Origin of the sequence: Methanoculleus sp. (assembly GCF_030019085.1) — an archaeon.
Taxonomy (GTDB): Archaea; Halobacteriota; Methanomicrobia; order Methanomicrobiales; family Methanoculleaceae; genus Methanoculleus.
The window spans coordinates 1-46,954 of sequence record NZ_JASEFJ010000015.1 but is presented as its reverse complement, the minus strand read 5'-3'; the positions used below and the strand labels follow the sequence as shown (position 1 = coordinate 46,954).

Genomic DNA, 46,954 nt, shown 5'->3' with positions numbered 1-46,954 from the left:
ATCATTTACCTCTCCGGTTGCGAATCAACATACTCTTTCAGCGCATCAAGGCTTACCTGCCCCGATGTTGCAAGGAAAATACGACGGAGACCAGAAGGAATTTTCACACAACAAATCTTTTGTTGCAGGGAACTCCTGCCGAAGTCTTCTGGATGATACACCCTTGATCACGTTGACTGCGTTGACAGGGTTGGTTTTCGGAGTTGCTTTGAAGAGGAGATGGTAGTGGTCTTCTGCGGGTTCGTGAGCGACGACCTCTATGCCCAACTCGGTTGATAAGTCCCATACGATGTCTTTCAGGCGCTCCCGAATATCGTCAGGATATAATGCTTTCCGGCGATACTTCACCACAATCATAAGGTGGTAATAGAGAGCAAAGACCGAATGTGCCGACTTATCAAGTTTATACTTCATGTTGGGTGAATTATAAAAGCGGATATCGTTATCGTAATGATGAAGGGGCTTCGCTTTCATCCCGGGCCTGTTGACCGGGGACTTCCAGCTTCGCCCCTTCAACCCCAACGGTTAAATTTGCCGTGTTCATTACCATCCACCGGGTTTTTGGGAGATCGTGATGGTGCTGAACGCGGGAAAGCCTGACTCTCCCTGGATTAGATGAGTGTTCCGATTGACATAAGCATAAGGGGGTGTGGTTCAGGATCGTCACGGGTGCAGTTGGCACACGGGGCGGTTCTCGTGCACCCTCCCTCCCGGAAGGGAGAATATTTGATAAACCAGCAGTTGTATAAACTGGTGATAGAGAGGAGCAGACTCTCTGGAAAAGCGTTGGGGGTGGTGAACTGACAGATCCTGCGAAGCGTAAACCCGTGTCCGGCGGAGAAGGGGATGCCGGGGAGGAGATCATACGTGTGCGCCTGCCGAACAAGAGGAACCGTGAGGTCTTTGGCAGCGCTGAACTGATGCTTGGTGCAAACCACATAAAGGTCCGCTGTTTCGATGGTGTGACGCGCATCGGGCGGATCAAGGGCAAGATCAAGAAGAAGGTCTGGATCCGGGAAGGCGATGTCCTTATCGTTGTTCCCTGGGCTTTCCAGGACGAGAAGTGCGATATTGTCTACCGTTACACAAAGCCCCAGGTAGAGTGGCTCCGAAAGAACGGGTATCTCTGATATATTTCTGAAGGGGGTATCCCCCACCGGGGATCGCTAACCAGGGCGTAATAATTTGGTTATATGCCGTGGATCCTGATCCTGTAATCTTTTATGACGAGTCTGGTTACCCCACCAAGGGTATATCTATCACCCGAGCGTTCCATATCCAGGTTCCCGGTCAGGTAGTTCCCCCAAGCCACGCTGTTGTCGTTGCCGGGATCGCTCTCGTATTCCACGGTGATCTCTTCGCCGGGTGATGCGGAGACATTTACATGTGTAACTACCTTTTCCAGGCTCATTCTGACCGTAGCCACCCCGGATCTTGCCATCGCCTCGTCGGTGGTGATGTTCATGATGTATATGGCAAACGTCCCCGTGGCCTCATCATAGAACCAGCGCGGCTCTGCAAGCATCGCCGAACCGGCTACGTCCTCCTGGCGCGTTATCACCGCGCCGTTCTCGAGGGTGATCACCTCGGTGCTGCGGTCGGAGCGGTAGACCAGGGCGCCGGGGGAGAAATCCCACAAGGTGTTACTGTTTGAGTTTGAGATGGTGAAGGTGACCCCATAATCGTCTCCACCTATCACCTCCAACGTCCCGCCGCTCACCTGGATCGTGGTCTCCTTGTAGGGAACGTTCTTGAAGCAGAGACTCTTCATGTCGTTCTGGATGACGATCATCGCACGCTCCATGTTCCTGACGTCGGTGTTGCTCTGTTCCTTTACAAGCACCGGGTAACCATAGAGGGTGACCAGACCGATGCCGCTCATGACGATCCCGAGGATTATGATGAACCCGATCGCTTCGGAGACCGCCCGCTCATTCATCTTCACGATTTCTTTTCCCCCCAGAAAACTCTGCGTTGCGCCATTCTCATTCAAACCCGCTTGAGTTGTACTGGATTCTGTTCCATCCAGCACCGGTGGTGTTACCGGTCACGGCCCTGGTCGCCCCGATACCGGCGATGGCAACCTGGCTCTGGACGTTGCCGCCATGCACCAGGATCATCTGGCTCGATCCCCTGCCACTGGCCTCCACAAAGTAATTCGTCCCCGCAACGTCGTCGGGGATGTCGAACTTTGTCTCGATCGTCCCGTTGACAGGCGAGATCACGTAGAGATCCACGATCCGGGTGCTGATACCGTTCCCGATATCCACGAAGGCGTGGTAGCGGAGCGTGTCCGCCGGCCCCTGCATGAAGACGGTGTTGACGGTAAACATCATGACTATCATAAGCACGAGCAGCACGCCGGTGACGATGATGTACTCTGTCACCCGGCTGACACCGTCCTCATTCACAGGTTCAGTAACGGTAAACGGTCTCATCGTACTCTGTCACTCCGTTGTTGTAGTGAATCTCCACAGGGTATGCCCATTGCCCGGAGATATAAATCCGGTCTTTAACCTTGAAATCGACCACGGCATTCTTCCGGTCGAGCGATATCGCGATGATGTCATCGCGAACCGCTTTAGCGCTGGGATTGCCTGCGGCGTCTACGTTGCCATATTTATCAACATAGTCGAATATCGCCTCCCGCAGGTCCCGGATATCGTTCTTCGGGAACTCGAGCACACCTTCCGCTGTCGTCTGCCCGACGAGAGCCGACTGGTTGATGATCAGCGCCAGGAAGAAGAGCCCCACGGCGACCAGGAGCCCCATCAGCACGATCCACTGCCCCTCCTCGTTCATGCACGCCATAACAACACCTCCACCAGGACTGCCTGCGCCCGCTGCCCGTAGGGTTGACGTGGGCTAAACTGTTGATCCAGTTGCACCCACCGGGTCACCCGCACGGCTGATTCCCTGCCTGTCCAGGTCTCATCGGGTCCAACGAGTTGATGTTCTTCGATCCGATCCTCTTTTCGGTATGTAACGCTCGCGCTCATATGGAGGGTATCGAGATCTCCGCTCGTTTTCGCGTTGCAGTATTCCAGGAATTTGTCCTTGAATCCACCCCCATTATTTTCGTTGATAAATTCGACAAGCTGGTTCTTACCCCCCTCTCGATCCGGCGTATCCATCATCGCCAGAACATCACTACCGAGCTGCTCAAGCTGCATATCGGGGATGTGCGTATCCCCCTGTGTGTAGATGCTTGTCGTGCTGAGGATGAGGTATGCTGTAAGGAGCATGACGAGCCCTGCCGCGATCCCTTCCATGGTGTAGAGCTGCCCCGAATCGTTCACCATATGGCGACCTCCAGGACGGCGGGTTTCAGGTCGGGCCGGGTGACGTTTGCTGGATTGTAGTCATAGTAGTGGATGCCGGTGATGTTGGTCGCTGGAGGTTCATCCTCAAATTTGAACTCTACATCCAGGATGCTGGTCGGTCCGAGATTGAATAGAGATGTTGCAGGTGGTTTCAGGACGAGAGAGATACTTGACGAGACCCCAACGCCTGGTTCTGGCGAATAAAGAACAGGGTTATTGTCGATCCGCAGCGTGTAATAGTCTGTATCACTCTCGTCGTAGGGGAAGGGGATGCTCGAAGAACCTCGCCGGAACGTCACGCTCTCGAGCGTCGCGTACGATGCTGTTCCGTTCAGGAACTCCCCAAAATCCGTGATTGTTATATTCACGGGCTCGGCCCGCGGGTCGATCCGGTAGGCCGGATCGATGGACTGGTTGATCAACCGGTTGAAGTCGAATCGAACGGTAAAATTCCTGCTGGTTGAAGTATCCTCTGTGTCAGTTGTATACTGATCCTTGAAACTACCATCGATCACCGCCACGCCTGGCTCCTTTATCTTCACCACCCGGCGGATGTAGCCGTAGCCAGGTGGGGTGTCATCGCCGGTCGCATAGTTGTAAGTCCCTTCAGCGTCCAGGCTCCGGAGCGTTATGTTATAGGAGTAGGGGATATCGCCAAAGATCGCCTTGCTGCGGTAGTCCTCAGGATCGAAGAACGAGGTGTTGAAGAACTTCTCAATCTTTGTTGAGAGGAGGATGTTTGGTGCATCCCTCGATACCGCAAGACCGATGCGCTCGATCTCGTCTTTGTGGTTCTCATCGTAGGTCTCCCACGGCGGATCGACCGGCCAGCCCGGATCCTCGACGAGTATAACGCCCGTCCGGTAGGCTACCGCATCGTAATCGATGCCACTGCTCTGAAGCCCTGCAAGGAGCCCGGGAACCATGCTTGCCACCGCGATCAGGGCGACCATAAAGATCGTAAACCCGACAAGGAAGTCGATCGAGAACAACCCCTCGTCGTTCTTCAGCCCTATACGTCCACCTCCCCGGTATCCGCCCGGAAGACGAGAGTCTCCATCCCGGCGTCAGAGCGGGCCGTAACGGTATAGGCCCCCCCGGCAAGCACGATATCCACCGTATTCGCGTTGAGGCGCTCCAGCGCTGCCTGGATCTCATCTTCATGCATAGCGAGGATCTCCTCCGGCGAGAGGACTTCGGTCATATTCAACTCCTCTGGAGGTATGGGAGCAGGAAGCGAGATCTCCTGCCACCCTGACACACCGATGGTCAGCCAGCGCCCCCCGTCAGCGTCCAGGAGACCCATTGTCCAGGAAGAGGCGCGCCCTTCGAGGTTTACACGGTTCCCGATCACCTGATGGAGCGATGTGCCGCTGACGTTCAGACCGCCTTCGGCCCCGAGCAGTTCTAGTTCGGCGAGCGCCTCTGCCAGGGTGAGGCCCTCTGGCTCTGGCAGGTCGACGGGGGTGATACCACCACCGCCCGATGGCATCGGGGAGGCACCGAGACAGCCAGACGCCGTGCAGAAGATACAGACTGCGGCAAACAGTGCCAGAACTCTCCCGGCAAATCTCATGTAAAACATTCTTTTTACACGAGGGGATATTAATAATAATCTATATTGCACATTCCAGTATCCGCCGCGAAAACCGGATAAGAGATAGATGCAGAGTGTTACCGCATGAATTATACCGGGGTCTTCGCAAGCTCGTACTTCGGGCATTATACCTCTCATGCACTGGCCAGGTATTGGGGCTCTTATCGTAACATATAATAGAGATATCGTAGCAAGATCTCATACACGATGGATATGTGCAGCAACTCAGGTCCGGGCACGCCCGGAGAAGCACGCGACCGATTTGCCGAAGCGGTCGCGTTTCACGGCCACGTCTGTCCCGGCCTCGCAATGGGTTATCGGGCGGCGGAGATCGCCCTCTCAAGACTTCGCTCTGGCCGGTCGGAGGACGAGGAACTGGTCACGATCACCGAGACCGATGCCTGCAGCGTCGATGCCATTCAGGTTCTGACGGGCTGCACCGCCGGGAAAGGGAACCTGCTCTTCAGAGATCACGGCAAACAGGCGTTCACTTTCATCAACCGTAAAACCGGCGCAGCACTCCGGCTCGTGGCGAATCCGTCGTTTGATATTGAGTCGCTCGACCCCGAGTTTGCGCCGCTCCGGAAGCGTGTGATGCAGAGGGAGGCAACCGATTCGGAGCGCGCAGCATTCCAGGATCACATGAACCGGGTCGTCGATGCCATCCTTAAGGCACCGGATGACTACCTCTTCATCATCCGCCAGGTCGATCCAGTGATCCCCGAACCCGCCCGGATCTTCCGGTCGGTGCCGTGCGCGAAATGCAGTGAGATGACCGCCGAGTCCCGCATCAGGGTTGAGGAGGGAGAGTTTCTCTGTTACGCCTGTTCGAAGGACTACTCCAGGTGTCTCTGAGGGATGCCTCCCCATCACCGCACGATCTTTGTTATCGGGATCTCCAGGATGTCCTCGGCACCCGCGGCCTTGAGAGCAGGGATCAGGCTGTTGACAAGCCCTTTCTGAACCGCCGTCTGGATGCTGAAGAAGTCGATCCCGTGGAGCTGGCTGATGGTGGGCTTCTTCATCGCCGGGAGCACCTCGATGACACGCTCAAGAGCTGCCGCCGGCACATTCATCGTCAGGAGAACCTGGTGGCGCGCCTCGATCACGCCCATCAGCAGGGTTGCGATCTCGTCGATCTCCCGGCGCTTCTCCGGGTCGCGGAGCGAGTCGCGGTTTGCCAGAAGCGCGGTGTGCGACTCCATGATCTCTCCCACGATCTTGAGGCCGTTCTTCCGGAGGGTGCTCCCTGTCTCGGTGAGGTCTACTACCACGTCCATCAGGTCTGGAACCTTCGCCTCTGAAGCCCCATAGGATGGGAAGAGCCTGACCGGGATCCCCAGGTTCTCAAAGAACCGTTCCGTGACCCGGGGATACTCAGTCGTAACCCGACTGCCAGGCCGGATGGCGGTGACGTCTTCGATCGGTTCGTCACGGTGAACCGCGACCACGATCTTCACATTCCCCTCGCCGGTCTTGCTGTAGGAAAGGTTTGCAATCTCGACAACGTCAGCACCGCTCTCCTCAACCCAGTCAACCCCAGATATGCCGAGATCGAAGTAGCCCATCTGGACGTAGAGCGGGATCTCCTGCGGTCGGAGGATCTTCACCTTACCGATCCTCGGGTCATCGATCCTGGGGTTGTAATCGCGGTCGGTCCTTCTGACCTCGAGATCCGCCTCCTTGAAGACCTGGAGCGTCTGCGCTTCAAGGCTCCCTTTTGGGAGCGCAATCGTGATCATATGGAGTTTATCCTGCAGGAAAAGAGTTAAAGTTGATGCCACCTGACTTCTCAGTCTATGGTGTGAACTACGAGCCCTGAGAGTAGTTTCGGCTCGAACCATGTGGATTTTGGTGGCATGATGCCGCCTGCATCGGCTATCGCGAGCACCGTCTCGATCGGCACCGGCTGCATCGCCACGGCGAGGGCGTACTCGCCGTCATCCACAAGTCGCTCAAGTTCACGGAGTGGTTTTGCCCCACCCATGTAGTGGAGTCTTGCATCACCCCGGGGGTCGGAGATCCCGAACATCCCCTCCAGTATATCTTTCTGGAGAACGGAGACGTCGAGTGACCCTATCAGGTCGGTGGGATCAGCGATCGGTCGTGAGATCTCGTACCATGCTCCACCCAGGTATATGTGCATCACATGCTTCCCTCCAGCCTCAGCATCAAGCGGCGGGATCTGGTAGCCTTCGGCGTCGAGGTTCCCGTAGGGACGGACAGTCCAACCAGATTTGCGGAGTGCTTCGAGAAACTCAGAGGGGGTGGCGTATCTTCCAGGGTCGGTGACGAGTCTGCTGTAGCCGTGGATACGTACGCGGTCGTGGGGGAAGAGAACCACCATAAACCTCCCCGCCTCCTCCGTAAACCTCCCCTCGCGCCTCCGCAGCGCGGCCACGTTCACCGCGGATTTGGCCCGGTGGTGTCCGTCGGCGATATATGTCTCCGGCACATTCGAAAAGAGTTTTTCTAGATAAGATAGGGCAGCATCATCTGTGATCCGGTAGATCTGGTGCAGCACGCCAGATGCGGTCGTCGTGCTTCCGTCGGGTTGGACGTCCATTATAAGTGAGTGAAGGTGCGAGTAGATACCCTGGCGGTCGCGGTAGAGCAGGAATACAAGGCCGGTGTTCGCACCGACCGCATCAATGTGCCGAGTCCTGTCCTCCTCCTTGTCATAACGGGTGAGTTCGTGCCGACGGATCTTCCCGATCTCGTAGTCTTCCGTCTGGACGCAGCAGACCAGGCCGACGAACTCCTCGCCGTTCTGTACTGCCCGGTAGATATACATCCCCGGCGTCGGGTCGCGCTCCATCAGCCTTTCCGCGAGCATACCCTCAAAGACCTCCCGCGCCCGCTGGTAGACCCGGTCATCGTTTGGCGGGATGTCGGGAAGTTCGGCGTCCGGTCGGCTAACCCGCAGGAAACTCAGTGGGTTCTTCTCGATACATTCCCGTGCTTCTTGTGCCGTCACCACATCGTATGGTACGGATGGGATCTTCTCGGAGTACCGCCGCGCTGGACGGATCGCCGCGAAACGATAGATCTGAACCATGGATACCGTCACTCGTCTGTGCCTACTCTTTTGTTCCCTGAAGACTAATATTAGATAGGGTACCCTGGTGGAGTGTGGCCGCGTATGATGCCGCTTCAGTTAACAATCCTTCGGGCGCAGACTGCAGATATTCCGCAGATCGTGGCCATTGAGAGAGTGTCCTTCGTCGATCCCTGGGATGAGAGAACGCTCTTGGAATCTCTCAACTATTTCCCGGAGACGTTCTTTGTGGCGAAAAACAATGGGGATCTGGTTGGTTTCATCGCCGGCGGTATCGAGGACACAGGGGAAGGGGTTTACGGGCACATAATGAACTTTGCCGTTGCCCCCCGCTGTCGGCGCCGCGGTGTCGGGCGACACCTCCTCCGCCGCCTGGAGCAGGAGTATGCCATCCTGGGAGCAAACGGTGTCCAGCTTGAGGTCAGAGCCAGCAACACCGGGGCGCAGGAGTTTTACCACCGCCTCGGCTATCGTGAGGTATTCCATGTGGCATCCTACTACTCAAGCGGAGAAGATGCCATGGTCATGATGAAGTGGTTCCGCTTTTAGGTCTCCTGTCCGCGATCCAGATTTTATCTTGCGGGGTGAAGGGGGCGGAGCGAGAAGACCTCTTCTCCAGGGGGGTAGTTCACCTCTGTTATCCCCGCCCCAGGTTCTGGTGTGCCCGGGCCAGGTGCTGGGCTGCCAGCGCGCCGAGGAGTGAGAGTTCGCCGGCGAGGACCGCAGCAGCAACGATCTCTCCGAAAGCCCTTGCATTGGTTCCCGGAGGGTCACCGCCACCAGCGACTCCAAGCATTGCCAGACACTCGTGCTGGGTATCAACACCTGTTCCGCCGCCGACAGTCCCGACGGGGAGCGAGGGGATGGTGACCGAGACGTAAACACCGCCCTCAACCCGGTCGACAGTGGTTATTGCGGTGCTCCCCTCGACGACGTGGGCCGCGTCCTGACCACAGGCGATGAAGATCCCGGCAACCACGTTTGCCGCCTGGGCGTTGAACCCGAAGGATGCTGCCCGCGCTGAACCCACCAGGTTCTTGCGGTAGTTGACCTCGAACAGTGTCTCCGCATCGGTCTTCAGGAGATCCGCGATCAACGCTTCGCTGAGTCGCACTCCAGCAACCACGGTCTTCCCCCTGCCCTGTACGAGGTTGATAGCCGCAGGTTTCTTGTCGGTGCACATATTGCCGGAGAGGGAGACGAGTCTTGCGCCAGTCTCGCGCTCGATGAGTTCGCCCACTTTCTGGCTGGCGATCGTAACCATATTCATGCCCATCGCGTCCTTCGTGTCGAACTCGAGTCTGACAAAGACGCTTGTGCCGGTGATGTAAGTCCTGGCTTTAAGGAACTCCCCGTGCTTTGTGGTGCTTTCTGCAGCCTCCCGGATCTCGGTGGTGTGCGTATCCACCCAGTTTGCCGTCTCTTTCGCGTGAATGACATCACGGGTGGCAAAGACCGGTGCCCGGGTCATCCCATCGCGCATGATCCGGACATCCGCCCCACCCGCCCGGGTTATCAGCGAGCAACCGCGGTTCACCGAGGCGACAAGCGCTCCTTCGGTCGTCGCGAGGGGAATGTAGTATGACCCGCTGGCGTACTCGCCATGTACCACGAGCGGTCCTGCAACACCGACCGGAACCTGGACAGCGCCAATCATGTTCTCGATGTTGCGTTTCACGACCCGATCGATCCCTATTGTGAACGATCCAATCGCGGGAAGAGGTGTCCCGGTCTCGCCCTCGATGAACGCCCTCCGTACCCTTACGGCCTCTTTCGGTGGAAGTTCCTTCTCGAGCGCATATAGTTTGAGGGACCCGTCTTTCAGCCTCTCGATATACTCATCCATGAATAAGTATGAGATCTCATACGTAAAGATGGCGGGTGTGGAGTCCGTGGGTGAAGAACACTGGTGCCTGGTGGTGCCAAAACAGGAGGCCGAGGAGAGACGGCGCCGACTGCTTGAGGCAGGGCTCCTTGACCGGCGGTATAGGCCGCGTCAGGAGGGTGATACAGTCCTCCTCCCCCTGACGGATGGGGTTCCGGGTGCGGTGCTCCGGGAGTTTGAGGCGGTACCGGAACGTCCTGATCTACCCCGTCATGAGATCGTCGGTGGGATAGCCATAATGCAGGAGAACGATCCCGCTGGTGCCGGGCGCCTTCTCGCCTCAAGACCGTCGCTTCACACCGTGCTGTTCCCGGAGACCCCCGTCGAGGGTGAGTACCGGACCCGCAGGTTTGCCGTCCTTGCCGGTGTACCTACCACCCGCACACGGGTGACGGAGTACGGACTCCGTTTCGATGTAGACCTATCCCACGCCTACTTCTCCGCCAGGCTCTCCACAGAACGCCAGCGGGTTCTTGCGGCGATGGAGGAGGGTGAGCGGGTTCTTGATATGTTTGCCGGCGTGGGGCCGTTTGCAGTCACCCTGGCCCGGAAAGCGGATCTTGTGGTCGCGGCTGATCTTAACCCCGCTGCCGTGCATCTCCTGGTTGAGAACATCACCCTCAACCGGGTGAATAACGTCGTCCCGGTGCTTGCGGACGCCGGTCACCTTCCCCGGTATGGGTTTCGCCCGTTTGACCGGGTTATCATGAATCTCCCACTGGCCGCGCCGCGTTTCCTCCCTGAGGCCGCAGCGCTCTGCCGGGACGGTGGAACGATCCATCTCTATGCCCTGGAGGAGCAGGATTGGGAGTACCTCTCTCTGATCCGCGAGGTTACATGGGGCGAGGTTATCGAGCGACGGGTCAGGACATACTCTCCAGGTAAGTGGCATGCGGTATACGATATCACTCTGGAGGGGTAAGGAGGCCATCGAACCGGTAACTTCGGGTTGCTCTGCCCGGTTCGATAAGCCTCTCCCGGCACGGATCCCTGGTGAGTGCAATCGCCGCAGGCCGCCGTCCCATAGAGGTCGGTGGGGCCAGGCTTTTTGCGAGAGAGACTGTTCCAGTAGAGACATGGGGTTAGGACTGTCCAGTCCCTTCCCCGGCAGACCTCTACCGATTCTGATTCTCATTCGATACAGTGCCCATATGGAGAGAGTCTTTTCGGTAAATGTACCCCCTCTCTCGAAGGGAAACCCCTCGTTAGTCCAGGGCACAACTTCTCCCTGCCTATCGCCACGCGCTGCCTGCTTGGCGGCCGGGGTGGGGGGTTTTGTCATCATCCAGCGAAAGGCGTTCACCATGGAAAGCCTGTCGCGCAATAAGAGAGATGGGCTCTGACGTAGAACTATCAGATGATTGCGTATGGGTGGTTCGGAGGGTTCCTGGCAGGCTGAGGCTGGCCGGATTGTCGCGGCTCTTGACGGCGGCCGGGCGCGTGTCGACCTGGAGCGCTTGAGGCCTCCTGTCAACACCTACCTCGTCCGCTCGCTCGACAAAACGGCGCTCCGGTTCAGTCTTCCGCTCTTGCTAACGCCGCCTGCCGGCACGGTCGGTCACCCCGGTGCCGACGGGGCGGTTGGAGTCGTGATCGAGGTCATCAAGTCGGCGGTCCCGCTTGAACCCGCACTCGGCCCAATCGCCGGTATCGGGACGGAACACCCCGGCCATTGCCTGTATAACGTGGAACCGGTCACGTTGATCGCCTCACCTAGCGCCATCGGAACTGATCTCTGGCGGCCGGACGATGGTAACCGGATCGACGCCTCGGGGCTCCACCTGGTCGTCAGGGGCGCACTCCCTTACATGGGGCCGCCGGGGCCTGGCACGGAACGGGAGGTCACAGAACGCCTGAGCGCGCTCCTTGAGGCAGTAGATCGCGTTGCAAGCCGGGTGCCCGCCGGGGAGATTGCAGCGGCCTGTGCCCTCTCCCTCGACCAGAAAGCCCTCCGTCGTTCCCTGCCCGGGATGGGGCTTGTCACGTTCATCGCCGACGGCACGCGCCCGGCCCGCCGGTTCACGCGGTTTCGTGGTCACCATCGTATTGCAGGCCCAAAAGAGGGCGTTCACATCCCTTTCCGCTGCCCGCAGGAACTCGACCCGATCGAGGTTGAACTTGAGGGGAGCGGCCGGGTGGTGACGGGTCTTGGACTCCGGCGTAGAGAGGTCTTCGCGGTTGTCGGTTCAAACGCCGAGGGTAAGAGCACCCTCCTCCAGGCGATCGTTGCCGGCCAGGACGACCACGCCGCCGGGGACGGGCGTGAACTCCTGATCAGCGTCAACGGGGTTGTGGGTGCGGAGGCAAACGAGCAGGAACTGGTGGGTGCGGACGTCAGCCTCTTCTTCCGCAGCCTCCCGCCCGGTCTCTCAGGCGACCCCCGGGCGGCCTATGGCCGCGGGAGCGGATCCCTCGTGATGGCGGAGAAGATACAGGCCGCGCTCCGTGCTGCTGCGCCCCTCCTCATCATAGACGAAGACCGCGCCGCGACCAACCTGCTGGTCCCGGGCTGCCTCCAGAGCGGTGAGGTGACACCGCTCTCCACGCTTCTTGCCACAAGACGCCAGGCGGTCGGGGAGACGACGATCCTGTTTGCCGCCTCCTCGCTTGACATCCTGATCGCCCAGGCCGACAGGATCCTGCTACTCTCCGGCCACGAGGCACAGGCGCTCGATCCCCTGGAGTTCCGGCGGCGACTGGAGAGTCATCTTGATAGGGTGCGAGAACTTCTGGCAGCGCGGGGGAGACCGGGCGGCCGCTGAGACCGGGTTTGCCCGGCGGAAGGTTGTATCATGGTATTCAGGTCTCGTTTATCCGGATAACGTGGATGGATTCAGGCGCAAACGAGACAACAACATGGCTGCCTTCCTGGAGATCCAGATCGTCCGCCCTCTTCCAGGAGAGGAGAGATGAGAGCATAAATCCGCAGTCGACTGTAACACTGCTGAAAGGGCCCCGCGGCACTATGGAGATGACTGTGCCCTGGAGCGTGTTCCCGTCCGGGTTGGCCACCTTTCTCTCCACCGGCGCGATCCGCATATCCTCCGGCCTGATGCAGAGGGCGACCCTCTCACCGGTGCCAAACGACGACCGTGCCCTGACCTGAGTGCCGCCGACATCGATGGAGACTGCCCCTCCATCATCCCTCCTCACGACCACCCCTTCCAGGATGTTCTCTATGCCAACGAATCTGGCGAGATCCCGGGTTGCCGGGAGGGTGAAGACCTCTCTTGGCGTCCCGACCTGAGCGAACCTGCCGTTCATCAGCACCGCTATCCGGTGGGCGAGTCGCTGCCCCTGGTACATGTCGTGGGTTGAGAAGAGGATCGTTGTGCCGAGTTCGCGGTTGATCCGGATGACCAGTTCCTCTATCTTCTCCACCGAGACGGGGTCCAGGTTTGCGGTCGGTTCATCCATCAGGAGGATCTCTGGTTCGATCACCATCGCCCTGGCGAGAGCCACCCGCTGCATCTCACCGCCGGAGAGTGTCCGTGCCAGTCGCTCCTCGTAGCCGGCAAGCCCCACCACATCGAGAGCTTCCCGGACCTTCTTAATGACGGTTGCCCTCTCCACCCCCCGAAATCTGAGTCCGATGGCGATGTTCTCGGCGACTGTTGTGTTAAAGACCGCGGGTTTCTGGAATACCATCCCGATCATCCGGCGGATCATGAGGCTCTGCTCTTTGCTGGCGTGGATATCGATCCCGTTGATCCGGATTGTCCCTGCTGTCGGGTTGTCCAGGAGGCCGATCAGACGCAGCAGGGTCGATTTTCCGGCCCCGCTCGGCCCGATGATGGCAAAGATCTCCCCCCGCTCCACCCTGGCGCTGACACCGTCGAGCACCCTCTTACCGTCGAACTCTTTTGAGACTCCATCAAGTTCAATCATGGGTTTCTACCCTGTTGCAGCGTTGATATGACGAGATTGACCCCGAGGGCGATGGTGAGCAGGACGATCCCGAGAGCGATGGACTGCGGGATGTTGCCCATCGATGTCTCAAGCGATATCGCGGTGGTCAGGACGCGGGTTGAACTCTTAAAAGAGGACGCCGCTATGTTGCCGCCGACAAGGATGGCCGCCCCGACCTCGGATATCGCCCGACCAAACCCGACCGCGACGGCCGCCAGGATCGCGAACCGCGCTTCCTTCATGATGTTTATGAGGAACTGGAACCGGGTAGCCCCGAGCGAGGTAAGGGTGTCCCTGATGACCGGATCGACCCCAGAAAGCGCGGATATTGTGAGCCCGGTCATGATCGGTATGATGAGGACTGTCTGTGCGATGATCATGGCGGTCGGCGTGAAGAGCAGTCTTAAGAATCCGAGTGGTCCGGCGCGGGAGATGAGCAGGAATATCAGGAGCCCTACGATGACCGTCGGGAGAGAGTAAAGTGTCTGGATCAGGTTGATGATACTCCTTCTCCCTCGAAATTTTCCGAAGTTGATCGCCGCCCCGAGCGGGAGAGCGATCAGCGAGGCAATGATGGTCGCGGTGAGCGATATGATGATGCTTCGCACGGCAATGGCCATAACGTCAGGATCGAGCGTTACGATTAGCCTGATCGCCTCGATGAACCCCTCGATGATCTCGTACATGCCTTGCACCCGATCGTGTTACCTCAGCGGCAAAAAACCAGATGATCCCCGGCCCCGGTGCCAGAGGCACGTCAGTGAAGATAGGAGGTTCAATCTCATGCAAAAAGGGGTGGATTTGACCGGATCAGAGGACCGGGTCTTTCACTTCGGCCTCAGGCACACCGATCTTCTCCCAGGCGTCCTTTGCGGCGTAGAACAGTGGTTGGCCGTACTCCGCGACACCGAAGGAGGCGATCTCTTCCTGCACCTCATCGGAGATCAGGAAGTTGATCCAGTCCTTCGCCAGCGTGCTGTTGATATCCGGGTATTTCTCCGGGTTGATCTGCATGGCGGAGTAGACGTTGAGCAGGATATCACCCTCGTCCACGAGGGTCACGAGGTCAAGGTCACGCTGGTAGGCGAGGAAGGTGCCGATGTCTGAGAGAGTGTAGCCCTGCAGCTCGTTTGCCATCTCAAGGGTTGCACCCATGCCGGTCCCGGCCTCGCGGTACCAGTCGCCGGAACCCCGGATATCTGTCGAGTAGTTGAACCCGGCAGCCTTCCAGATGGCCTGCTCCTTCGAGTGCGTGCCTGACGCGTCACCGCGTGAGACAAAGACCACACCCGGTTCACCTGCCATGCCTTTCTCGCGGATGGTCTTAAACGCTTCTTCGGGTTCCATGCCCTTTATGCCTGCAGGATCGGATTCGGGCCCGACAATGATGAAGTAGTTGTAGGCAAAGACGCGCCGGTTGATGCCATAACCATCGGCAATGAAGGCATCCTCACGCGGACGGTCGTGTACCATCAGGACATCTACGTCGCCCCGCTGCCCGTACTCGATCGCCTTGCCGGTGCCGGCGGAGATGATCAGGACCTCGGCGTTGTACTCCTTCTCAAACATGGGTTTGAGGTGATCGAGGAGTCCGGTGTCGTAGAGACTCGTAGTCGTGGCGATACGAAGTTGCTGCTTCTCTGCAGGGGGTTGCCCGGTACAGCCGCAGATCAGCAGGATGGCGACCATGACAGCCGCAACGGCAAAGATGGTTCTCTTTTTCATCATGTCTATCAGAGGGGTTTATTGTACTACCTACATTTAAATACGCGTGTTTTGTGTTAATCTGTGTTCAATTTAGTTAACTGGGCTTCATAATAGGCTGAGTAAATGTGATCCAATTACCCTGGGGTGAGACCGCCTGAGATCATCCCACCACGATATCGCGGTAGACCCCATCCTCCTCCTCTACATAGAGGATCGCCTCACCTCCAACAAAGGCGGGTTTCGGGAACTTTTTAAGGCTGACGAGACCTTCGCTGACGGTAACACCATCGCGGGTCATTACCCGGTCGACGCCTGAGGCGAGGATCGCGGCCACCGTTGAGGTTCCGTGCAGGCTTCGTGTAGTCCCTTTCTGGACAAACCGCCCGTCATTCCCGGATGCCGCGAGGCAGACACCCGCCAGCGCCCCGATAACCCCGTCTTCGGTGCCGCCAAGTCCTTCGAGGAGTATCCCTGCGCGGCGGGCGAGCGTGCGCGCCAGTTCCTGCGTCACGATCTCTCTCTTTGCGATGAAACCGAAGCGGGGGGTCTCCTGCACGATCTGTCGGTCGGTGGCGAGACAGATGCCTGGGTCGCTTCCCTCGATAAAGTCTGCGAGAAGGAGTTCCTTTGCTGTCGCGAATAGATCATCGGCCGTAACTTCATTCTCTCCATCCAGTATGTGGATGACCGCGGCGCTGTTGTGTGAGGTATAGGGGATGGTGGGATGGATAAATAGCTGGTGCCGTGTCACCCCGAAGACTGCACAAGACCGGGAAAGTTCTGCTGCAATCGCGCGTGCGAGTCGTCCGGTGCCGCGGGACTCGCGGGTGTCGGTATCGTCAATGCCTATGTAGATGGTCATTGGTATCGCTCGTCTGCCATACCGGTCGGTTTTGGGAGGAGAATAAGGCTTCTCCTCTGTTCAATCCTGGAAGTTACGCCCGGATCAGGGTGCCGACCCGTTCCCCGTTCACGGCCTTTGTGACGTTCCCCGGGATATGAGCGTTCACCACTTTGATCTCTCTGACGTAAACGGCGTCCCTGAGAAGTTCGACCGCCATCGGTTCGAGCACCATATCTTCCATCTCCATCTCCAGGAGTTCGTCGGCCGTGATCTCCGGGATGAGCTCGGCATCAGGATTCTCAAAGGGGTTCTCGGCGTAGAGACCGTCCACGTTCTTTCCCAGAATGCAGTTCTTCGCGCCGACCACCTCTGCCATCAGGAAGGCGCCGGTATCCGTCCGGTGTGGTGGGATGCTTCCAAGTTTTGGGGGATGTTCGTAGAGTCCGTAGGGTGGTGTGCCCTGAACGACCGGGAGCATCCCGAGTGAGATAAGTGAGGGCAGACTCAGGAGGTCGTCGGTATGGATCCGAACGCCGTTGTATTTCGAGAAGAGGATGGAGATCATGACAGCGTTCTGCTCGCTGATCTTGCCCGCAAGTTCCGCAAGCACCCCTGTTGGCATACCGAGGTCGATACCGACGTCAAGTATGTGGCGGACGCGGGCGCCGCCGCCGGTGGCTACAAGGATCTTATGTTGCCTGGATAGTTCCCCTATCTCCTCGATCAGCGGGTAGACTACCTCCCGGCCGTAATCGATGACGCCGTGGCCACCTATCTTGATCACGTTCAGGTCAGGCATGATCCGTATCGTGGGACCAGATGTCCTGCGGAGCAGCCCCCGTCTGACCAGACTCTCGCCGCGTAGCCTCGATTCAATCTCAAACCGTTCCGCCATGGTCTTTCCTCCAATCTATATGATGGGAAAAGGCTAAATATCTTTGGCGTATATCTGCTGTTATACCAGTTGGTATGAGGTGAGATGCATGAAGATCTATGTACGTGAACGCCAGAAGGTTGGCACCGGTGTGAAACAGCCAAGGTTCCGCATCGTTGCTATCGTTGAAGAGCAGGGCGAGCGGAAGCGCCTGAAGGTTGAGGGGACGCACTTCCGGAAGGTTGAGATCGAGCAGATTGCAAAAGATATCGGGGCGGAGGTTGTCTACCTCGAGGCGATGCCCGAAGAAGAACGCGGCGAGATGAAAGCAGAGGCGGCATAACTCCCCGGCCGTCATATTTTTCTACCGCGTCATGAGAGATGATGCGATCAGATGACCAGAGATGAACACGACGATATCATTGATGCGGCTATAAGGATCCTTCTTGAGGTGGATCGCTGCATAACCGTCGGGTTTTCCCCGGACGGCATCTCCATACGTTTCCCCACGACCAGAAAACTTGCCGAGTTTCTGGGGATCCCGCATTACTACGTCCTCCCAAGGTTCGGGGAGATGGAGCGAGACGGCCTGATTCGCCGCGTGGAGCGGGTCGGGATCTCCACCACAGCAGCGGGGACGGAACGTCTACTCTCTATTATGGCGGAGCGATACAGCGAGCGTGCAGAAGATTTACTTGGCCGGGACATATTTGCGGTGCTTCGGCGGAAGGCCGGGAGTCTGCCGGGATAGGGTGAGCGGGTCTGGAACCAGAAGATCAAGGATCTTCAGGGGTTTCTTCGGGCGTCCGGCAGGAGATCCCATTACCAGGTTCCCGGCGAGAAACTTCCACTGAGGTCTCATCAGCGTCACGTGCAGAGCTTGCCCCCGGGACCATCAGCATGCACCGCCCCCCCCGAGGAGGGGTGTGTGATGCGGTCAAAGAAAACCACTCACCGGTGGCAATTTGGCGGTCTCCGGGTGTGTTGCCGGGGGAAAGTGGAGGGTTTATAGTCCAGATCGTTGATCTCCGTCTCTCCGTACGGCCTGCCGGGAGAATCCATAACCTCAAAGACCCATGCAACCAGATAGAGGGGAGAGCACCATGGCGGAGAGCACCGCAACAGAGGAGAGTGGTATCAGGTTTACCATTGAGGAGGTTGCCGGCGCAGTCGGTGATTTCGGGACGATCTTTCCCATACTCCTTGGAGTCGCTATCGTCTGCCCGGACGTGAACGTAAGCCATTTCTTCCTCTTCATAGCCGCCTGGTACATCATCGCCGGACTCTACTACCGCCTCCCGATCCCGATCGAGCCCATGAAGGCCATCGGTGCCATCGTCATCGCCGGAGGGCTCTCCGGTGGAGAGATCGTGGCATCGGGTATCGTCGTCGGTGCGCTCTTCCTGCTGCTCGGGCTTTTCGGCGGCATGACCTGGCTTGCGGATCGGATCCCCAAAAGCGTCATCCGGGGTGTTCAGGGGGCTCTTGCACTCCTCCTCCTCAGGACGTCGCTTGACTACATCCTCGCCGACGCCCTGTTTGCGGCTCTCTCCATCGGGATCATCCTGGCATTCTTTTTTGCCTCGCAGCGCACCCGGATCCCGGACGTCTCCGCTCTGATTGTTATACTGATCGGACTTGGTGTGGGTATCGTCACACAGGGGATGCCGCCGTTCAGGTTGATTTCCCTCCCCCCACTCATCATCCCGCTTCCTTCAGACTTTGTAGCCGGCACATGGGAACTTGCCATCCCGCAGATCCCGCTCACCCTGACAAACGCCATCCTCGCTACATCCCTCCTCACCTACGACCTCTTCCCGAAGAAGGGCGTGGACCCTGACCGCCTATCCCGGACGATCGGTGTCATGAACCTCATCTCAACGCCGCTTGGGGGTTTTCCGATGTGTCACGGTGCCGGAGGGCTTGCCGCCATGTACCGGTTCGGTGCGCGAACCGGGGGGGCAAACATAATCGCCGGGGTCTTTATCCTCATCTTTGCCGTCGCCTTCGCCCCGCCTGAGGTGCTGACCCTGATCCCCCTCGGGGTCTTTGGCGCGCTACTGGTCTTCGTGGCGATAGAACTGGGGAAACACAGTATAAAGACCGGGTCGTATGCCGTCACCGGTGTCATAGCCGTCCTCACCCTGCTGATCGGGCTTACGTTCGCGTTCATTATAGGGATGATCATGGCTTACGTCCTGCAACGGTGGCAGCAGCAGCCTGGAGGCTGAAGTTTCATCACCTCATGGGGGAAAGATGATTGAACCATACATGGATACCGTCACAGTCCTTGGTCTTTTAGCCGGAACGTTCACGACGCTCTCGTTTGCCCCGCAGGCCATAAAGGCATGGCGCAGTCGTTCGACCGCCGACCTCTCGTTTGCGATGCTCCTTCTCCTCCTGGCCGGAGTCCTGCTCTGGTTCGTCTATGGGGTGGCGAGGGGGGATATCGCCATAATAGTTGCAAACGGTGCCACCGCCGTCCTTGTTGCCTTCACTCTCGCGCTGAAAGCGCAGAACGGATGACGTGGATCGCGTCTTCTCTCACGGAGATGTTGACCCGAACCCCCGGCGAAAGCCCGAGATCCCGCACCGACCGCCGGGTCATGACCGCGGTCAGTTCCATACCCGCATCCACCAGGACGTCGGTCACAGGACCGTTCTCGATGATCTGAATGATCGTCCCGCTCATCTTGTTTGGGGTGTTGGGCAACCGGTCGTCGCCGGGGGCGACGATGAGGTCGTCGGCACGGATGCAGAGACAGACCTCCTCTCCCACTGCAGCGTCTGTCAGCGCCTCAAACCTCAACCCACCTGCATCCACCGTTGCATGCCCGCCATCGTTTGCCATCACCACCCCGTCCAGGATGTTTTCAACCCCGATGAAGGCTGCAACCTCACGGCTCCCCGGGGCGCTCAGAACAACATCGGCCTCGCCCTCGTCGACGAGGCGGCCGTCGATGATGACTGCCATCCGGGTTGCAAGCATGTGCGCCTCCCTGCGGGAATGGCTGACGTGCACGATAGTGAGCCCCTCGTCCTGGTGGAGTCGCCTGAGGTCGGCGATGAACCTTTCCTGGGTTACGGGGTCGAGCGCCGAGAGCGGTTCATCCAGGAGGAGGATATCCGGTTTGACAGCGATGGCTCTTGCGAGTGCCACACGCTGCTGTTCACCCCCTGATAGGGTTCCCGGGTAGCGGTAAGCCAGGTGTTCGACCCCGAACCTTTCGAGGAGACCGGCGACTCTCTCGCGTGCTTCATGCCTGTGCAACCCCCGGGCGCGAAGACCGTAGGAGACGTTGTCGATGACGGTCATGTTCGGGAAGAGCGAGTAGTCTTGATAGACAAGACCGATCCCCCTACGTTCCGGGGGTAGGTCGGTGATCTCCTGCCCCCGGAGGAGGATGCGGCCGCTGTCCGGCCTGTGGAGACCGGCAATCGCCTCGAGGAGCACCGTCTTTCCCGCGCCAGAGGGGCCGATGATGAAGTAGTAGTCGCCCCGGTTGATCGAGAGACTGATCTCCTTCAGGGAGAACGACCCCAGCCTGAGCGATACCCGATCAAACGCGATCATCGTACCTCCCCAGGTATCCGGTCAACCTCCGCAGCAGGTAGAATACGCCGAGACTGACCACTATGACCACAAATGCGATGCTCCTGCTCGTGCGGATACCGGATGTGGTAAACGAGTAGTAGATCAGCGTCGATATGATGAACGGGTAGTATGCGATCATGACCACGGCGGCAAACTCCCCGATTGCCCTTCCCCAGGCAAGGATTGCCCCGTTAAACAGATGCCGCAGGCTAAGAGGGAGGGTGACCGTTCGGAAGGTGGTGAACGTCCCGGCGCCGAGGGTGCGGGCGACGTTCTCAAGGTGGAGGGGGACCTTCTCAAACCCTTCCCGCATGGTGTTTACAAAGAACGGCGAGGCGACGAAGAGCATCGCGACGACCGTGCCGGGGTAGGCGTCCTCGAATGCAAGTCCGATCTCGGCGAGCGGCGCGCCGAGCCATCCCCTCCGCATGAAGAGGAGGTAGACGAGCAATCCAGCAACCGTGTGTGGCAGGATGAGCGGGAGGTCGACGATGCTCTCAACAACTCCCTTAAACCTGGATGGGGGAGCCCGGGCGAGGACGTATGCAAGCGGTGTTCCGAAGATGATGAGGAGAAGGACGGCGTTTGCCCCCGCAGAGAAGGTGAGGAGGATCGAGCCGAGCACCCCTGACGATGCCGCAACCTCGATGAGGTGGAGCGGGTCTCCAAGTTCGGTTATCGTGATGTTGGCCAGTGCAAGAACCGTGAGCCCTGCAAGAACCGCACCCAGGATGCAGAACGAGACGATACAGAGGTCTACCTGCCGCCTCCCGCGCACCCTCCAGCGGGAGGGTGGCACCTCCCCCTCGACCGAATCGCTCTCGATCTTCATACAGGCCACCTCTCTACTGGTGCTCAATCCCCGGCAAGTTCGCGGACTTTTGCGATGTTCCCGGCATCGTCCCGCCTGGCGTCGACCGGCGTCTCGCAGATCAGGGGAAGACGTCGGATCTCCGGGTTGCGGAGGATCCCCCGAAACCCATCCTCTCCTATGGATCCAAGGCCGATATGCTCGTGTCGGTCAAGTCCGCTCCCGAGATCCCCCTTGCTGTCGTTGAGATGGATGAGATAGAGGTTGTCCAGGTCGATTCGTTCATCGATCTCTGCAACGACGGCATCGACCCCCTCCGCGGTCCGGAGGTCGTAGCCTGCGCCAAACGCGTGACAGGTATCAAAACAGATCCCGAACTCTCCCCTATCATCCAGCCCATCATATATCAGCGCGAGATCCTCGATCCTCGTCCCAACGCTGTTCTTCTCCCCGGCGGTGTTCTCGAGGAGGAGCATCACCCCCGCATCCCCGGTTTCATCAAACGCACGGTTGATCGCGGCGATGACCCGTTCCCGTCCTTCTTCGATCCCGGCGCCGCGGTGGTGTCCAAGGTGGGTCACAAGATAGGGTATACCGAGAAAAGCACACCGCCTGAGCTCACCGGCAAGCGCAGCGACCGACTTCTCATAAATGGCATCGTCGGGTGAGGCCAGGTTCGGGAGGTAGGGCATGTGGTCAAATACCGGGCCGAGCCCCGATGACCTCACCGCCGCCCGGAACGCGTCGACCACGTCCACATCGAGGTCCTTAGCCCTCCAGCCTCTCGGGTTCCGGGAGAAGATCTGAAACGTGTCACAACCCGCATCGCGGGCACGGTCGACCGCACGATCGATCGACCCGGCGATGGAGATGTGGCATCCAACCAGCACCATACCGTAGTCTCTCAACCCTTGAGCGTTTAGGCCTTCCCACGCAGAACTTCCCTGAGCACCGCCGCCCCGAACTCCCGGGTACCGGCGTTACCGCCCAGATCGCGCGTCCGGATGCCAGCGTCAAGCACCCTATCAACGGCCGCCTCGATGACCGCCGCCGATTCCGGATCGCCTATATGGGCAAGGAGCATCGCCGCGCTCCTGATCGCTGCAATGGGGTTTGCTGTATCCTGTCCAGCTATATCGGGGGCGCTCCCATGGACGGGTTCAAAGAGTGCGTGCCGCTCCCCTATATTGGCGCTAGGGAGCATACCAAGCCCGCCCACCAGGTAGGCTGCGGTATCGGAGAGGATGTCGCCGAAGATGTTGGTCGTTACAACCACGTCGTAGCGCTCCGGGTGCATCAGGATGTCAAGGGAGAGCGCGTCGATGAAACGCGCCGTGCAGGGAACCCCAGCCCTGGCAGCCTCCCTGGTGCAGATATCGACAAACAGACAGTCCGACTTCAGGACGTTTGCCTTGTTGCCGATGGTGAGGTGGCGGCGGGACTTCGCAAGGTTGCAGGCGTAGCGGGCAATCCGCTCGCTCCCCCGGCGGGATACGACCCGGACGGTGCAGGCACGATCGGGTTCGGTCCACTCGATCCCCGAGTAGAGACCCTCGGTGTTCTCCCGCACTATGACGATATCGACCCCTTCACCCCGTATCGGGCGGACGTTTGCGTAGAGGTCGAGAGCCCGGCGGATCTGCAGAAGAACGCTCCTGTAGCCAGGGTCGGGCGGCGTTGTGATGGCGCCAAAGAGGATGGCGTCCGCCGACTTCAGGTCGGCGATCGTCTCCTCGTCACAGGCACTCCCCGTCCGCTCCCAGCGGCCGTAACCCACCTCGACATCGAAGAACTCGAGATCCGGGCGCAAGGCTGCGAGGATCTCGCGGGCGATCGGGACGACCTCGTGCCCTATACCGTCGCCCTCAACAACCGCTACCTCTGTCATCCCCTCTCCTCCATGTGGTTGCAACCAGTCTCACGGCCTCCACCATATCCCATGCCGACGCACCCCAGTGGACAACCGCACCGAGAAGGCCGTTCCGGAGGCCGACACCAGCCCGCTCGCTCCGGCAACACCGGGCGATGAATGGTTCGGCCTTCACAGCCTCGAGCGGGCAGATGTTATCCACCAGGATCACAGAGTCATCGTAACACTCCTTTATCAGTTCACGTCCGGTCATGCACGCCGCGACGCGGTCGCCGGGGCGGAGTCGGTCAGCGTCAATTGTGCGCGGGAACCCGGCCGCACGGCAGGGGTAGACATCGGCGCCGATCTCCCTGATGTCACGGACATGGTGCTCGAAGACCACCTCGAGGTCGCCGAAGACCCCGGTTCTCTCGAGGTCGGTGAGCGTGGCCGAGAGGTGGGGCCGTGGCGGTGTGATGTCGTAGACGTGGATGCGAAGGAAACTTGAGAGGTCCGGGTCGATGACAAACGTGGTCTGCTCGCCGTAACCGGAAAATATGGTACACCGGTAGCCTGACCTCATAGCCTCGGTCACAAGGAAAGTTCGGTCCTGGACGTTCACGGGTTCCGGGTAATGGTAGACCTCATCACCGGCGGCAAGCACACGGCTGGAGAGCACCGTCCGCAGCAGCCCGGTATATTCTGTATCGGTCTTGACCTCGACGACCTCTGTGCCCTCCGGGGTCTCACGGACGATGTAGCGTGTGAGGAAGTAGGCCTTATCCCTCCCACAGGGGGTGCCGTTTGCAACCCCTACAAACTTGCAGTGTGGTGGAAATATCATCTGGACGCCCTCCAGAAATCTACCAGTCCGCCGGCCCGGAGGATGGCAAGCATCCTCTCCGAGAGCGGGCGAGCGGGGTAGCGTTTTCCGTCCGCCTCCACCCACCCCTCTTCCAGGTCGAAGGCGACCCGGGCACCATCGGTGCAGGGAACCCTCGCCTCGATCACCGGCAGACCAACGTTGATGGCGTTACGAAAGAAGATGCGGGCAAACGATTCCGCAACGACCCCGACCACCCCGGCCTCGCGCAGGGCGATCACCGCCTGTTCCCTGGACGACCCGCAACCCATGTTCCGCCCGGCGACGATGACCGAACCGGGGAGACGGCCTGCAAGCGTTGGATCCAGGTCCTCAAAGACATGCTCCGCCCAGACCGAACGGTCTTTCGTCCGGAGGTAGCGGCCCGCGATGATGAGATCTGTGTCGATATCGTTCCCGAGGCAGACCGCAGGTCCTGCTCCCTGCATCAGGCCACCTCCGGGACGGCTATCTCGCCGGCGAGCGCGCTTGCGGCGGCCGTTGCGACCGACGAGAGGTAGATCTTGCCGCCCACGCCCATCCGATTCTTGAAGTTCCTGTTGGCGGTGGAGAGACAGACCTCCCCTTCCCCGAGCACCCCTGCATGTGCCCCGAGGCACGGACCGCACCCTGGTGGGCCGACCGCGCAGCCAGCATTCACTATATCGGCGAGGATGCCTCTCTCGATCGCCCGCGAAAGCACCGCACGCGATGCAGGGAATACCAGGGTGCGGACGGCCACCTTCTTACCGCGGACGATACGGGCAAACCGCTCCAGATCCTCGTAGCGGCCGTTTGTGCACGTACCAACGAAGACCTGGTCGAGGTGTGTTCCAGCGACCTCTTCAGCCTCAAGGACGGTGTCCACCCGGTGCGGGACGGCGACGAGAGGGACGATATCATCGAGATCGAGATCTAGAGTACGCTCGTAGCGGCAGTCCTCCACGACCTGTGATGAGGCTTTAACCCCGTAGCCAGCAAGGTAGCGGAGGGTGAGATCGTCGGCGTAGAACATCCCGGTCTTCGCCCCCGTCTCGACTGCCATGTTGCAGAGTGTCAACCGCCCGTCCATCGAGATCCCTCTTACCCCCTCGCCGACGAACTCCAGCGCCCGGTAGGTCGCGCCTTCCATCCCCAGTCGGGCGACGTAGGTAAGTGCCAGGTCTTTTGGCTCCGCGGCGCCGGAGAGGTTGCCGGAGAGGTTGACCGCGATCGTCTCGGGGACGCGGAACCAGGTGCCGCCCGATGCCCAGATCGCCGCCATATCGGTCGCGCCAACCCCCGTGGCGAACGCTCCAAAGGCGCCCGCGGTGCAGGTATGAGAGTCGGCCCCGACGACGATCATCCCCGGTCGAACAAGGCCTTCGCTCATCACCTGGTGGCAGATCCCCTCTCCGACATCCGAGAGCGGTATCCCGGAAACCCGTGCATACGCCCGGAGTTCGGCCTGGAGCGTCGCTGTGGTCCCCGTGTTGGCCGGGACGATGTGGTCGAAGATCAGGCGGAGACGTTCGGGGTGGGGGAGCTGTTCCACCCCCATCTCGTGGAGCGCCTCCCGGGTAAGGACGCCGGTGCCGTCGTGGGCGAAGGCGAGATCGACATCGCGGTCGACGTATGCCCCCGCCGGTGCGCCAAGTATCCGTTCCGATAGTGTGCTCACCGGCCGCCCCCCTCTCTTACCTGCCGCAGGAGGTCGCAGAGAACCTCGCGGGTGACACAACATTTCCCCTCGCTCTTCTGCTTGACCTGCTCGAGAACCCAGGTGGCTTCATCATCGGAGAGTTCAAACCCGTAAGCCTTTGCAACGTGTTCGAGCGCCTTTCTCCCGCTATGTTTCCCGAGCACGAATCGGCGTTCACTGCCCACCAGTTCGGGAGGTACATACTCGTAGGTCGCCGGGTCACAGAGGATCGCGGCGATATGGATCCCGCTTTCGTGGGCAAACGCGTTCTCGCCGACGATCGGGTGCATCCGTTCCGGCGTTATGCCAGAGCATCGTGCGACCAGCCTGGAGATCTCCTGCAATCGGGAGAGGTCGTAGCGCTCGACCCCACCTTTAAAGTGCAGGGCAACGAGCACCTGTTCGAGCGCTGCGTTCCCGGCACGCTCACCGATGCCGTTCACGGTGGTGTGGAGCTGGAACGCCCCGGCGGCCGCGGCGGTGATGGTGTTTGCCGCTGCAAACCCGAGGTCGTTGTGGCAGTGGACACAGAGCGGGAAGGGCCCGGCATCCAGGATCCTGGAGACAACGGAGTGGGTTTCGAGCGGGGTGAGGCAGCCGACGGTATCGGCGAAACTGACGAGAGTGGCGCCGCGCTCGATCCCCCTGCGGTACATATCAATAAGAATCTCCGGGTCAGTCCGTGAGGCGTCTTCGGCAGCAAGCCGGATCTGCACTCCATGGTCGGCGGCGAACTCCACCATATTAAGGGCATCCTCGATCACCGCCTCCCGTGGCTTGTGGTACTTGTGCCGGACATGGAGGTCGGAGATCGCGACAAAGATACTGACCATATCCACGTCGCAGTCGAGCGCCGCCTCGACATCGGGTTTTAGCGCCCGTGCCAGGCAGCAGATCCGGGCATCCAGGCCACTTCTGGCGACGGCCGCGACACATTCTTTCTCCGCCCGGGAGACGACGGGGAACCCGGCCTCGATCACTTCCACGCCGATCTCGTCGAGCGATTGCGCGATTGCCATCTTCTCATCACAGGTAAACGAGACGCCAGGAGTCTGTTCCCCGTCTCGCAGCGTAACATCACAGATCTCGATATTCCATGGTAACATGTCGTCCACCTTCCGGGCAGACACCTTCGATCACCACCGTCCGGGGACCGTCCTCCGGGAGGACGAGTGCGCGGCGAAGCGCCGTCGCGTCATCGGCAGCGCAGACAACCGGTTCTGCCCAGGCGATGTAGCGAAGGATCTCGGGGATGGGGTGACCGCCGGTCATCCCCATCCGTCTGTTCGCAAATACGATACAGAGGAGCGGAAGTCCACTTTCGTAGACATCGATGAGGGCGTTTAGCCCCGAATGCAGGAGCGCGTAATCCCCGACGAGCGCTACCCCTGGCCCGGTCGCCGCGACGGCTATCGACGAACCGAGACCGTAGGTGGCAACACCGATGCGGTAGGGCGGGTTCATCGCCAGGATGCTACACCCGGCGTCGCAGACCACCCGCATCCCGCGCTCTTGAAGGATACGGAGAGCCGGATGAAACGGGCAGTCTCTGCAGAAAGTTCGCGAGAACCCGCGGCTTGAGAACCGCTGCGGCTCCACCCTAACGTCTGGAGGGGCGAGGAGACGGTGCTCCCGGAGGAAGGGGCGACCCCTCTCTTCGGGGAATGAGGCGGGCACATCCGCATCCGTCGGGGGTGGGTAGGCGATGACAGGACGGAACCTGTTCAGCGGCGACGATCGTGCCCAGGCAAACATCGCAGCAGTCCGCCGGTCAGCGGCCTCTGCCCGGCCAGCCATCGTGAGATCAGGGTCAGCCAGGCTTCCCTCCAGGTCATTCCGCTGGATGAAGGGCTCTGAGACGTCAGCCTCCAGAAGATCGGGGGTGACCCTGAGTATGGCCACCCGGGCGAAGGTCTCCGATGCCTCAAACGCCGCCTCCACGGCAGGTCCGAGCGTCTCGCTGTCAGGTTCGAACACCGGGGCCCATGAAACCTCCCCGTAATACCGGGAGTCGCCACCGACGTCCGATCCGCTGACGTGGATATCGTCGCCGACAACGATCACGACACCAGCCCTGAGCCCCTGGGCGGTTGCGTGCACCAGCGGGTCGACACAGGCGTTGAGTCCGACGTGCTTGACGATCACGGCAGCCCTCCTCCCGGAGAGTGAGTCGCCCAGGGCGTACTCGAGCGCCACCTTCTCGTTGACGGTGATGACCGCTCCCGTCAGGGCGGCAACCTCAGATACGGGGTAGCCCGGGACGGTGTAAAACCGGTCAGCGGCCTGAGACACGGCACTGGCAAGCGCTTTTGCGCCCCTCATGTATCCCTCCCCGGCACCAGGTCGCAGCCGGTGCATGCCGCACACATGGTTAGAGCCCTCCGGGGATCGAGCCCGGCCTCCCGGAGGATCCTTTCGTGAATCACGGCAAGTGAGAGCAACCGTTCAGCGGAGGGGCGAGGCTGGTCGGCGAGCGATGCCGCCGGGGTGAGCGGCCGGAGGATCGGGACGACCCCGCTCCCGGCGAGGTCTTTCATCAACCGTTCAAGGTCGTCATCGGTCTCGCCGAGCCCGACGATGATGTTCGAGTAGACCCTGCCGGGCCCGAAGAGTTCGACAGAAGATGTAAGCGCATCCCGGATCGCCTCCCAGGATAGCCCCGGGCACATCTTCGCGAAGAGTTCCGGGGTTGCCGCCTCAAGGTTGAACTTCACCTCGACGACGCCCAGGGCATGGAGGCGTGCCGGCGTTCTAGGGGTTGGGTATATTGATACCCCGATGGGAATGCCAGACGAGCGGAGCGCCGCTACGACCTCCAGGGTATAGGCTTCCTCCTCCTCGATCGAGGAAGCAACGCCACTTGTGATGGCGATGGCGTCAACCCTGTCTGCAACGTCTTTTACCATCCGGACGATCTCATCGATGGTCTTTCGCTGTCCCGCTAGACCCGGCACCGTGCAGTAGCGGCAATGGAATATGCACGTCCCGCTGACCGTGATGTAGGCCTGGCGGGGGCAGTGGAGGGCAGGGGGTTCGAGCCGGCCGGAGATGACCTCGCCGTCGATGATCAGGGTGGCCTCCCCACCTCCACGGTGAACGACCTCGATGGGGCTTGCATCATCCGTTCCTGCCCTGACCCTCCGGCCACCGCCGGTGGTAAAGAAGATCGACCCTGACGACCCGGCCGAAGGACCGGCAGCGGAGCGGGAGATGTATTCATCTGCGGGTTCGCCGGAGAGGCGGACTGCGCCGGTCTCAAGCACCCTGGCTTTCAGGTGCTTCCATTCCATAGCGCCAGCGCCTCCTCGTATCGTGTGGCAAACGGGATCGCCGCCACCGCCCCGATCGCCCCCCGACCGTCCATGACGATTGAGAGGCGCCTGTCATCGATGGCGGCAAGGTCATCCGCCGGGACCTCGCCCCGTTTTACTCGGCAACCGAACTCCTCAAGCGGTGAAGGGTCGAATCCGCGCCAGACCGCCATCCCGGTCTCATCGGAGAGCGTGTAGTCTTCCAGGTAATCACGGTAGCACCTGACGAGGCCGGAGGGGTCGGAGGTTGCAAACTCGCAGGCGATGGCGACACAGTTCTTGGTCCGGTAGGGGACAGGGTATAATTGTACTATGGTGTGTGAGAGGTAGCGGGAACGCTCGTCCTCGACGGCACGGGCGATGTTGTGTGTCAGCGTCCAGGTTGCGCCTTCTTCTGCTGTGTCGGTGTCGTCGATCCCTATGATCACCCGTTCGCGCCTGGGGAGCCAGATAGTCGAGCCCGCAAGTCGGCCGCCGCCTGCAGGGTCGCTCACACAGCGGATGACCCCGCCTGCTCCGGCGCGGCAGATTGACGCCCCGACGCCCCCACCGCCGAGACCACGGTAGGTGATGGAGATCTCATCCTTGTCGACGCTGACTGCGGCAATACCGGCCGGAAAGGTTGAACCCTGCAGGGCAAGATCGGCGCTCCCGGTTGATAGGATATAGCGGGTGGTCGCTCCCACGGTGCGGACAGAACGGACGAGCGGGCTTCTGGCGTAGTGCCGCTTTACCCACATCGCACCGCCGATGCAGTCGAAGAACTCGACGAGTTCTACCTCTCCACCAGTATCGTCGGCCACCGCCACTATCTGTGGATACCGTATCGTATACGGTTCAGAGAGTCTCTCCATACAGTCCTGCCGCCTCCACACCTTTGTTACCCCAGAGGACAGCGCCAAGTGCACCAATCCGGCCTTTCCGTCCGTTTGAGTCGATAAACCGGACACCCATCCGTGCAGCCTCAGCCTCTGCGTCTTCGAGCGTCAGGATATCTGTCTTGACGCTCTTGAGGTAGGGAGACTCCTCCTCAAATGCAATCCCGCGATATACGGCGATCCCGGTGTCCTTGCTGACACTCCCAGACTCGACGAAGTCGCGGACATAATCGAGGAGCGCGTTCACCTGCCCAGGGCGGACAGCGAAGTTCAGGGCCGAGCCGACACAGTTGGTGGTCTTCTTCGGGACAGCAGGGTTGAGCTGCACAAGGCGCATGTCAAGATACTCGACCCCCGGAATTTTGCAGCCCTCTGCGCAACGGAGTGCGAGCACCCAGGTGGCTCCCTCCTCACGGGTGTCGGTGTCGTCGATCCCTATCGTCACCTTCTCGTAGAGCGGAGATACAATCCGAACCCGGTTGACCCGGGCACCGCCGATCCTGAGGTCGTCCTCGGCGGGGTACTCCGCCCGGATCACCCCGGGTGCCTGAGGCAGGCAGGCAGCGACACCGACACCCGCACCGGCGATCCCGGCCCAGGTGGTCACCACCTCATCTCCGAGAACCTCGACACCCTCAAGTGCCTGACCGCCGATCTCCCGGTCTGCAGCCCCGAACTTCGCCGGAGAGGTGCCCAGACGGGCAAGCATCGTCATCGTCGTCCCTTTAACATCGCAGGAGATGACAGCACCTTTAGCCCGCATCCGGTTTGCCGCATCCCACTCGATAGTCCCCCGGGCCCGGCAATGCTCGCGGATCTCCGCAAGACCGGTATTCTGGTCGACCATTACGAGGAACTTCATCGAGAACAACGGCCCGAACCTGGCCCTGACTTCATCAGGTGTGAGTCTGATCATGATGTCACCGAAATTATCGTTAACAAGAATATCGTTGATATGCGTATTTAAGGGGATCGATCGGGGGGTGTGACCGCCGGGAAACTGGTTCCAGGGGGTCGTAGGTGGGTAAAAAGTGTTCACATGCGCCAGGCCATCAGGGGTTGGCAGATGAGGCCGTCAGGCCGGTAATTCATCTGGTGCCCTGGTTTGATAAATCTCTTCAGGGATGGTGTTGTGGCTTTCCAATCACCGTAGGCCCGCCATCCACCTGGAATATAGGGGTGGCCCTGGGTTTTGATTAGAGACTGAGAAAACTGGGTTGTCCATCATCCAGGGAAAGAGAGCATCCGGGTGCACGCGAGAGACAGGGTGACGTTTTGCTCCCTCCCATATTTCCGATTCTCTCTCGATACCCTGCCAGGTGCAGACCGTCACTTTGTGGGTCACACCGGAGACTCTTTTAGACTCACTGCCCGCTCCCTTGCAGTGGTGGTCGACGATAAATCCTCAGCGGGGGCGATTTGACGGCCTTCCTGCAGCAGTCGCCTGGATGGGGAACAGGAAAAAAGTTTAGAGGTAGTTGGCCAGAACGTCCTTTAACTCGAACTTGAACGGCCCAAGGTTGCCGCCGAAGTTCCCGGCACTGATGAACTTCACGCCCGGCACCTTCGTCGCGGCGCGGATGCCATCTGCCATCGCGGCCTTTACCGATTCCTCGTCGACACCGTCGATGACGATCTCGTATATAGCTCCGACACCCTCTGGGACCTTGCTCCCCTCGACTTTCCCGCGGAGCGTCGGACAGTAGGCCTCGTTCGTGCTCGCGTTCATGAATTTGTACTTCTTGCTCCCGACCTTTGAACCGCTCGCGACTATGCCGCCCGGGAACGGCGTGATGACACCGCAGACTCCACTTATGGCGTCCACCGCCGCCTGTGCGGCCATGAGGGCGGCCATCTGGTTCTCGCCCATTATGAAGAAGTTCCCGCCTGCAACACCCTTGACGATACCGAACTCTTCCTCGCCGATGTACTCGCCCTCCATGATCGGTATGGCCCAGACCGTTCTGCCGCCGACCTCGCGCTTCTCCTCGTATCCGTCGCCGAAGAAGTGGAGTTTGACCGGGATCTTCTCCGGAACCTCGTCAATGAGATCCGCGAGGCCGTCGAAGACCGCTGTTGTCGGTGCGGTGAGAACGCACTCAGAGAGACGCTCCACGACCTGCTCTTTGAGTTTCTTCTTGCTCGCACAGATCAGGATCGCATAACCGGGTCGTCCATCGGGCGTCTCATCAGGGGGGACAAAGCAATCGATGCCCGCCTCGGCAGGGCATCCGATGGTCGAGGTGGCAAACCCGACTGCCTCCAGAGCGGCCTTATAAGCCCACTCTTCCGTGACAGCGGTGATGATCGGCCGTGCCACCCACGTAGGAAAGCCCTCTGCATATGTATCATCGATTGTAACGCCATTCAGTTCCATAAATTACACCTCGTTTGCTACAATGTTACGATATGGACAGAATAAGGTTTCTTTTTTACGTGGTGATGTAGCACCCCGGAGAAGGGTAAGTAAGATGGAGTGATCCGTTGCACACTCCTCCGCAACAGCAACACTCCGGATTCGGTAGAGGGGTATGGGCGCAGGGGCCCGGGTTTTTTGGGGTAGGTTGCGGGGCCTCCTGTAGAGGGGGCGAAAAATTGGCTGGTACGTAAAATGGATGCTGTTCTCACCGCGCGACGGATCTCATCTCCCCGGGAAGGTGCGAATTGGCTATCCCCTCAACACCCCGGGATGACGTGGTCTATGACACCGCTGCCAGCGTTGGCGTTTACCCACTAATTTTCACCAACATTACCTAACTGATATTTATGTTTTATTTTCCTTCGATTGTGCCGGAAACACGTTTAATGGTGTTATCCGGTGTAATGGGTCAACATAGTAATCTGTTTGATTTATAAAATGCTGCGAATAATCGTGCTACCGGAATATAAGGCTGTCGAAATTCAGAAAGTTTATGTATATTCTTTGACAATTCTTTTCATATCGATTTTTAATCGATCAGATCTGGTGCGTGAAACCATGGCATTTGCATTGCACGTCAATATGGAGAAATGTACTGGCTGCAACAACTGCGTGGTGGCATGTCCTGTCGATGCTCTGGAGCTCTATACCGAAGGTCCGGTAACCAAGGATAAGATCTACAAGGTCGTAAACGGCAAAGCCGTTATCCTTGATTTCAACGCGGAGCTCTGCGCCGGTTGCGGCGTTTGTGTCGAGGCATGTCCCTATGGAGTTATAAGGCTTGCAGGACCCTGGGAAAGCCGGGCAAGAGCCCGAAAAGTGGAAGCCTAGGAGTGATACAAGAGTATGGCACTGTTTCCAAAGTATTCTAAAACGCGGGAAGGACAGAACGTCATCATGGAGCAGAGGCTCCTGAAGGCGGTAAACAACCTGATCCTGAACGCTGAGACCTGTACGGGCTGCGGCATCTGTGTCGACGCCTGTCCGGAAGAGGCAATCGTGCTCGGCCCGGTTGGTGCAACACGCCGTGGGGCGATCGACTATGCTGAACCCGTAGACGTCGACCCCGAGAAGTGTTCCTACTGTGGTGTCTGCGTCATCATGTGCCCCTTCAACGCGATGACACTCAAGATCGACGGAGAGGAGAGGCTCCCGATCGTCGAGAAAGAGGGATTCCCCACATACGACATGGTCACCAAGATCGACGAAGAGAAGTGCGTCCGTTGCACCATCTGTGATGAGGTCTGCCCGCGGGATGCCATCAACCGGGATGTCCCGGTCTTCGAGGGCTCTGACGAAGCCGGCAAACCGCGCCAGTCTGCACTTGAGACCAAGACGACGTTTACCGTCGATACCGAGAAGTGCGACTACTGCGGGATCTGCGGTGCGCTCTGCCCGAGCATTACCGTTGTTCGCAAGCCCAAAACCCCTGAGACCGCCAAGATCGAAGGTGAGGTAAAGTGGGAAGAGAGCACGTGTGACGGCTGTACGATCTGTGTTGAGGCCTGCCCCAAGGATGCAATCACCCTGGAGCGCGAGTTCGTCAGCACCAAACTGCCGGGTAAGGTCGATATCGAGCAGGACAACTGCTGCACCTGCACCTGGTGCGTACACACATGTCCTGAAGAGGCGATCACCGTCGAGAAGATCTTTGAAGGGGAGATCGAGATCAACGCCGACAAGTGCCCCGGTGGCTGTTCGACCTGTGTCGAAGTATGTCCCTGCGATGCGCTTTACCTGCCCAGCCCTCTCCCCGCAAAGCTGATGAAAGGGCGGATTGAGCCCAATATAGCCATCAACAAGGACTTCTGTATCTTCTGCGGTGCCTGTGTTAACGCCTGCCCGAGCGAGGATGCGATCATCCTGAAGCGGACGGGTATCCGGATGCAGGAGAAGGATACTGATCTCTTCAAGGATATTAAGGAGAAACTGCTCGTAACGAAGACTTCAAAGGTCAAAGAGGCTGTTTCTGGCAAGGTTGAGGTCAAGGTTCTGAGAGAGGCAGAGAAGGCGTGAGGGATAGTCAATGGCAGTGAAGAAAGATTATAAAGACCAGAAACTCGCTGAGAAACTCCGGGACCGTAAGTACTACGTTTCTGACACCAATCCCGAGTTTCTCAAGGAGGTTGAGAAGATCGGGCAGACGGCTGCCCACATGTGTTTCCAGTGCGGCACCTGCACCGGATCGTGCCCATCGGCACCGCGGAGTTCCTATCGCATCCGGCTGTTCATGCGCAAGGCAGTCCTCGGTCTTGAAGAGGAAGCCCTGACTGACCCGGACCTCTGGCTCTGCACAACGTGCTACACCTGTACCGACCGGTGTCCCCGTGATCTCGCGCCGACTGACGCGATCATGGCGATGAGGAACATTGCTGCCAGGCGTGACATAATTCCGCGCAACTTCCTCCAGACCGTCCAGCTCATCTACAAGACCGGTCACGGTGTCCCGAACAACGACACAAACCGGGCTGCCCGGAAGAAACTGGGTCTCGACGCGGAACCGGAGACAACGCACAAGTATCCCGAGTACCTTCCCGGTATCAGGAAGATCCTGGACCACTACGGGCTGAAAGAACGTGCTGACCGGATACTGGCGGAGGGTGAGTGAGACCATGAGCGAAAATAACAAGCATCAGTATGCGTTCTTCCTCGGGTGTGTCGCCCCGAACCGCTACCCGGGTATCGAGGCGGCAGCCATAAAGACCAGTGAGAAACTGGGGATCAAACTGCTACCCCTGAAGGGCGCAAGCTGCTGCCCGGCACCGGGCGCATTTGGCTCGATCGACCTGAACATCTGGTATGCGATGGCGGCCAGAAACCTGGTTCTTGCCGAGCAGATGGGTATGGATATTGCCTTGATCTGTAACGGCTGCTACAAATCGATCTGGGAAGTCAACCATAAACTGAAGCACAACGATGAACTCCGTGATGGGGTCAATGAGGTGCTTGCAGAGATTGATATGGAGTACAAGGGGTCCATCGATGTATGGCACCTTGCTGAGCTCTATTACGACCCCAAGATCGTGGGTGTCGACAGGGTCGCCGAGAGCGTCACCCGCCCTCTGACGGGTGTAAAGGTTGGCGTCCACTATGGTTGTCACCTGATGAAGCCCCAGAAGGATCGACACTTCGGCGACACCGAGAACCCCATGTGGCTGGATGAATTGGTCGCTGCGCTCGGAGCTGAGCCGGTCCAGTACCGCAACAAGATGCAGTGCTGCGGTGCCGGTGGTGGTGTCCGCGGATACGACCTGGCACATGCGCTTGACATCACGAACGAGAAGATGATCAACCTGCAGGAAGTGGGTGCGGATGCGTTGACCGAGGTCTGTCCGTTCTGCCAGTTGCAGTTCGACAGGGGACAGCTCGAGATCCATGACAAGTTTGGCATAACCTGGGGACTCCCGATCCTGCACTACAACGAACTCCTTGGACTGGCGCAGGGCATGAGCCCGGATGAGCTGGGACTCGACCTTCATGCTGTCGATGTTGAGCCGTTCCTGAGGAAGATCCAGTGAGGTGCAAATACATGGCAGAAGTCAAAAAGAACGAAGAGCCAAGAATTGGCGTTTTTGTGTGCCACTGTGGTACAAATATCGCGGGTTCCGTGGATATCAAGTCGGTAGTGGAATACGCCAAGAAGCTCCCGAACGTCGCCGTTGCAGACGATTATCAGTATATGTGCTCTACCCCCGGACAGAACAAGATTGTAGAGGCCATAAAAGAGCATAATCTGACCGGAATCGTCGTAGCGGCCTGTTCACCCCGTCTGCACGAGCCCACGTTCCGTGGCGCAACCAAGATGGGTGGCTTGAATCCATTCCGGTTCGAGATGGCAAACATCCGCGAGCAGAACTCCTGGGTGCACATGCACCAGCCCGAAGAGGCCACCGCGAAGGCAAAGGACGCGATCAGGATCGCCGTAGCAAAAGCAGCTCTCCTCGAAGACCTCATCCCGAAGAGTGTCCCTGTTGAGAAGGCAGCACTGGTCGTTGGTGGCGGTGTCGGCGGCATGCAGGCTGCGCTTGACCTTGCAAATGCGGGTATCACGACCTACCTTGTGGAGAAGAACCCCACCATTGGTGGCAGGATGTCCCAGCTCGACAAGACCTTCCCGACGCTGGACTGTTCGCAGTGTATCCTTACCCCGAAGATGGTGGATGTCTACCGTAACGAGAATATCAAACTCATGACCTACACCGAGGTCGAGGCGGTCGAGGGGTACATCGGTAACTTTGATGTAACCCTCCGGAAGAAGGCGCGTGGTGTCCTCACGACGGAAGAGGCAGAAGCCCGTGGTTATGTCGGTGGAGGATGCAATGGCTGCGGTGACTGTGAGGGTGTCTGCCCGGTCATAAAACCGAACCCCTTCGAGGTCGGCATGGCCCCGAGGAAAGCGATCTACATCTACCACCCGCAGGTCTCCCCGCTGCTTTATACTGTCGACTTTGATGCCTGCGTCAAGTGTGGTCTCTGTGTCGATATCTGCGGCGATAAGAAGGCGGTCGACCTGAACGCAACGGACGAGTTCGTGAAAATCAAGGTAGGTACCGCCATCCTTGCGACAGGCTATGATATCTTCCCGATCGAGCAGAAGACCGAGTGGGGCTACAAGAGGTATGACAACGTAATCACAAGCCTTGAGTTTGAGCGGTTGATCTGTGCTTCCGGCCCGACCGGTGGTCACCTAGTCCGCCCAAGCGACGGCGAGACCCCAAAGAGGATCGGGTTCGTGCTCTGCGCAGGGTCACGTGACAACACCGGCGTCGGTAAGCCCTACTGCTCGCGGTTCTGCTGCATGTACTCCCTCAAGCACGCCCACCAGATCATCGAGAAGATCCCGGGCGCGGTGCCCTACATCTTCTACATGGACATCCGGTCATTTGGAAAGATGTACGAGGAGTTCTACTACCGCATCCAGAATGAGGGTGCAAAGTTCATCCGCGGCAGGGTTGCAAACATCCTCGAAGATCCGGTCACAAAGAACCTCCATGTCAACGCTGAAGACACACTCCTCGGTCGACCTGTCGATGTGGAAGTCGATCTGGTCGTGCTTGCGGCTGCGATCCAGCCCAGCGCCGAGACTGAGAGGACCAGGAGGCTCTTTGGTGTGTCCTGTTCGCAGGACGGCTGGCTCCTCGAGGCTCACCCGAAGCTCAATCCCTGCGGTACCACAACCGCCGGTGTCTACCTGGCGGGTGTCTGCCAGGGGCCAAAGGATATCCCGGACACGGTTGCCCAGGCCGAAGGCGCGGCATCCGCGGCGTCCATCCCGATTCACCTTGGAGAGGTGGAGCTTGAGCCATACTTCGCCCAGTGTATCGAGGAAAAGTGCGCTGGATGTGGAATGTGCGTCAACCTCTGCCCATACCAGGCTCTCTCTCTCGTCGAGAAAGATGGGCGCAAGGTCATGCAGGTCACCGAGGCCAAGTGCAAGGGCTGCGGGACATGCGGCGGTTTCTGTCCGGGTGGCGCAATCTGGATGCAGCACTTTGCTACCCCCCAGATCATTGCACAGATCGATGCGTTCCTCCTTGGAGGTGAACAGTAAATGGCAGACGAGAACTGGAAGCCGAAGATCCTTGCCATCATCTGTAACTGGTGTTCCTATGCCGGTGCGGACCTTGCAGGCGGCTCCCGTATTCAGTACCCCCCGGATATCCGTGCCATCCGTGTTATGTGCACCGGTCGGGTTGATCCTCTCTTCATCCTGAAGGCATTTCAGGACGGAGCGGATGGGGTGCTCGTCTCAGGCTGTCACTTCGGTGACTGCCACTATCTGGAGGGCAACTACAAGGCCGCCAAGAGGATGTTCCTTCTCAAGAATGTCCTCAAGAACATTGGTTTTGACGACAAACGCCTCAGGATGACCTTTGTCTCTGCATCGGAGGGTGCGAAGTGGGCCAAAGTCATCGAAGACGTCGTCAAGACCGTCAAAGACCTTGGTCCAAGCCCGTTCAACGAGCTTGCCAGATAGGATAATTGCCATGTAAATAATATACCAATATAGACAGGGGATGAATACCAATGGCAATCAGAGTAAATTTGATCACGGGTCGTACCATCCAGCAGGGTGTGTCGATGGAGGCGGGTAAGGAAAAACCCGCCTACACCGCCGCTTGCGGGATCATCGAGCTCGACCCGACAGACTTCAGAAAACTAGGGGCTTTCCGTGGCACGAACGTACGCGTCACGAGCGACTACGGCAGCGTAGTCGTGAAGGCGGTGGAGGCAACACAGGGTCCTCACCCAGGTATAGCGTTTATCCCGATGGGTCCGTGGGCAAACATGGTGGTCAACCCGAACACCTACTCCACAGGGATGCCGACATTCAAAGGCACTCCAGTTACAGTAGAGGTCGCCAGGAACGAACCGGTTCTGAACTCGCTTGAACTTGTGCGCAAAGGGTGCAGGGGTGAACTGGCATCATGAGCAGGACCGTAACCGATGTAATCTGTCCGTTCTGCGGAACGCTCTGCGACGACATTGAGGTCGTCGTCAGCGACGATGGGAGGAAACTCCATGAGGTTTACAACGCCTGTGCCATCGGTGCTGAGAAGTTCCTCCACTCCCAGGCCAAAGACCGTATCACCCGGCCGCGAATGCGGCAGGATGACGGGTCATGGAAAGAGATCACATACGACGAGGCTATCGACTACACCGCCAGGATACTCGTCAACGCAAAAAAGCCACTGATGTATGGCTGGAGTTCCACCAACTGTGAAGCTCAGGCTATCGGCTCTGAGATCGGTGAGGTGGTCGGGGCGGTCGTTGACAACACTGCGACAGTCTGTCATGGAACGTCCCTTATTGCGGTCCAGGATATCGGTATCCCGAGCTGCACGCTCGGTGAGGTCAAGAACCGTGCCGATCGGATCCTCTTCTGGGGATGCAACCCTGCCCACGCCCATCCACGACACATGTCCCGCTACTCGATCTTTCCACGTGGATTCTTCACGGGCAAGGGTCACACCGCACGTAAGGTGATCGTCGTCGACCCCCGTCCGACCGACACCGCGAACGTTGCGGACATCCATCTGCAGGTCGAGCAGGGACGCGACTACGAACTATTCGATGCATTCCGTGTTGCGTTCAAGGGTGAACAACTCCCGGACTTTGTTGCCGGAATCCCGAAAGAGAAGATCTATGAGGCCGCCGAGATGCTGAAGAGTGGGCGGTTTGTGATCATCTTCTTCGGCATGGGTGTGACCCAGTCGCTTGGAAAGAACCATAACATCGATGCGGCCATTGCGGTTACCCGTGACTTAAACGAGTATACAAAAGCGGCCATTATGCCGATGCGGGGACACTACAACGTTACAGGTTCCGGTCAGGTCTGGGGCTGGTTGTTCGGCTTCCCCTACGCAGTGGACCTCTCCCGCGGATTTGCCCGCTACAACCCCGGTGAGACGACGGCAAACGATCTACTCCGGAGGGATGAGGTGGATGCCGTCCTGGTTATCGCCAGCGACCCGGGGGCGCACTTCCCGTTCAGTTCGGTCAGGAAGATCTACGAGCTCCCGTCGGTTGCGATCGATCCACACGAGACGCCGACAACCGAGGTCTGCAAGGTTCATGTCCCGGTCGCTTTTGTTGGCGTCGAGGTCGGTGGATGTGCATATAGGATGGACAACGTGCCGATAGAGACCAGGAAGGTCGTTGAACCGCCGGATGGCATGATGACCGATGAAGAGTTCCTCCGCCGTGTTCTTGAGCGTATCAAGGAACTCCAGGGGGTGTAAGCGATGGCAGAATATCTAATCAAGAACGGTTTTGTCTTCGATCCGGTCATCGGGATCAGGGGAGATATAGCTGACATAGCCATCAAGGATTGTAAGTTTGTCGAGACGAGCGAGGTCAAGGACCCGAAGGTCATCGATGCCGCGGGTAAGACTGTCATGGCCGGCGGTGTTGATGTCCACGCTCACGTTGCCGGGCCGAAGGTTAATGTCGGCCGGAACTTCCGCCCCGAGGACAAACTCTTCACCTACAAACCGAGGAGCGGTGTCGAGCGGATGCAGGGCGGGTTTTCTGTCCCGACGACCATCCGTACCGGCTATAACTACGCCCGCATGGGCTACACGACGGTGATGGAGGCGGCCATGCCGCCGCTATACGCGCGGCATACCCATGAGGAGATCCGGGACACCCCTATCCTCGACCAGGGTGCCTACCCGGTCTTCGGGAATAACTGGTTTGTGCTCGAGTATCTCAGGAATGACGAGATCGAGAACACGGCAGCCTACGTTGCCTGGCTCCTGCGGGCCACAAAGGGTTACGCCGTCAAGGTGGTTAACCCGGGCGGCACCGAGGCCTGGGGCTGGGGTCTGAACTGTGAGAACATACATGATCCGGTCCCCTACTTCAACATCACTCCTGCGCAGATCGTGAAAGGCTTGATCGAGGCAAACGAGTACCTCGGTCTCCCGCACTCGATGCACATTCACGCAAACAATCTGGGTAATCCAGGCAACTACACGACGACGCTTGATACGTTCCGGCTCTCGGAGGGTATCAGGCCCAGGAGCAAGTTCGGCCGCGATCAGGTGATGCATCACACCCATGTTCAGTTCCACTCCTACGGCGGTGATTCATGGGCGAACTTTGAGTCAAAAGCCCCGGAGATCATCGATTACGTGAACTCGCACGACAACATCACCATCGACCTGGGTGCGGTGACGCTCGACGAGACCACCACCATGACCGCAGATGGGCCGTTCGAACATCACCTAACCGAGTTGAACCACTTGAAATGGGCTAATACCGACGTTGAACTCGAGACCGGTTCGGGGGTCGTCCCCTACATCTACAGTCCGAGCATCAAGGTCTGTGCTATCCAGTGGTGTATCGGCCTTGAACTTGCGCTGCTCGCGAAGGATCCAATGCGGGTCTTCCTCTCAACTGATCACCCGAACGCCGGGCCTTTCACCCGCTACCCGCGGATCATGAAGTGGCTTATGAGCGAGGAGGCACGCAACCAGCAGATTGACTCCTTCAAGTACAGGGACAAGGTCATCGATGCTACAAACCTGGCCGGGATCGATCGCGAACTCGATCTCTATGAGATCGCGCAGATGACACGGGCTGGACCGGCAAAGGCGCTCGGCCTGTCACAGATCTATGGCGGGCTTGCCCCTGGTCTCGATGCGGATGTGGCTGTCTACGACTTCAATCCGAACGAACCCTATGCGCCGGATGATATCGAGACAGCTTTCTCCAGTGCGGAGCACCTCTTCAAGACCGGAGTCCAGGTCATCCGTGACCATGAGATCGTGAGCAACGGCAACAAGCGGACGCTATGGGTAAACGCGAAGGTGAACGAGAACCCGCAGGTGATGCGTGATGTCAGGGAGAAGTTCCTGCGCTACTATACTGTCACCCTGAACAATTACGAGGTTTCGGGGCACTACCTTCCGAACCCTTACGTGATCGAGGTTGATGCCACACAGTGAGGTGAGAAGAGGGATGGAAACCGTTACACTCACCATGAAAAACCAGCCTGATCTGTATCTTGAGGCTGACAACATCACCCCCGATGCGTTTGCAGGGAAGAAGGTGGAAGAGATCGCTGATCTCCATGTCTACGTGGGCAGAGAACAGCACCGACTCGGCGAGTTTTTCGAGGTCTCTGGCAGGGCCGGGGCGACGCCCGAAACTACAAAGATCGTCATCAACGGCGATCTCTCACGGGTCAAGTACATCGGGATGAAGATGACCGGGGGTGAGATAGTCGTCAACAGCGACCTCGACATGTACGTCGGGGCCTGGATGCAGGGCGGCAGGATCACGGTCAACGGGAACGTTGATTCCTTTGCCGGAACCGGCATGAAGGGTGGAGAACTCATCATCAACGGCAACGCAGGAAACTATCTGGGTGCTGCATACCGTGGTGACTGGCGTGGCATGTCCGGCGGGAAGATCATCGTTTCGGGCAACGCTGGAAGCGATATCGGCACCTTCATGACCGGTGGCGAGATAATCATCGGTGGAGACGTCGATGTCCACGTGGCGACCCATGCTGAGGGTGGCAGGATCGTCATCAAGGGCAATGCAAAGAGCCGTCTCGGTGGTCAGATGGTGGAAGGCGAGATCTACGTCTTTGGCACCATTGATCTCATGATGCCGGGGTTTGCCTATCGTCAGGATGTCGATATCGATATGGACGGCATCAAAGGTCGGTTCGCTCTATACGAGGGTGACCTCGGGGAGCGTCACCGAAAGCGTAAGGGCCAGACGATCTATGGTAAGATCTACCAGTTGATCGAGGCCTGAATTTTTTTTAATTTTTTCTCTGCTAACCGTCTCAAAACCCCTATTTAAAGACCTTGTTGCCTATTGGGGCCAGAAGATGTCCCGTGGTTGTTAGCAATTGAGAGGGTCTATTTTTGTTGTATATACATACTCTACCGATGATAGGATACCTGTTGCAGCATGTGTTCTAAAAAATAGTACAATGTGTTACTATACCGTTAGATTATTATTACCTGCGCGCAGGATGGATCGGCAAGCCATCGTGAGCAATCCGGATTTTTCCAGCAGTTATTTAAGATCAAGATTGATTTTATATGGTCAATAGCGAACAAAATAGCAACACTTATATCGTCGGAGTGGGTTATTATCTTTTTGTCCCATGAGGACGTGCAGTAGTCACCGGCAGAGACAGTCAGCGATGCGATTAAGGTTCATAGTACATTCCTGGATTGTATGCACTTAAAGAGGGTAATGGAGGAAAATTATGGCAAAATACAAAGAAACAATTGACCTGTACGATGATACAGGCAAGCTGTTGAAGAGCGGTGTGGCGCTGGAGAAGATCAGTCCGGTGATCAACCCGGCGATCAGGAAGATCATCGACCTCACCAAGAGGACGGTTGCTGTCAACCTTGGTGGTATTCAGGATGGCCTGAAGGTCGGAAAGGTAGCGAAGGGACATGTTCTCGGGCGGGAGCTGAACCTCGATATCGTCGGCAACAAGGACGCCGTTATCTCCAAGATCAAGGAGATGGTCCAGGTCGAGGAGGGCGACGACACCAACATCCGCGAGTTCAGCGGCGGCAAACTCATCCTTGTTGAGGTGCCCAAAGTTCGGCTGGAGGCTGCATCCACCTACGATGTGGCGGTAACCACTGTCGCTGCTGCGACGACCTTTGCGATCGTCGACCAGTTCAATGTCGACTCATTCGACGCGGCGATGGTCAAGGCGGCAGTCTGGGGTTCCTACCCGCACACGATGGACCTTACCGGTGCCAACGTCACGTCCATCCTGTCGATCCCCCAGAACAACGAAGGTCTCGGCTACGCACTCCGTAACATCCCGGTCAACCATGTTGTCATGATGACCAACAAGAACGCGATGCAGGGTGCAGCCCTTTCGTCCACGTTCGAGCAGGCAGGAATGTTTGAGATGGGGAACGCCGTTGGTCCGTTCGAGCGTGCTCAGCTCCTCACCTATGCCTACCAGGGCCTGAACGCGAACAACCTGGTCTATGACCTCGTAAAGGCAAACGGCGCAACCGGCACGATCGGTACGGTCGTCCAGAGCCTGGTCGAGCGCGCCATCGAGGACAGGGTCATCACCCCCGGTAAGAAGGGCGGTTACTTCCAGTTCTACGACACGAAGGACCCAATGCTCTGGAACGCCTACACCGCTGCAGGAACCATGGCGGCCACGATGGTCAACTGTGGTGCCGGGCGGTTTGCACAGGCGGTCTCGTCGACGCTGCTGTACTTCAACGATCTGGTTGAGCACGAGACCGGTCTCCCCGGCTGTGACTACGGCCGTGTCATGGGTACCGCCGTCGGGTTCTCGTTCTTCAGCCACTCGATCTACGGAGGTGGCGGTCCAGGTGTCTTCAACGGTAACCACGTCGTGACCCGGCATGCCGCAGGTGTGGCTATCCCGTGCGTGGTCGCCGCGATGTCGCTCGATGCCGGAACGCAGATGTTCTCGCCGGAGAGCACCTCGAAGATCTACGCTGACACCTACGGTAAAGTCGACGTCTTCAACAAGCCGATCCAGCAGATCGCACAGGGTGTGTAAATAACTCAAGGATACTGATGACTGAAGCCATATACCCTCAGGTTCGAATCGTGTCTGCGCGATTCCTCAGACCCGAAACAGCGGAAAAACTCCTGAACAGGCTTGTTCAGGTCGGTGGGATCCGTCGGATGTCCATAAATGGACCGAGCGTTCCCGCTACTGTTCCCTACGGCCCGGCACGGGGGCAGCCCAACCCCCACCCTGACCGTAAGGTTATCCGCGTCGGTGACCAGGATGTGCAGCTTGAGGTGCAGGTTGGAACAATCATCCTGGAGCTCGAGGACGAGTCGTATATCCCGGCCATCGGAGAAGCCGTTGACGAGGTCTTTGCTGATAAGGGCTTCTCCTGCACTGTCCAGCAAGGGCGGTTTATGAAGACCAGGCCGACGGTGTCCGACTACGCGAAGTACGGACCTGATGCTGACACTAAAATCCTTGGACTGGTCGATCCGAGGAAAAAAGAAGGCCCCGTTATAATACAGGGAAACAAGTGAGATGCCGATCGGAAGAGTAACCCAGGTTGTCGATTGCCGCGAGAGCATGGGGATGGGGAAAGGAGGGGGTCTTGCCCAGCGCGGGACAATCTCCGAGACCAGGTCCCCGGACGTGATAGTGGTAGGTATGTCCCCGGGTCGCAGACACGTGACAAAGCCCGTCTGTGACATAACCGCCGGTCTCCGGAGGGAGGGGGCAGAGTTCTCCGTAACCACACTTGTCCTCAATGCGGGCAGTGGGGTTCCGCCGGACTCACCAGTCGCCAGTCACGTTCTCGGAGCCTACTTCGGGCTTACCTCAAAAGAGGTTGCCCAGATCGAGCAGCACAAGGTTGCCATCCTCCACCACGGGAACGTTCGTTCACATGTGGTGCAGAAGGTACGGTTTATCCTTGAGAACGCGAACATCCGGGCAATAGTTGTCTCCCAGGCCCCGATAGACTTTGAGGATCTCGCCAAAGAGGGAGTCAGGACAGCGGTGGTCATGCCACCACCCGACCGGATACGGACGAAAGGCATCGTTATGGAGATAGTCAGCGGTGTAACTCGGGGTCAGACACCTGAGAGGGAAAAACTGGCAGAAGTTATCCGTGCCGTTATGAAAGTGCTAAAAAGCCCAACATGAGGTGAAAGAAACATGGCATACAAGCCCCAATATGGACCGGGTACGTCCAAGGTCGCCGCAAACCGGCGAAAGCAGATGAACCCAAACCAGAAACTTGAAAAGATGCGTGATGTGACTGATGAGGACATCGTGCTGCTTCTGGGCCACAGGGCGCCGGGAGCCGCCTATCCGACAGCGCACCCGCCGCTCGCCGAGCAGCAGGAGCCAGACTGTCCCATCAGGAAGATCGTAACACCGACAGATGGTGCTAAGGCCGGCGACCGCGTCCGCTACATCCAGTTCACGGATTCGATGTTCTTCGCGCCCTGCCACCCATACCAGCGGACCTACACCGAGTGCTACCGCTTCCGCGGTATCGACCCGGGTACGCTCTCCGGCCGTCAGATCGTCGAGTGCCGTGAGCGTGACCTGGAGAAGTACGCAAAGGAACTTGTCGAGACCGAGTTGCTCGACCCGGCCCGCACAGGTATCCGTGGTGCGACGGTGCACGGCCACTCGCTACGTCTTGCCGAGGACGGCATGATGTTTGATATGCTCCAGAGGAGCGTACTCGGCGAGGATGGGATCGTCCGCTACGTCAAGAACCAGATCGGCGAGCCGCTCGACCGGCCGGTCGTTATAGGCAAGCCGATGGACGAGAACTGGCTCAAGGAGCACACGACGATCTTCCACTCGCTCGTAGGTACACCCTACCGCGAAGACACAGAGTACATCGAATACATCCAGCGGATCCACTCGCTGCGGACGAAATACGGCTTCATGCCGAGAAAGGAGTGATCAAGAATGGCAAAGATTGAGAGAACCCAGAAACTGTTCCTGAAATCCCTCAAGGAGAAGTTCCAGGGACAGGATGTCCAGTCTAACACGACGGAGTACTACAAGTTCGGTGGCATCAAGCAGTCCCCCCGGAAGATGGAGTTCGTAAAGGCGAGCCGTGCTATCGAGATGGAGCGCGGTATCTCCATGTACGACCCCGTGCGCTGCCACCTTGGCGGTATCCCGCTTGGGCAGCGCCAGCTGATGACCTATGAGGTCTCCGGTACCGGCGTCTTCGTCGAGGGTGACGACCTGCACTTCGTCAACAACGCTGCGATGCAGCAGTTCTGGGACGATATCCGCAGGACGGTCATCGTCAGCATGGACCTTGCTCACCAGACCCTGCAGAAGCGTCTGGGCAAGGAGGTCACCCCGG

At 58.6% G+C, this 46,954-nt stretch carries 51 protein-coding genes and 1 pseudogene; 24 read left to right on the top strand and 28 right to left on the bottom strand.

The window, feature by feature from the left end; all coding sequences use genetic code 11:
• Positions 1 to 45 precede the first annotated feature (45 nt).
• The gene (tnpA, locus tag QMC91_RS07420; protein ID WP_300237266.1) at positions 46 to 414 is read right to left on the bottom strand and encodes an IS200/IS605 family transposase; all 369 of its coding nucleotides are present in this window, start codon (positions 412 to 414) and stop codon (positions 46 to 48) included.
• Positions 415 to 827: 413 nt separating this feature from the next.
• Here tnpA and eif1A point away from each other — a divergent pair, with 413 nt between their 5' ends.
• Positions 828 to 1,130, top strand: a complete 303-nt coding sequence (gene eif1A, locus QMC91_RS07415; RefSeq protein WP_300237264.1) for a translation initiation factor eIF-1A — start codon at positions 828 to 830, stop codon at positions 1,128 to 1,130.
• 59 nt (positions 1,131 to 1,189) lie between these two features.
• Here the strand turns inward: eif1A and QMC91_RS07410 are convergent, their stop codons facing one another.
• Genes QMC91_RS07410 through QMC91_RS07385 form a run of 6 tightly spaced genes read right to left on the bottom strand, consistent with a single transcriptional unit; the run spans position 1,190 to position 4,908 of the window.
• Positions 1,190 to 1,939 (bottom strand): hypothetical protein, encoded by a 750-nt coding sequence (locus QMC91_RS07410; protein ID WP_300237272.1) that lies wholly within the window; start codon positions 1,937 to 1,939, stop codon positions 1,190 to 1,192.
• A gap of 46 nt (positions 1,940 to 1,985) precedes the next feature.
• The gene (locus QMC91_RS07405; RefSeq protein ID WP_300237262.1) at positions 1,986 to 2,438 is read right to left on the bottom strand and encodes a hypothetical protein; all 453 of its coding nucleotides are present in this window, start codon (positions 2,436 to 2,438) and stop codon (positions 1,986 to 1,988) included.
• Positions 2,416 to 2,811, bottom strand: coding sequence for a hypothetical protein (locus QMC91_RS07400; protein ID WP_300237260.1), 396 nt, complete (start codon positions 2,809 to 2,811; stop codon positions 2,416 to 2,418). The genes QMC91_RS07405 and QMC91_RS07400 overlap by 23 nt, the downstream gene beginning before the upstream one ends.
• On the bottom strand, positions 2,799 to 3,302 hold the full coding sequence (locus QMC91_RS07395) for a hypothetical protein (protein ID WP_300237258.1): 504 nt from the start codon (positions 3,300 to 3,302) through the stop codon (positions 2,799 to 2,801). Before QMC91_RS07395 ends, QMC91_RS07400 begins: the two co-directional genes overlap by 13 nt.
• Positions 3,296 to 4,315 carry a hypothetical protein gene (locus QMC91_RS07390; protein WP_300237256.1) on the bottom strand — a complete coding sequence of 340 codons (1,020 nt, stop codon included), beginning with the start codon at positions 4,313 to 4,315 and terminating at the stop codon, positions 3,296 to 3,298. Before QMC91_RS07390 ends, QMC91_RS07395 begins: the two co-directional genes overlap by 7 nt.
• A gap of 20 nt (positions 4,316 to 4,335) precedes the next feature.
• Complete coding sequence (locus QMC91_RS07385; protein WP_300237254.1) at positions 4,336 to 4,908, bottom strand: hypothetical protein; 573 nt, start codon at positions 4,906 to 4,908, stop codon at positions 4,336 to 4,338.
• A 225-nt stretch (positions 4,909 to 5,133) separates the two neighbouring features.
• On the opposite strand from QMC91_RS07385, the gene QMC91_RS07380 reads away from it, so the two are divergent.
• Positions 5,134 to 5,775 carry an FmdE family protein gene (locus QMC91_RS07380; RefSeq protein WP_300237252.1) on the top strand — a complete coding sequence of 214 codons (642 nt, stop codon included), beginning with the start codon at positions 5,134 to 5,136 and terminating at the stop codon, positions 5,773 to 5,775.
• Between the two features lie 14 nt (positions 5,776 to 5,789).
• Here the strand turns inward: QMC91_RS07380 and hisG are convergent, their stop codons facing one another.
• Positions 5,790 to 6,662 (bottom strand): ATP phosphoribosyltransferase, encoded by an 873-nt coding sequence (gene hisG, locus QMC91_RS07375; protein ID WP_300237249.1) that lies wholly within the window; start codon positions 6,660 to 6,662, stop codon positions 5,790 to 5,792.
• Between the two features lie 50 nt (positions 6,663 to 6,712).
• Positions 6,713 to 7,978: a DUF1015 family protein gene (locus QMC91_RS07370; RefSeq protein ID WP_300237247.1), complete on the bottom strand. Its 1,266-nt coding sequence runs from the start codon at positions 7,976 to 7,978 to the stop codon at positions 6,713 to 6,715.
• An 84-nt stretch (positions 7,979 to 8,062) separates the two neighbouring features.
• Between QMC91_RS07370 and rimI the strand changes: the two genes are divergently transcribed.
• Positions 8,063 to 8,527, top strand: a complete 465-nt coding sequence (gene rimI / locus QMC91_RS07365; RefSeq protein ID WP_300237245.1) for a ribosomal protein S18-alanine N-acetyltransferase — start codon at positions 8,063 to 8,065, stop codon at positions 8,525 to 8,527.
• A gap of 88 nt (positions 8,528 to 8,615) precedes the next feature.
• Here rimI and hmgA read toward each other — a convergent pair whose 3' ends face one another.
• Positions 8,616 to 9,824 (bottom strand): hydroxymethylglutaryl-CoA reductase (NADPH), encoded by a 1,209-nt coding sequence (gene hmgA / locus QMC91_RS07360; RefSeq protein WP_300237243.1) that lies wholly within the window; start codon positions 9,822 to 9,824, stop codon positions 8,616 to 8,618.
• On the opposite strand from hmgA, the gene QMC91_RS07355 reads away from it, so the two are divergent.
• Positions 9,823 to 10,785, top strand: a complete 963-nt coding sequence (locus QMC91_RS07355) for a class I SAM-dependent methyltransferase family protein (RefSeq protein ID WP_300237241.1) — start codon at positions 9,823 to 9,825, stop codon at positions 10,783 to 10,785. The two genes, hmgA and QMC91_RS07355, sit on opposite strands and share 2 nt — an antisense overlap.
• A gap of 445 nt (positions 10,786 to 11,230) precedes the next feature.
• The gene (locus QMC91_RS07350) at positions 11,231 to 12,625 is read left to right on the top strand and encodes a P-loop domain-containing protein (protein ID WP_300237239.1); all 1,395 of its coding nucleotides are present in this window, start codon (positions 11,231 to 11,233) and stop codon (positions 12,623 to 12,625) included.
• A 37-nt stretch (positions 12,626 to 12,662) separates the two neighbouring features.
• Here QMC91_RS07350 and QMC91_RS07345 read toward each other — a convergent pair whose 3' ends face one another.
• The 5 genes from QMC91_RS07345 to QMC91_RS07325 form a co-directional block, all read right to left on the bottom strand.
• Positions 12,663 to 13,751 carry an ABC transporter ATP-binding protein gene (locus QMC91_RS07345; RefSeq protein ID WP_300237237.1) on the bottom strand — a complete coding sequence of 363 codons (1,089 nt, stop codon included), beginning with the start codon at positions 13,749 to 13,751 and terminating at the stop codon, positions 12,663 to 12,665.
• Positions 13,748 to 14,458: an ABC transporter permease gene (locus tag QMC91_RS07340; protein WP_300237235.1), complete on the bottom strand. Its 711-nt coding sequence runs from the start codon at positions 14,456 to 14,458 to the stop codon at positions 13,748 to 13,750. The genes QMC91_RS07345 and QMC91_RS07340 overlap by 4 nt, the downstream gene beginning before the upstream one ends.
• Positions 14,459 to 14,582: 124 nt before the next feature.
• Complete coding sequence (locus tag QMC91_RS07335) at positions 14,583 to 15,500, bottom strand: substrate-binding domain-containing protein (protein ID WP_300237233.1); 918 nt, start codon at positions 15,498 to 15,500, stop codon at positions 14,583 to 14,585.
• A 139-nt stretch (positions 15,501 to 15,639) separates the two neighbouring features.
• Positions 15,640 to 16,341: an ABC transporter substrate-binding protein gene (locus QMC91_RS07330; RefSeq protein ID WP_300237231.1), complete on the bottom strand. Its 702-nt coding sequence runs from the start codon at positions 16,339 to 16,341 to the stop codon at positions 15,640 to 15,642.
• A gap of 73 nt (positions 16,342 to 16,414) precedes the next feature.
• Positions 16,415 to 17,218, bottom strand: coding sequence for a uridylate kinase (locus tag QMC91_RS07325; protein WP_300237229.1), 804 nt, complete (start codon positions 17,216 to 17,218; stop codon positions 16,415 to 16,417).
• 88 nt (positions 17,219 to 17,306) lie between these two features.
• Between QMC91_RS07325 and QMC91_RS07320 the strand changes: the two genes are divergently transcribed.
• From QMC91_RS07320 to QMC91_RS07305, 4 genes are all read left to right on the top strand, one after another.
• Entirely contained in the window at positions 17,307 to 17,540 is a 234-nt protein-coding gene (locus QMC91_RS07320; RefSeq protein ID WP_300237227.1) for a hypothetical protein, read from the top strand.
• Between the two features lie 51 nt (positions 17,541 to 17,591).
• Positions 17,592 to 17,948 carry a hypothetical protein gene (locus QMC91_RS07315; protein ID WP_300237226.1) on the top strand — a complete coding sequence of 119 codons (357 nt, stop codon included), beginning with the start codon at positions 17,592 to 17,594 and terminating at the stop codon, positions 17,946 to 17,948.
• Between the two features lie 325 nt (positions 17,949 to 18,273).
• A complete protein-coding gene (locus QMC91_RS07310; protein ID WP_366944389.1) occupies positions 18,274 to 19,428 on the top strand; it encodes a putative sulfate/molybdate transporter in 1,155 nt (384 codons plus the stop codon).
• Between the two features lie 25 nt (positions 19,429 to 19,453).
• Positions 19,454 to 19,723 carry a SemiSWEET family sugar transporter gene (locus QMC91_RS07305; RefSeq protein ID WP_300237224.1) on the top strand — a complete coding sequence of 90 codons (270 nt, stop codon included), beginning with the start codon at positions 19,454 to 19,456 and terminating at the stop codon, positions 19,721 to 19,723.
• Here QMC91_RS07305 and QMC91_RS07300 read toward each other — a convergent pair.
• The 13 genes from QMC91_RS07300 to fhcD all read right to left on the bottom strand — a co-directional run bounded on the left by QMC91_RS07300 (position 19,692) and on the right by fhcD (position 32,561).
• Complete coding sequence (locus tag QMC91_RS07300) at positions 19,692 to 20,771, bottom strand: ATP-binding cassette domain-containing protein (protein WP_300237223.1); 1,080 nt, start codon at positions 20,769 to 20,771, stop codon at positions 19,692 to 19,694. The genes QMC91_RS07305 and QMC91_RS07300 overlap by 32 nt on opposite strands.
• Entirely contained in the window at positions 20,758 to 21,624 is an 867-nt protein-coding gene (locus tag QMC91_RS07295; protein ID WP_300237222.1) for an ABC transporter permease, read from the bottom strand. The genes QMC91_RS07300 and QMC91_RS07295 overlap by 14 nt, the downstream gene beginning before the upstream one ends.
• 23 nt (positions 21,625 to 21,647) lie before the next feature.
• Entirely contained in the window at positions 21,648 to 22,496 is an 849-nt protein-coding gene (locus QMC91_RS07290; RefSeq protein WP_300237221.1) for a deoxyribonuclease IV, read from the bottom strand.
• 26 nt (positions 22,497 to 22,522) lie between these two features.
• A complete protein-coding gene (locus tag QMC91_RS07285; protein ID WP_300237220.1) occupies positions 22,523 to 23,491 on the bottom strand; it encodes an isocitrate/isopropylmalate dehydrogenase family protein in 969 nt (322 codons plus the stop codon).
• Positions 23,469 to 24,296, bottom strand: coding sequence for a hypothetical protein (locus QMC91_RS07280; RefSeq protein ID WP_300237219.1), 828 nt, complete (start codon positions 24,294 to 24,296; stop codon positions 23,469 to 23,471). The genes QMC91_RS07285 and QMC91_RS07280 overlap by 23 nt, the downstream gene beginning before the upstream one ends.
• Positions 24,293 to 24,763: a 3-isopropylmalate dehydratase gene (locus QMC91_RS07275; RefSeq protein ID WP_300237218.1), complete on the bottom strand. Its 471-nt coding sequence runs from the start codon at positions 24,761 to 24,763 to the stop codon at positions 24,293 to 24,295. Before QMC91_RS07275 ends, QMC91_RS07280 begins: the two co-directional genes overlap by 4 nt.
• Complete coding sequence (locus tag QMC91_RS07270; RefSeq protein ID WP_300237216.1) at positions 24,763 to 25,974, bottom strand: aconitase/3-isopropylmalate dehydratase large subunit family protein; 1,212 nt, start codon at positions 25,972 to 25,974, stop codon at positions 24,763 to 24,765. Before QMC91_RS07270 ends, QMC91_RS07275 begins: the two co-directional genes overlap by 1 nt.
• A complete protein-coding gene (locus tag QMC91_RS07265; RefSeq protein WP_300237215.1) occupies positions 25,971 to 27,101 on the bottom strand; it encodes a homocitrate synthase family protein in 1,131 nt (376 codons plus the stop codon). The genes QMC91_RS07270 and QMC91_RS07265 overlap by 4 nt, the downstream gene beginning before the upstream one ends.
• A complete protein-coding gene (locus tag QMC91_RS07260; protein WP_300237214.1) occupies positions 27,073 to 28,317 on the bottom strand; it encodes a thiamine pyrophosphate-dependent enzyme in 1,245 nt (414 codons plus the stop codon). The genes QMC91_RS07265 and QMC91_RS07260 overlap by 29 nt, the downstream gene beginning before the upstream one ends.
• Entirely contained in the window at positions 28,314 to 29,285 is a 972-nt protein-coding gene (locus QMC91_RS07255) for a radical SAM protein (protein WP_300237212.1), read from the bottom strand. The genes QMC91_RS07260 and QMC91_RS07255 overlap by 4 nt, the downstream gene beginning before the upstream one ends.
• Positions 29,267 to 30,160 (bottom strand): methanogenesis marker protein 11, encoded by an 894-nt coding sequence (gene mmp11 / locus QMC91_RS07250; RefSeq protein WP_300237210.1) that lies wholly within the window; start codon positions 30,158 to 30,160, stop codon positions 29,267 to 29,269. Before mmp11 ends, QMC91_RS07255 begins: the two co-directional genes overlap by 19 nt.
• On the bottom strand, positions 30,144 to 31,100 hold the full coding sequence (locus tag QMC91_RS07245; protein ID WP_300237209.1) for a tRNA(Ile2) 2-agmatinylcytidine synthetase: 957 nt from the start codon (positions 31,098 to 31,100) through the stop codon (positions 30,144 to 30,146). The genes mmp11 and QMC91_RS07245 overlap by 17 nt, the downstream gene beginning before the upstream one ends.
• A gap of 552 nt (positions 31,101 to 31,652) precedes the next feature.
• Positions 31,653 to 32,561 (bottom strand): formylmethanofuran--tetrahydromethanopterin N-formyltransferase, encoded by a 909-nt coding sequence (gene fhcD / locus QMC91_RS07240; RefSeq protein WP_300237208.1) that lies wholly within the window; start codon positions 32,559 to 32,561, stop codon positions 31,653 to 31,655.
• A gap of 600 nt (positions 32,562 to 33,161) precedes the next feature.
• Here fhcD and QMC91_RS07235 point away from each other — a divergent pair.
• From QMC91_RS07235 to QMC91_RS07165, 15 genes and pseudogenes are all read left to right on the top strand, one after another.
• Positions 33,162 to 33,434, top strand: a complete 273-nt coding sequence (locus QMC91_RS07235) for a 4Fe-4S binding protein (RefSeq protein WP_300237268.1) — start codon at positions 33,162 to 33,164, stop codon at positions 33,432 to 33,434.
• A 15-nt stretch (positions 33,435 to 33,449) separates the two neighbouring features.
• A complete protein-coding gene (locus QMC91_RS07230) occupies positions 33,450 to 34,619 on the top strand; it encodes a 4Fe-4S binding protein (RefSeq protein ID WP_300237206.1) in 1,170 nt (389 codons plus the stop codon).
• Positions 34,620 to 34,629: 10 nt separating this feature from the next.
• Positions 34,630 to 35,211, top strand: a complete 582-nt coding sequence (hdrC, locus tag QMC91_RS07225) for a CoB--CoM heterodisulfide reductase subunit C (protein WP_300237204.1) — start codon at positions 34,630 to 34,632, stop codon at positions 35,209 to 35,211.
• A 4-nt stretch (positions 35,212 to 35,215) separates the two neighbouring features.
• Positions 35,216 to 36,121 carry a CoB--CoM heterodisulfide reductase subunit B gene (gene hdrB, locus QMC91_RS07220; RefSeq protein ID WP_300237203.1) on the top strand — a complete coding sequence of 302 codons (906 nt, stop codon included), beginning with the start codon at positions 35,216 to 35,218 and terminating at the stop codon, positions 36,119 to 36,121.
• An 11-nt stretch (positions 36,122 to 36,132) separates the two neighbouring features.
• A complete protein-coding gene (locus QMC91_RS07215; RefSeq protein WP_300237201.1) occupies positions 36,133 to 38,154 on the top strand; it encodes a CoB--CoM heterodisulfide reductase iron-sulfur subunit A family protein in 2,022 nt (673 codons plus the stop codon).
• On the top strand, positions 38,155 to 38,580 hold the full coding sequence (locus QMC91_RS07210; RefSeq protein WP_300237200.1) for a hydrogenase iron-sulfur subunit: 426 nt from the start codon (positions 38,155 to 38,157) through the stop codon (positions 38,578 to 38,580).
• A 50-nt stretch (positions 38,581 to 38,630) separates the two neighbouring features.
• On the top strand, positions 38,631 to 39,035 hold the full coding sequence (locus QMC91_RS07205) for a molybdopterin dinucleotide binding domain-containing protein (protein WP_300237198.1): 405 nt from the start codon (positions 38,631 to 38,633) through the stop codon (positions 39,033 to 39,035).
• On the top strand, positions 39,032 to 40,345 hold the full coding sequence (locus tag QMC91_RS07200) for a formylmethanofuran dehydrogenase subunit B (protein ID WP_300237197.1): 1,314 nt from the start codon (positions 39,032 to 39,034) through the stop codon (positions 40,343 to 40,345). Before QMC91_RS07205 ends, QMC91_RS07200 begins: the two co-directional genes overlap by 4 nt.
• Before the next feature lie 3 nt (positions 40,346 to 40,348).
• The gene (locus tag QMC91_RS07195; RefSeq protein WP_300237195.1) at positions 40,349 to 42,055 is read left to right on the top strand and encodes a formylmethanofuran dehydrogenase subunit A; all 1,707 of its coding nucleotides are present in this window, start codon (positions 40,349 to 40,351) and stop codon (positions 42,053 to 42,055) included.
• Positions 42,056 to 42,068: 13 nt separating this feature from the next.
• Positions 42,069 to 42,875: a formylmethanofuran dehydrogenase subunit C gene (locus QMC91_RS07190; protein WP_300237193.1), complete on the top strand. Its 807-nt coding sequence runs from the start codon at positions 42,069 to 42,071 to the stop codon at positions 42,873 to 42,875.
• A gap of 463 nt (positions 42,876 to 43,338) precedes the next feature.
• On the top strand, positions 43,339 to 44,643 hold the full coding sequence (gene mcrB, locus QMC91_RS07185; protein ID WP_300237191.1) for a coenzyme-B sulfoethylthiotransferase subunit beta: 1,305 nt from the start codon (positions 43,339 to 43,341) through the stop codon (positions 44,641 to 44,643).
• A 17-nt stretch (positions 44,644 to 44,660) separates the two neighbouring features.
• Positions 44,661 to 45,137 carry a methyl-coenzyme M reductase operon protein D gene (mcrD, locus tag QMC91_RS07180; protein ID WP_300237190.1) on the top strand — a complete coding sequence of 159 codons (477 nt, stop codon included), beginning with the start codon at positions 44,661 to 44,663 and terminating at the stop codon, positions 45,135 to 45,137.
• Position 45,138: 1 nt separating this feature from the next.
• Entirely contained in the window at positions 45,139 to 45,762 is a 624-nt protein-coding gene (gene mcrC, locus QMC91_RS07175; RefSeq protein ID WP_300237189.1) for a methyl-coenzyme M reductase I operon protein C, read from the top strand.
• A 12-nt stretch (positions 45,763 to 45,774) separates the two neighbouring features.
• A complete protein-coding gene (gene mcrG / locus QMC91_RS07170) occupies positions 45,775 to 46,539 on the top strand; it encodes a coenzyme-B sulfoethylthiotransferase subunit gamma (protein ID WP_300237187.1) in 765 nt (254 codons plus the stop codon).
• 6 nt (positions 46,540 to 46,545) lie between these two features.
• Positions 46,546 to 46,954: pseudogene (locus QMC91_RS07165) on the top strand (methyl-coenzyme M reductase subunit alpha); the annotation flags it as partial.

What these genes read in the sequence shown, in the direction of transcription:
- QMC91_RS07370 (WP_300237247.1), bottom strand. Translation starts at nt 7,978, where the DNA reads ATGGTTCAGATCTATCGTTTCGCGGCGATCCGTCCAGCGCGGCGGTAC.
- hmgA (WP_300237243.1), bottom strand. Translation starts at nt 9,824, where the DNA reads ATGGATGAGTATATCGAGAGGCTGAAAGACGGGTCCCTCAAACTATAT.
- QMC91_RS07340 (WP_300237235.1), bottom strand. Translation starts at nt 14,458, where the DNA reads ATGTACGAGATCATCGAGGGGTTCATCGAGGCGATCAGGCTAATCGTA.
- hisG (WP_300237249.1), bottom strand. Translation starts at nt 6,662, where the DNA reads ATGATCACGATTGCGCTCCCAAAAGGGAGCCTTGAAGCGCAGACGCTC.
- QMC91_RS07335 (WP_300237233.1), bottom strand. Translation starts at nt 15,500, where the DNA reads ATGATGAAAAAGAGAACCATCTTTGCCGTTGCGGCTGTCATGGTCGCC.
- QMC91_RS07350 (WP_300237239.1), top strand. Translation starts at nt 11,231, where the DNA reads ATGGGTGGTTCGGAGGGTTCCTGGCAGGCTGAGGCTGGCCGGATTGTC.
- QMC91_RS07325 (WP_300237229.1), bottom strand. Translation starts at nt 17,218, where the DNA reads ATGGCGGAACGGTTTGAGATTGAATCGAGGCTACGCGGCGAGAGTCTG.
- QMC91_RS07320 (WP_300237227.1), top strand. Translation starts at nt 17,307, where the DNA reads ATGAAGATCTATGTACGTGAACGCCAGAAGGTTGGCACCGGTGTGAAA.
- QMC91_RS07215 (WP_300237201.1), top strand. Translation starts at nt 36,133, where the DNA reads ATGGCAGAAGTCAAAAAGAACGAAGAGCCAAGAATTGGCGTTTTTGTG.
- QMC91_RS07345 (WP_300237237.1), bottom strand. Translation starts at nt 13,751, where the DNA reads ATGATTGAACTTGATGGAGTCTCAAAAGAGTTCGACGGTAAGAGGGTG.
- QMC91_RS07260 (WP_300237214.1), bottom strand. Translation starts at nt 28,317, where the DNA reads ATGAGGGGCGCAAAAGCGCTTGCCAGTGCCGTGTCTCAGGCCGCTGAC.
- QMC91_RS07280 (WP_300237219.1), bottom strand. Translation starts at nt 24,296, where the DNA reads ATGATATTTCCACCACACTGCAAGTTTGTAGGGGTTGCAAACGGCACC.
- QMC91_RS07290 (WP_300237221.1), bottom strand. Translation starts at nt 22,496, where the DNA reads ATGGTGCTGGTTGGATGCCACATCTCCATCGCCGGGTCGATCGATCGT.
- QMC91_RS07330 (WP_300237231.1), bottom strand. Translation starts at nt 16,341, where the DNA reads ATGACCATCTACATAGGCATTGACGATACCGACACCCGCGAGTCCCGC.
- QMC91_RS07310 (WP_366944389.1), top strand. Translation starts at nt 18,274, where the DNA reads ATGCAACCAGATAGAGGGGAGAGCACCATGGCGGAGAGCACCGCAACA.
- QMC91_RS07275 (WP_300237218.1), bottom strand. Translation starts at nt 24,763, where the DNA reads ATGCAGGGAGCAGGACCTGCGGTCTGCCTCGGGAACGATATCGACACA.
- QMC91_RS07200 (WP_300237197.1), top strand. Translation starts at nt 39,032, where the DNA reads ATGAGCAGGACCGTAACCGATGTAATCTGTCCGTTCTGCGGAACGCTC.
- mcrG (WP_300237187.1), top strand. Translation starts at nt 45,775, where the DNA reads ATGGCATACAAGCCCCAATATGGACCGGGTACGTCCAAGGTCGCCGCA.
- QMC91_RS07405 (WP_300237262.1), bottom strand. Translation starts at nt 2,438, where the DNA reads ATGAGACCGTTTACCGTTACTGAACCTGTGAATGAGGACGGTGTCAGC.
- QMC91_RS07190 (WP_300237193.1), top strand. Translation starts at nt 42,069, where the DNA reads ATGGAAACCGTTACACTCACCATGAAAAACCAGCCTGATCTGTATCTT.
- mcrD (WP_300237190.1), top strand. Translation starts at nt 44,661, where the DNA reads ATGACTGAAGCCATATACCCTCAGGTTCGAATCGTGTCTGCGCGATTC.
- QMC91_RS07295 (WP_300237222.1), bottom strand. Translation starts at nt 21,624, where the DNA reads ATGAAGATCGAGAGCGATTCGGTCGAGGGGGAGGTGCCACCCTCCCGC.
- QMC91_RS07235 (WP_300237268.1), top strand. Translation starts at nt 33,162, where the DNA reads ATGGCATTTGCATTGCACGTCAATATGGAGAAATGTACTGGCTGCAAC.
- QMC91_RS07245 (WP_300237209.1), bottom strand. Translation starts at nt 31,100, where the DNA reads ATGATCAGACTCACACCTGATGAAGTCAGGGCCAGGTTCGGGCCGTTG.
- QMC91_RS07285 (WP_300237220.1), bottom strand. Translation starts at nt 23,491, where the DNA reads ATGACAGAGGTAGCGGTTGTTGAGGGCGACGGTATAGGGCACGAGGTC.
- QMC91_RS07385 (WP_300237254.1), bottom strand. Translation starts at nt 4,908, where the DNA reads ATGTTTTACATGAGATTTGCCGGGAGAGTTCTGGCACTGTTTGCCGCA.
- QMC91_RS07205 (WP_300237198.1), top strand. Translation starts at nt 38,631, where the DNA reads ATGGCAATCAGAGTAAATTTGATCACGGGTCGTACCATCCAGCAGGGT.
- QMC91_RS07355 (WP_300237241.1), top strand. Translation starts at nt 9,823, where the DNA reads ATGAATAAGTATGAGATCTCATACGTAAAGATGGCGGGTGTGGAGTCC.
- QMC91_RS07395 (WP_300237258.1), bottom strand. Translation starts at nt 3,302, where the DNA reads ATGGTGAACGATTCGGGGCAGCTCTACACCATGGAAGGGATCGCGGCA.
- QMC91_RS07410 (WP_300237272.1), bottom strand. Translation starts at nt 1,939, where the DNA reads ATGAATGAGCGGGCGGTCTCCGAAGCGATCGGGTTCATCATAATCCTC.
- QMC91_RS07230 (WP_300237206.1), top strand. Translation starts at nt 33,450, where the DNA reads ATGGCACTGTTTCCAAAGTATTCTAAAACGCGGGAAGGACAGAACGTC.
- mcrC (WP_300237189.1), top strand. Translation starts at nt 45,139, where the DNA reads ATGCCGATCGGAAGAGTAACCCAGGTTGTCGATTGCCGCGAGAGCATG.
- QMC91_RS07315 (WP_300237226.1), top strand. Translation starts at nt 17,592, where the DNA reads ATGACCAGAGATGAACACGACGATATCATTGATGCGGCTATAAGGATC.
- QMC91_RS07300 (WP_300237223.1), bottom strand. Translation starts at nt 20,771, where the DNA reads ATGATCGCGTTTGATCGGGTATCGCTCAGGCTGGGGTCGTTCTCCCTG.
- QMC91_RS07195 (WP_300237195.1), top strand. Translation starts at nt 40,349, where the DNA reads ATGGCAGAATATCTAATCAAGAACGGTTTTGTCTTCGATCCGGTCATC.
- fhcD (WP_300237208.1), bottom strand. Translation starts at nt 32,561, where the DNA reads ATGGAACTGAATGGCGTTACAATCGATGATACATATGCAGAGGGCTTT.
- QMC91_RS07380 (WP_300237252.1), top strand. Translation starts at nt 5,134, where the DNA reads ATGTGCAGCAACTCAGGTCCGGGCACGCCCGGAGAAGCACGCGACCGA.
- rimI (WP_300237245.1), top strand. Translation starts at nt 8,063, where the DNA reads ATGATGCCGCTTCAGTTAACAATCCTTCGGGCGCAGACTGCAGATATT.
- QMC91_RS07305 (WP_300237224.1), top strand. Translation starts at nt 19,454, where the DNA reads ATGATTGAACCATACATGGATACCGTCACAGTCCTTGGTCTTTTAGCC.
- mcrB (WP_300237191.1), top strand. Translation starts at nt 43,339, where the DNA reads ATGGCAAAATACAAAGAAACAATTGACCTGTACGATGATACAGGCAAG.
- QMC91_RS07400 (WP_300237260.1), bottom strand. Translation starts at nt 2,811, where the DNA reads ATGGCGTGCATGAACGAGGAGGGGCAGTGGATCGTGCTGATGGGGCTC.
- hdrC (WP_300237204.1), top strand. Translation starts at nt 34,630, where the DNA reads ATGGCAGTGAAGAAAGATTATAAAGACCAGAAACTCGCTGAGAAACTC.
- mmp11 (WP_300237210.1), bottom strand. Translation starts at nt 30,160, where the DNA reads ATGGAGAGACTCTCTGAACCGTATACGATACGGTATCCACAGATAGTG.
- tnpA (WP_300237266.1), bottom strand. Translation starts at nt 414, where the DNA reads ATGAAGTATAAACTTGATAAGTCGGCACATTCGGTCTTTGCTCTCTAT.
- QMC91_RS07255 (WP_300237212.1), bottom strand. Translation starts at nt 29,285, where the DNA reads ATGGAATGGAAGCACCTGAAAGCCAGGGTGCTTGAGACCGGCGCAGTC.
- QMC91_RS07265 (WP_300237215.1), bottom strand. Translation starts at nt 27,101, where the DNA reads ATGTTACCATGGAATATCGAGATCTGTGATGTTACGCTGCGAGACGGG.
- QMC91_RS07210 (WP_300237200.1), top strand. Translation starts at nt 38,155, where the DNA reads ATGGCAGACGAGAACTGGAAGCCGAAGATCCTTGCCATCATCTGTAAC.
- hdrB (WP_300237203.1), top strand. Translation starts at nt 35,216, where the DNA reads ATGAGCGAAAATAACAAGCATCAGTATGCGTTCTTCCTCGGGTGTGTC.